The organism is Flavonifractor sp. An9 (assembly GCF_002161245.1).
In the GTDB taxonomy this organism is placed as follows: domain Bacteria; phylum Bacillota; class Clostridia; order Oscillospirales; family Oscillospiraceae; genus Flavonifractor; species Flavonifractor avicola.
Genome location: NZ_NFHC01000026.1, coordinates 1 through 49,990 on the forward strand (window position 1 = coordinate 1; position 49,990 = coordinate 49,990).

At 61.2% G+C, this 49,990-nt stretch carries 46 protein-coding genes, 3 tRNA genes and 1 riboswitch; of the genes, 26 read left to right on the forward strand and 23 right to left on the reverse strand.

The genetic code is table 11. From position 1 onward, the window contains the following. From B5G40_RS16975 to B5G40_RS14010, 6 genes are all read right to left on the reverse strand, one after another. Nucleotides 1-210: hypothetical protein (locus tag B5G40_RS16975; RefSeq protein ID WP_206407256.1), on the reverse strand; the 210-nt coding region annotated here is incomplete at its 3' end. A gap of 177 nt (nt 211-387) precedes the next feature. Further along, nucleotides 388-858: a DUF4358 domain-containing protein gene (locus B5G40_RS13990; protein WP_087188496.1), complete on the reverse strand. Its 471-nt coding sequence runs from the start codon at nt 856-858 to the stop codon at nt 388-390. Continuing rightward, a complete protein-coding gene (locus B5G40_RS13995) occupies nt 855-1,736 on the reverse strand; it encodes a GDSL-type esterase/lipase family protein (protein ID WP_087400149.1) in 882 nt (293 codons plus the stop codon). The genes B5G40_RS13990 and B5G40_RS13995 overlap by 4 nt, the downstream gene beginning before the upstream one ends. 21 nt (nt 1,737-1,757) lie before the next feature. Further along, nucleotides 1,758-2,459: a YjjG family noncanonical pyrimidine nucleotidase gene (locus B5G40_RS14000; RefSeq protein ID WP_087331373.1), complete on the reverse strand. Its 702-nt coding sequence runs from the start codon at nt 2,457-2,459 to the stop codon at nt 1,758-1,760. After that, nucleotides 2,456-2,932, reverse strand: coding sequence for a threonine/serine exporter family protein (locus B5G40_RS14005; protein ID WP_087188493.1), 477 nt, complete (start codon nt 2,930-2,932; stop codon nt 2,456-2,458). Before B5G40_RS14005 ends, B5G40_RS14000 begins: the two co-directional genes overlap by 4 nt. 1 nt (nt 2,933) lies before the next feature. Next, the gene (locus tag B5G40_RS14010; RefSeq protein WP_206406187.1) at nt 2,934-3,707 is read right to left on the reverse strand and encodes a threonine/serine exporter family protein; all 774 of its coding nucleotides are present in this window, start codon (nt 3,705-3,707) and stop codon (nt 2,934-2,936) included. Between the two features lie 195 nt (nt 3,708-3,902). Between B5G40_RS14010 and B5G40_RS14015 the strand changes: the two genes are divergently transcribed. From B5G40_RS14015 to B5G40_RS14030, 4 genes are all read left to right on the forward strand, one after another. Further along, a complete protein-coding gene (locus B5G40_RS14015; RefSeq protein WP_087400152.1) occupies nt 3,903-4,583 on the forward strand; it encodes a TetR/AcrR family transcriptional regulator in 681 nt (226 codons plus the stop codon). A gap of 3 nt (nt 4,584-4,586) precedes the next feature. Continuing rightward, a complete protein-coding gene (locus tag B5G40_RS14020; protein ID WP_087400154.1) occupies nt 4,587-5,231 on the forward strand; it encodes a sugar O-acetyltransferase in 645 nt (214 codons plus the stop codon). A gap of 99 nt (nt 5,232-5,330) precedes the next feature. After that, a complete protein-coding gene (locus B5G40_RS14025) occupies nt 5,331-6,257 on the forward strand; it encodes a restriction endonuclease (RefSeq protein WP_087400155.1) in 927 nt (308 codons plus the stop codon). Between the two features lie 98 nt (nt 6,258-6,355). Then, nucleotides 6,356-7,741, forward strand: coding sequence for a DNA cytosine methyltransferase (locus tag B5G40_RS14030; protein ID WP_087400157.1), 1,386 nt, complete (start codon nt 6,356-6,358; stop codon nt 7,739-7,741). A gap of 54 nt (nt 7,742-7,795) precedes the next feature. Here the strand turns inward: B5G40_RS14030 and B5G40_RS14035 are convergent, their stop codons facing one another. The 4 genes from B5G40_RS14035 to B5G40_RS14050 form a co-directional block, all read right to left on the reverse strand. Continuing rightward, nucleotides 7,796-9,610, reverse strand: coding sequence for an LTA synthase family protein (locus B5G40_RS14035; RefSeq protein WP_242959448.1), 1,815 nt, complete (start codon nt 9,608-9,610; stop codon nt 7,796-7,798). Between the two features lie 132 nt (nt 9,611-9,742). Further along, the gene (locus B5G40_RS14040) at nt 9,743-10,465 is read right to left on the reverse strand and encodes an amino acid ABC transporter ATP-binding protein (RefSeq protein WP_087270697.1); all 723 of its coding nucleotides are present in this window, start codon (nt 10,463-10,465) and stop codon (nt 9,743-9,745) included. After that, on the reverse strand, nt 10,452-11,174 hold the full coding sequence (locus B5G40_RS14045) for an amino acid ABC transporter permease (protein ID WP_343212821.1): 723 nt from the start codon (nt 11,172-11,174) through the stop codon (nt 10,452-10,454). Before B5G40_RS14045 ends, B5G40_RS14040 begins: the two co-directional genes overlap by 14 nt. A 145-nt stretch (nt 11,175-11,319) precedes the next feature. Next, entirely contained in the window at nt 11,320-12,174 is an 855-nt protein-coding gene (locus B5G40_RS14050; RefSeq protein WP_087400159.1) for an ABC transporter substrate-binding protein, read from the reverse strand. Nucleotides 12,175-12,486: 312 nt separating this feature from the next. Between B5G40_RS14050 and B5G40_RS14055 the strand changes: the two genes are divergently transcribed. The 10 genes from B5G40_RS14055 (at nt 12,487) to B5G40_RS14100 (ending at nt 24,423) form a co-directional block, all read left to right on the forward strand. Next, nucleotides 12,487-13,023: a DUF1836 domain-containing protein gene (locus tag B5G40_RS14055; RefSeq protein ID WP_087188486.1), complete on the forward strand. Its 537-nt coding sequence runs from the start codon at nt 12,487-12,489 to the stop codon at nt 13,021-13,023. Between the two features lie 41 nt (nt 13,024-13,064). Next, the gene (locus B5G40_RS14060; protein ID WP_087188485.1) at nt 13,065-13,937 is read left to right on the forward strand and encodes a DegV family protein; all 873 of its coding nucleotides are present in this window, start codon (nt 13,065-13,067) and stop codon (nt 13,935-13,937) included. Next, nucleotides 13,937-14,881 carry a 50S ribosomal protein L11 methyltransferase gene (gene prmA / locus B5G40_RS14065; protein ID WP_087400161.1) on the forward strand — a complete coding sequence of 315 codons (945 nt, stop codon included), beginning with the start codon at nt 13,937-13,939 and terminating at the stop codon, nt 14,879-14,881. Before B5G40_RS14060 ends, prmA begins: the two co-directional genes overlap by 1 nt. Nucleotides 14,882-15,184: 303 nt before the next feature. Beyond that, on the forward strand, nt 15,185-16,366 hold the full coding sequence (locus B5G40_RS14070; protein ID WP_087400163.1) for a DEAD/DEAH box helicase: 1,182 nt from the start codon (nt 15,185-15,187) through the stop codon (nt 16,364-16,366). A 173-nt stretch (nt 16,367-16,539) separates the two neighbouring features. Then, on the forward strand, nt 16,540-17,418 hold the full coding sequence (locus tag B5G40_RS14075) for a GNAT family N-acetyltransferase (protein WP_087400165.1): 879 nt from the start codon (nt 16,540-16,542) through the stop codon (nt 17,416-17,418). 430 nt (nt 17,419-17,848) lie between these two features. Further along, nucleotides 17,849-18,790 carry an ABC transporter permease gene (locus B5G40_RS14080; protein WP_087330203.1) on the forward strand — a complete coding sequence of 314 codons (942 nt, stop codon included), beginning with the start codon at nt 17,849-17,851 and terminating at the stop codon, nt 18,788-18,790. Nucleotide 18,791: 1 nt separating this feature from the next. Beyond that, nucleotides 18,792-20,054 (forward strand): ABC transporter permease, encoded by a 1,263-nt coding sequence (locus B5G40_RS14085; RefSeq protein WP_087330205.1) that lies wholly within the window; start codon nt 18,792-18,794, stop codon nt 20,052-20,054. A 16-nt stretch (nt 20,055-20,070) separates the two neighbouring features. Next, on the forward strand, nt 20,071-21,144 hold the full coding sequence (locus B5G40_RS14090; protein ID WP_087330207.1) for an ABC transporter ATP-binding protein: 1,074 nt from the start codon (nt 20,071-20,073) through the stop codon (nt 21,142-21,144). Continuing rightward, the gene (locus tag B5G40_RS14095; RefSeq protein ID WP_087400167.1) at nt 21,137-22,171 is read left to right on the forward strand and encodes an ABC transporter ATP-binding protein; all 1,035 of its coding nucleotides are present in this window, start codon (nt 21,137-21,139) and stop codon (nt 22,169-22,171) included. Before B5G40_RS14090 ends, B5G40_RS14095 begins: the two co-directional genes overlap by 8 nt. A gap of 506 nt (nt 22,172-22,677) precedes the next feature. Continuing rightward, nucleotides 22,678-24,423 (forward strand): peptide ABC transporter substrate-binding protein, encoded by a 1,746-nt coding sequence (locus B5G40_RS14100; protein WP_087400169.1) that lies wholly within the window; start codon nt 22,678-22,680, stop codon nt 24,421-24,423. A gap of 312 nt (nt 24,424-24,735) precedes the next feature. On the opposite strand, the gene B5G40_RS14105 is transcribed toward B5G40_RS14100, so the two are convergent. The 3 genes from B5G40_RS14105 to B5G40_RS14115 all read right to left on the reverse strand — a co-directional run bounded on the left by B5G40_RS14105 (nt 24,736) and on the right by B5G40_RS14115 (nt 27,617). Beyond that, a complete protein-coding gene (locus B5G40_RS14105; protein WP_087330214.1) occupies nt 24,736-26,061 on the reverse strand; it encodes a S1C family serine protease in 1,326 nt (441 codons plus the stop codon). Nucleotides 26,062-26,252: 191 nt separating this feature from the next. After that, nucleotides 26,253-27,125 (reverse strand): DegV family protein, encoded by an 873-nt coding sequence (locus tag B5G40_RS14110; RefSeq protein ID WP_087270724.1) that lies wholly within the window; start codon nt 27,123-27,125, stop codon nt 26,253-26,255. A 24-nt stretch (nt 27,126-27,149) separates the two neighbouring features. Beyond that, complete coding sequence (locus B5G40_RS14115; protein WP_087270727.1) at nt 27,150-27,617, reverse strand: MarR family winged helix-turn-helix transcriptional regulator; 468 nt, start codon at nt 27,615-27,617, stop codon at nt 27,150-27,152. A gap of 195 nt (nt 27,618-27,812) precedes the next feature. Between B5G40_RS14115 and B5G40_RS14120 the strand changes: the two genes are divergently transcribed. The 5 genes from B5G40_RS14120 to lepB all read left to right on the forward strand — a co-directional run bounded on the left by B5G40_RS14120 (nt 27,813) and on the right by lepB (nt 34,092). After that, complete coding sequence (locus B5G40_RS14120) at nt 27,813-28,970, forward strand: stage II sporulation protein P (RefSeq protein ID WP_087400171.1); 1,158 nt, start codon at nt 27,813-27,815, stop codon at nt 28,968-28,970. Between the two features lie 120 nt (nt 28,971-29,090). Beyond that, the gene (locus B5G40_RS14125) at nt 29,091-29,873 is read left to right on the forward strand and encodes a TIGR00282 family metallophosphoesterase (RefSeq protein WP_087400173.1); all 783 of its coding nucleotides are present in this window, start codon (nt 29,091-29,093) and stop codon (nt 29,871-29,873) included. Between the two features lie 111 nt (nt 29,874-29,984). Continuing rightward, nucleotides 29,985-31,067, forward strand: a complete 1,083-nt coding sequence (locus tag B5G40_RS14130) for a metallophosphoesterase family protein (protein ID WP_087400175.1) — start codon at nt 29,985-29,987, stop codon at nt 31,065-31,067. Next, nucleotides 31,064-33,268: an ATP-binding protein gene (locus tag B5G40_RS14135; protein ID WP_087400177.1), complete on the forward strand. Its 2,205-nt coding sequence runs from the start codon at nt 31,064-31,066 to the stop codon at nt 33,266-33,268. The genes B5G40_RS14130 and B5G40_RS14135 overlap by 4 nt, the downstream gene beginning before the upstream one ends. Before the next feature lie 197 nt (nt 33,269-33,465). Next, nucleotides 33,466-34,092, forward strand: a complete 627-nt coding sequence (lepB, locus tag B5G40_RS14140; protein ID WP_343212820.1) for a signal peptidase I — start codon at nt 33,466-33,468, stop codon at nt 34,090-34,092. A gap of 206 nt (nt 34,093-34,298) precedes the next feature. Here lepB and B5G40_RS14145 read toward each other — a convergent pair whose 3' ends face one another. Genes B5G40_RS14145 through B5G40_RS14160 form a run of 4 tightly spaced genes read right to left on the reverse strand, consistent with a single transcriptional unit; the run spans nt 34,299 to nt 37,692 of the window. Further along, on the reverse strand, nt 34,299-35,003 hold the full coding sequence (locus B5G40_RS14145; RefSeq protein WP_087330231.1) for a GNAT family N-acetyltransferase: 705 nt from the start codon (nt 35,001-35,003) through the stop codon (nt 34,299-34,301). After that, nucleotides 35,000-36,139 carry a sensor histidine kinase gene (locus B5G40_RS14150; RefSeq protein WP_242959449.1) on the reverse strand — a complete coding sequence of 380 codons (1,140 nt, stop codon included), beginning with the start codon at nt 36,137-36,139 and terminating at the stop codon, nt 35,000-35,002. The genes B5G40_RS14145 and B5G40_RS14150 overlap by 4 nt, the downstream gene beginning before the upstream one ends. After that, nucleotides 36,136-37,200, reverse strand: coding sequence for a lysylphosphatidylglycerol synthase transmembrane domain-containing protein (locus B5G40_RS14155; protein ID WP_087400179.1), 1,065 nt, complete (start codon nt 37,198-37,200; stop codon nt 36,136-36,138). Before B5G40_RS14155 ends, B5G40_RS14150 begins: the two co-directional genes overlap by 4 nt. A 6-nt stretch (nt 37,201-37,206) precedes the next feature. Continuing rightward, nucleotides 37,207-37,692, reverse strand: a complete 486-nt coding sequence (locus B5G40_RS14160) for a SprT-like domain-containing protein (protein ID WP_087270753.1) — start codon at nt 37,690-37,692, stop codon at nt 37,207-37,209. A 177-nt stretch (nt 37,693-37,869) separates the two neighbouring features. Here B5G40_RS14160 and vanR point away from each other — a divergent pair, with 177 nt between their 5' ends. From vanR to pflB, 6 genes are all read left to right on the forward strand, one after another. Then, nucleotides 37,870-38,562 (forward strand): VanR-ABDEGLN family response regulator transcription factor, encoded by a 693-nt coding sequence (vanR, locus tag B5G40_RS14165; protein ID WP_087188464.1) that lies wholly within the window; start codon nt 37,870-37,872, stop codon nt 38,560-38,562. 234 nt (nt 38,563-38,796) lie between these two features. Beyond that, nucleotides 38,797-38,873 (forward strand) — tRNA-Met (locus B5G40_RS14170). Nucleotides 38,874-38,942: 69 nt separating this feature from the next. After that, nucleotides 38,943-39,017 (forward strand) — tRNA-Glu (locus B5G40_RS14175). Between the two features lie 4 nt (nt 39,018-39,021). Continuing rightward, nucleotides 39,022-39,097: transfer RNA gene (locus B5G40_RS14180), tRNA-Val, on the forward strand. Nucleotides 39,098-39,185: 88 nt separating this feature from the next. Then, nucleotides 39,186-39,267, forward strand: a riboswitch (ZMP/ZTP riboswitch). A 48-nt stretch (nt 39,268-39,315) separates the two neighbouring features. Then, complete coding sequence (pflA, locus tag B5G40_RS14185; protein WP_087400181.1) at nt 39,316-40,038, forward strand: pyruvate formate-lyase-activating protein; 723 nt, start codon at nt 39,316-39,318, stop codon at nt 40,036-40,038. 16 nt (nt 40,039-40,054) lie between these two features. Beyond that, nucleotides 40,055-42,298 (forward strand): formate C-acetyltransferase, encoded by a 2,244-nt coding sequence (gene pflB, locus B5G40_RS14190; protein ID WP_087400183.1) that lies wholly within the window; start codon nt 40,055-40,057, stop codon nt 42,296-42,298. Between the two features lie 49 nt (nt 42,299-42,347). Here pflB and B5G40_RS14195 read toward each other — a convergent pair whose 3' ends face one another. The 6 genes from B5G40_RS14195 to yfbR form a co-directional block, all read right to left on the reverse strand. After that, complete coding sequence (locus tag B5G40_RS14195; RefSeq protein WP_087188461.1) at nt 42,348-42,761, reverse strand: hypothetical protein; 414 nt, start codon at nt 42,759-42,761, stop codon at nt 42,348-42,350. Nucleotides 42,762-43,101: 340 nt separating this feature from the next. Then, on the reverse strand, nt 43,102-44,433 hold the full coding sequence (locus B5G40_RS14205) for a glucose-6-phosphate isomerase (RefSeq protein WP_087400185.1): 1,332 nt from the start codon (nt 44,431-44,433) through the stop codon (nt 43,102-43,104). 110 nt (nt 44,434-44,543) lie between these two features. Then, the gene (locus B5G40_RS14210; protein WP_087400187.1) at nt 44,544-46,505 is read right to left on the reverse strand and encodes a molybdopterin-containing oxidoreductase family protein; all 1,962 of its coding nucleotides are present in this window, start codon (nt 46,503-46,505) and stop codon (nt 44,544-44,546) included. Between the two features lie 101 nt (nt 46,506-46,606). Beyond that, on the reverse strand, nt 46,607-47,965 hold the full coding sequence (locus B5G40_RS14215; RefSeq protein ID WP_087270773.1) for a PFL family protein: 1,359 nt from the start codon (nt 47,963-47,965) through the stop codon (nt 46,607-46,609). A gap of 12 nt (nt 47,966-47,977) precedes the next feature. Continuing rightward, nucleotides 47,978-48,247, reverse strand: coding sequence for an ACT domain-containing protein (locus tag B5G40_RS14220; protein WP_087188457.1), 270 nt, complete (start codon nt 48,245-48,247; stop codon nt 47,978-47,980). Between the two features lie 47 nt (nt 48,248-48,294). Further along, a complete protein-coding gene (gene yfbR / locus B5G40_RS14225; protein WP_087188456.1) occupies nt 48,295-48,882 on the reverse strand; it encodes a 5'-deoxynucleotidase in 588 nt (195 codons plus the stop codon). Between the two features lie 225 nt (nt 48,883-49,107). On the opposite strand from yfbR, the gene B5G40_RS14230 reads away from it, so the two are divergent. Then, on the forward strand, nt 49,108-49,990 hold an 883-nt coding region (locus B5G40_RS14230), incomplete at its 3' end, for a leucine-rich repeat domain-containing protein (RefSeq protein ID WP_158099550.1).

Sequence of the window (49,990 nt, forward strand, 5' to 3'; positions counted from 1 at the left end):
GGGCTCCACAGCCGGAGACTCCGACGGGGCGGCGGAGGGCTCGGTCACCGGTGCGGAGGGGGTGACCTCGGGCTGCACGGAGGGGGTAACCTCGGCGGCGGGGGGAGCGCTCTTGCCCGCGGAGGGGATGAGCAGCAGACAGACGCATACCGCTGCGGCGGCAATGAGCAGGGGCAGGGTGGCGCCGGGGCCGTTTCTCTTGTTTTTCATGCGTTTGGGATGATAGGACTGGGACAATGAAGACACCTCGATCTGTATAAACTGGACCCGGCCGGGGGTCTTGTGTTTGCATCTGTTAGACGGCAGGGGCCAGTGAAAAGTTGAGGGAAAGCCAGTTTATTTTTTCAGAAAAAACGCCGGGGTATCCCCGGCGTTTTTGGGTGGGACTCAGTTCAGGCTGTCCAGCACGCTGCGAGCGGCGTCAGCGTCGGCGGCCACCACCAGCAGGGCGGTGTTGCCGGTCTGCTCCACGATGGCGTGGTTGAGCTTGTCCACCTCTCCGGGCATATAGCTCTCCAGGGCGGTGATCTGATCGCTGACCCGCTTATCCAGGGCCTCCTTGGCGGTCTTGGCGGCGGCCTCGTCGGTGAGGGTGAGCACGGCGATTTCCTCCGCGCCCATGGACAGGGAGGTGTACACCACGCAGTCGGTGATGGTGGAGGCGTCAATGCCGTACATGGTGGCGGCGGTGTCCTTGTCCAGGGTGTCCAGGGTGTCGCTGAAGGCGTCGGACTCCAGCAGAGCCTTGGCGGTGGCGGCAGGGTCATAGCTCTTGGCGCTTCCACCGCCTCCGCAGGCGGAAAGGGTCAGGCACAGGGCAAGCACGCCGGGCAGCAGTCGGGTCAACAGGTTCTTCATGGTTCTTTATCTCCTTCCATATCATCCGCATGGGTCTGTCCGGCCTGGTAGATCGCCGGGTCCACGGTGTGTTCCATCAGACAGGTCAGCCATGTTTCATACCAGGGACGCTTGAAGTGGATGCCGTCCGACGTGGCGTCGTCCGGCAGGGGGCCGTCGGCGGTGAGGGCGCTGTACACGTCCACCAGCACCACCTGATGTTCCCGGGCCAGCTGGGCAAACAGCTGATTAAAGGCCTCTACCCGGGCGTTGGTGATGCAGGAGGCCTGACCGTAGGCTTTGCATTTGGCCTCGTCTACCGGGGCCAGATTTTGCAGATAGACCACGGCATTGGGCTGGAGGGCCTTTACCTCCTCTATAAAGACGCCGAAGGTGCGCAAATAGTTTTCCTCATTGTAATAACCCAGCTCATTCATACCGAAGGCTATGTAGATTTTGCCAAACCGGGGACCCTTCTCCAGGGCTTCCACAATGGAATAGTCCTGTCCGTCCACCGTCACCAGGCCGGGATTGTTCACCCCGAAAATACTCAGTCCGGTGTAGACGTAGAAGGTGGCGCCCTTGACGCCGCTGTACAGCTCCAGCCCATGGGTGCGGGAGTCGCCGATGAACAGGGCGTCGGAGAAGTAGTCCATGTCCACCGGATCGGTCTTGGGGGCGGGCTGGGTAAAATCAAAGGCAGGTGTAGGGGTAGGCGTGGGGGTAGGGGTGACGGTGGCCGTGGGGAGGGGATCAGCCCCCTCCGCCGGGGCGCGGCTGAGCACCGGAACGGTCACCAGAACCACACCCAACGCAATGGCCGCCAGCACCAGGGGCAGACGGCGGCGGGGCGGCGGAGAGGAGTTGCCGGTAAGCTGGGAATAGAGCGAGCGGGACAAACAAAACACCTCGTTTGAAGTTTAAAAATCAGGGCCGTCCAGCACCAGCGGCAGCAGTTCCTCCAGCCTGGCGATCTCCCAGGTAGGGGTAACGGGGCCGGGATTGGGCAGATGGCGGGGGTTGTACCAGGCGGTATCCAGCCCCATGGCGGCGGCGCCGCCGATGTCGGAGGTCAGGTTATCCCCCACCATCAGGGCCCGGCTCAGGTGGGTGATGCCCAGGGCGTCCAGCACCGGTCGGAAGAAGGCGGGGCTGGGCTTGGAAGCGCCGATCTCCTCGGAGATAAAGAGATGGGGAATGAGTTCTTTCAGGGGGGAGCGGTCAAACCGGCCCCGCTGGGCCCGGGCCACGCCGTTGGTGAGGATGGCAAGAGTGCAGTGCTCCCCCAGGGCCCGGCAGACCTCCAGGGCGCCGGGGAGGAGAAAGGACTGCTCGCCCAGCCGGTCCAGATAGGTCCGGTTGAGGGCGGCGGGGTCGGCGTCCACCCCCAGGGCGGCGGTGAGCCGGGCAAAGCGCTCCACCACCAGCCACTCCCGGGTGGCCACTCCCCGGTCCAGCATGGCCCACAGGAAACTGTTGATGGACACATAGAGGGCCTCGGTCTCCGGGGGACAGGGGATGGAGAAGGCCTCCAGAGCCAGGCGCAGGGCCTCGTGCTCCGAGCGATCAAAATCGAACAGGGTATTATCTGCGTCCAGCAGGACGAAATCGTAGCGTCTCATGGGTGTTTGCCTCCTGACAGGCCCCGCCGGTGATTCTGGTAGTTGGTGACCAGGCGGGCCAGAGAGGCCACCATCAGCACGCCCACCGCCAGGGCCCCGGCCAGGCCCAGGGTGTGGAGCAGAGACTCCAGGAACAGGGAGGTCTCCCCGCTCATGGCGTGCTCCATGGTGTAGTAGATGCCGCCGCCGGGCACCAGGGGAAAGAGGGCCACCAGCAGATAGCTGGTCACCGGGCACCGGCGCAGACGGGCCATGATCTCCGACCAGGCGGAGATGGCCAGGGCGGCGAAAAAGGACTGGATGATGTCGCTGTGAACCAGGGGGGCGGCCAGCAGATAGACCAGCCAGCCCAGGGCCCCGCCGCCGGCGCAGATGAGCATACCCGCGGCTCCGTGGATGTTGAACAGCAGGGAAAAGCCGATGCAGGCCAGGAAGGCGTAGATACAGGGCAGATAGTAGGTAAACTCTTCCATGTCAGCCTCCCATCAGCATTCGGATCAGGCCCAGAGCCAGGGCGGTGCCCAGGGCGATGGCCGCTCCGATGAGCAAGGCCTCGGCGGCCTTGCTGATGCCGGCCACCATGTCGCCGGCCATAATATCCCGCATGGCGTTGGTAAAGGCAATGCCGGGCACCAGGGCCATCAGGGCGCCGATGATGATGCTGTCGGAATTCTGGCCAATGCCGGCGGCAGTAAGGGCCAGGGCCACAAAGGCGGACACCGCCGCGCCGGCGATGGTTTTGAAAAAGAGGTTGGCCCCCAGCTTGGAGGTGAAGGCCATACACAGGCAGATCACCATGCCGCAGAGTCCGCCGCACAGACCGTCCCATACCGAACCGCCGTAGAACAGGGAGAACATCCCGCAGCCCAGGAAGTGGGCCAGCAGCTGGACGGGCAGGGAGTAGACCTTGTGGGTGCGCTCGATCTCCCGCATACTGTCCAGGGCCTCCTCAAAGGGGGGCGTCTCCCGGCACAGGCGGCGGCACAGATCGTTATACCGCTCCAGCAGGTAGATGTCGGTGCCGTGGTTGGGCATCCGGCGAATCTGGGTCATAGGCTCCCCCTGGGGAGAGGTGAGACTGACGATGATGCAGTTGGGGATGGCAAAGACCTCCCCCCGCTCAGCCCCATAGGCCTGGAGCAGGCGGCTGATGGACTCCTCCACCCGGTAGATCTCCGCTCCGCTGAGCATGAGCCGGAAGCCCATTTCGCTTACGATTTCCAGCAGTTCGTTGTAGTCCGGCTTCAACGGGGAGACCTCCTTTCTGCAATAAAAGCGCGGCATTCCGGTGGACACCGGTTTACAGCTTATCACATTTCTGCCGGGATATCCATACCTTTCTCAGAAATATTACGCCCCCCTGAAAAAAGGGAAGTATTGAATGTAAAAATAGGATTTGGTACAATAACGGTATCAAGAAAGAGAGGAAAGAGAGGTGGTCTTATGCCGCCCAGGGAAAAGACGCCTGCGGAAAAAGCAGCGGAAAAAGCCCGTATTCTGGACGCCGCCCTGGACATCCTTGCGGCCGACGGCTATGAGGGCCTGACCATGCGCCGCCTGGGGCAGAAAATCGGCGCCTCAGCCACCAAGATCTATCTCTATTTTGTCAATAAGGACGAGGTATATCTGTCGGTGGTCATCGAGGGCTACCGCCAGCTGTGCGACAGCCTGCGGCAGGCTATGGAGACGGTCTCCGGCGGGGAGGCTCAGTTTGACGCCTTCCTGCATACCTATCTGGAGTTTGCGTGGAGCCACCCCACCTTTTACGAGGTGATGGCGCTGAAAAAGGTCCCCATGCAGGCCGATTACGCCGGTACGGAGATGGAGGAGGTGGCCCGGCGGAAGTATGAGGCGGGGATGGAGGTCTTTACCCTCACCCGGCAGGTGATGGAGCACTATCTGAGCGACAAGGGATATACCCTCCAGGTGTCCCGGGACGCGGCGGCCTTCTCCATCATCGTATTTCTCAACGGGCTGCTCAATACCTACTACAACAAGCTGGCTCACACCGTATTTTCCGACCTGGATCAGCTGCTGGGCGACTGCATCCGGCTGCTGAAAAATTCCTTCCGCAACAGCGCGCTGTCGGAAGGGGACCAATTCCAAGGCAAATCAGGTGAATGAAGCATGACGGAGGAAGAAAAGATCTTTGCGGGGAAGATGTTTGATCCCCGGCGGCAGGAGCTGAAGGACCTGAAGCACAAGGCCCATGAGGCCTGCCGGAAGTACAATTCCATGGACGAGTACGACCCTGACCGGGGGGAAGTGATCCGGGCCATTCTGGGCCGGGCGGGCAAGGCCTGCTACTTCCAGGGCCCTGTCCAGTTTAACTACGGCTGCCATACCTTTATTGGAGAGAACTTTTTCGCCAACTTCAATTTGATGGTGATGGATGATGCCAGGGTATTCATCGGGGACAACGTGTGCTTTGGGCCCAACGTGTCCCTGATGGCCACCAACCACCCCCTGCCCGCCCAGGAGCGCACCGGCCTGGACGGGGAGGGCCGCACCACCATGGCGGAGTTTGCCCGGGAGATCCACATCGGCAGCGGGGTGTGGCTGGCCTGCAACGTGGTGGTGCTGGACGGCGTCACCATCGGAGACGGAGCGGTGATCGGCGCGGGCAGTGTGGTCACCAAGGACATCCCCGCCGGCTGGCTGGCTTACGGCAACCCCTGCCGCCCCATCCGCCCCATTACGGCCGCCGACAGCAAACGGGAGCTGATCCTGGAGGAGGATCTAAACCACTTCGCCTGGAACCTCACAACATAAAAAAGTGCGCCGCATCTGCGGCGCGCTTTTTTCAGAAATTGCAGATGGATTTTACCTCTCTTTGGCGGAATGATTTGAGGAGTTATAGGAGAGCTTGCTATGGCACTGAATGCAAATATTCTATTATACGACGAACCCAGAAAGCTGAACACAAAAGCATCGGAAGAATACGTTCATGTCCGGTTTTCCTATCCTGATGTCCATAAAAAATGGGACGGTTGGGTTCCTGTTGAATATCGCAGAACAGGGGTTTCGATTCCGGTTGAGGATCATCAAGCCCTTGAGGAGCATTTAAATCACATCTATGCGCAAATGCACCCGTCTTTGTACCCCAAATGGGTGGCGGAGCAGGACAGGCTGTGGAATGCCACGCGCTCGGTAGAAACCAAAGAGACTTTCAATATCCTGAAAGACGGCCGCTGGCATTGCCGAAACTGTGAAATTTCCAATCCGAATTTTGCCCGAAGAATTCAGGATATCAAAGAGATGGGCTATACAGTCGCCACTCATATCAACTATCACTGCCCTGTATGCGGAAATCGCCGCAGCACGCGCCTGATGCTTTTGCCTATCCATCGGGTGGAGCTTGCGGGAAATGGTTATGAAACCTGGTCTCCAGCCCTTCGGAATCGGATCATCCGCGTGCTTGGGAGCGTTGATGTCTATGAGAACACCGTTAGCAGGAACTGCCTACCTGACCATAAGTTCTCAGAAATCCGATGGGATGACAAGACCAAGTCTGAAAATCCTGAGACCATGTCTGATGATGAGATCAGAGATAAGTTTCAGCTGTTGACCAATCAGAGAAATCAGCAGAAGCGGGAAGTTTGCCGCGCCTGTTTCCAGACCGGGAAGCGAGGCGTGATTTATGGAATTCCCTACTACTACGAAGGAACAGAGAACTGGGACCCTGCAATCCCCAGAAAGGGAAAGGAAGCAGAACGGGGGTGTATCGGCTGTCCCTGGTATGACATTGCAGCGTGGCGCAGGCATCTTTTAAATGCGTTGAAAGAAGCGCACAAATAAGAGAAAAGCGGAACGATGACGCGCCTGATTGCCATTGAATTGAGACTCATAATCAGCTAAAATGTAGAGACACAAGAACCAAAGGAGGTCATACACCTTTGATCAAAACTGTTGGCAGCGTTTGCTCCGGTATTGAAGCTGCATCAGTGGCCTGGGAACCTTTTGGCGTTCATTTTGATTGGTTTTCGGAAATTGCACCCTTTCCGTCCAGAGTCCTTGCTGAGAAATATCCCACAATCCCCAATTTCGGCGACATGAATGACATCCCGGATCAGATTGCGCAAGGGAAGATGAGCGCGCCTGATTTGATTTGCGGGGGGACGCCGTGCCAGGCATTTTCCCTGGCTGGATGGCAAAATGGGTTAAACGATGATCGTGGGAACCTTACCTTGAAATTTGTGGATATTATTGAGGCCAATGATACCGTTCGTATGTCGAGAGGACAGGGACGCTGCAAGGTCTTTTGGGAAAATGTCGAAGGAGTATTGGCTGACAAGACCAATGCCTTTGGCTGCTTGGTATCATCCCTTGCAGGTCTGGACCAAGTCCTGTCTGTAAAGGGCGGGAAATGGCCCAATTCAGGCCTGATTCGAGGGAATACCCGTAATGTTGCCTGGCGCGTTCTGGATGCTAAATTTTTTGGACTTCCCCAACAAAGACGCCGCCTTTATGTGATAGCCGGCGGCAAGGACTTCCATCCCGAAGATGTTTTGTTTGAGATCCACGAAAACGAACTGCCGGAATATCCGCAGTTTCCCTTGACGTTTGAAAAAGAAGGGCACCATTTTGAAGTGTTTAGGGCATACACAGATTGCTTGTATTCCGCGTATGGGACAAAATGGAATGGCAATGCGGCCGCATATAACGGCTCGTTGTTTGTGGTTCAGGATCACCGCATCCGCCGGTTATCTCCCCTTGAAACAGAGCGCCTGATGGGCTTCCCTGATCATTACACCGATCTTCCGAAAGCAAAAAAGACCAACCGATACCAGAGCACAGGAAATTCTTGGGCTGTACCGGTTGTCCGCTGGATCGGCAATCGCTTGATTCACGAAAACAGGCTTGGAATCAATCTCGATTCCTTCCAGTTTGCGTTATGCGCCCGTTCTGTCCGCATTTCCGATACCCAGGTTTTTTATGATTTTGGAAAAGACATTGTTCCTTTGGAGAACGGCTTGTCCTTGAATTGTTCTGCAATACCTGAGAACTGTACCTTTGCAGGAATGGACAGCATCGTATCTCCCGATGCGCCTGAAGATATTTATATTTCTCCCGTTGGTTGTTTTGGAATCATCCGCAGAAAAAAGGAACGGAATCTGAAAATCAATGCCCGGCTTGAGGAAGTGCTGCTTTCTATCTCATCCCAGATGTCCCCTGAAGAGATTGAAAAAAGATCCCGTGTGCAGCGCCGGGGACGTTTCAGCACACCAAATGAAGCAAAAGGGGCAGAGGTACAAAAATGTGCTGTCTGTGCAGGGGAATAGGAAACTCATAAAAATAGGGCTGGCACCCAAGGTGCCAGCCCTATTTTTTGACGTTTATGGATCAAAGACGGCGCTTCGCCGTCCGCCCCCTCCAAATAGGTTGTTGTACTGCACCTGCTGGTAGTCTTCAATGAGGGCGGTATAGTCGTTGGTCTCCAGATGGCTGTGGGCCTGCCCGGCTGTGTCCATGTAGCCCACAAAGGTGAGGGCGGGCAGCTGCTGCTGGAGCTGCCACAGATAGCCGTCGTACACCGTACCCTCAATGCCGGCGTACCGCAGCAGATAGAGGCTCAAAAAGTTCAGGCTGGTGATCTCCGGCCCCTCCTCCGGCAGGGGATAGTTGGCCCAGATCACAAAGGGCGTCTCATACTTGCCCATGTACTGGTTCATGTTCATCTGGTCCTGGGTGACGCCGTAGGCCTTGTCCAGGAAGCCCTGCTCCACCGAGGGCTGGTGGTCGCCGAACATGAGGATAATGGTGGGTTCCTCCTGGCTCTGGAAATACTCCACCAGGGTGCGGAAGGCCTGGTCGGTTTTGTTGGCCAGGGTGAGGTACTGCTCGGCCTGGGGGTACTTGCCCGGCTGGTCGGTGAGGGTGACCTGGGCGAGATAGTCCTCGGCGGTGTAGCTGCCGTGGTTCTGGATGGTGACGTTGAACAGGAAGAGGGGCTGCCCCTCCTCCTTGTGCTCAAACTCCCAAATAATCTGCTCAAAGTCGGACTGATCGCTGACATAGCCGTGTTCCATGGTCTGGGCCACGTCCATGTCGTCCACGCACTTGAACTGGTCAAAGCCCAGCTGGGGATAGGCCAGATTGCGCTGCCAGGAGGTGCGCTCACCAGGGTGGAAGGCCAGGGTGTCATACCCCTGGGCCTTCAGCAGGGAGGCCAGAGAGGCGGTGGGCCCCAGCACATACTGCTGGTAGGGGATGCTGCCCGAGGGCAGGAAGGCCATGGTGTTGCCGGTGAGGAACTCAAACTCGCTGGCGCTGGTACCCGCCCCGAATACCGAGGTATAGGTGTGGCCGAAGATGGAATTGTCCAGGGAGCGGATGTAGTCGGTGACGCTCTCGCTGAGCTGCAGATTGCCGTAGGACTCAAAATCGGCCCAGGACTCGTTCATGATGGCGATGATGTTGGGCTTTTGGACCGACACCGCCGCCGGCTTCAGGGGCTCCACCCCCTCCAGCAGGGTGTCCACGTTCTCCGAAGAGTAGCCCTCCGGCTCTTCCACCTCCAGAAACTCGGTATTGCGGTAAAAGACGGCCAGGCAGCCGCCGGTGCGGTAGGCCCCCGCCTGATCCCACACGTCGGTCTTGACCCCCAGCTTCTCCAGCTTTTCCGAGGGTAGCAGGAACATGAGGCAGGCCAGCCCCGCCGCCAGACAGGCCAGCCGCAGGGGCAGGCGCTTCCGGGTGGTGAGCCGCAGCCGGGCCTTGCGCCGCTCCGGGTGGAGGAACACCACCAGGGCGGCCGCCAGAAAGATGGCGACTCCCATCTGCCAGGTGAGGAACAGGTGGTAGTTGCCCGCCACGCTGGCGGCGGTACCCAGGGCAGAGAAGTCCCAGGGCAGGATGGGGGTGCCCCGGAAGGTGTTGACGAAGCAGTTGGCGGCGCCCCAGGACCCGGCGGCGATGTGGATGCCGATGGTGCAGGGGGCAATGCGCCCCACCAGGGCGCACAGCAGCCAGAACAGCAGAGCCACGCACAGGGCGTTGGCCACCAGTACGGGGAAGGTCAGAGCAAAAGGATTGGCTCCGTATGTAAACTGCATGAGCCACACGGCGGTAAAGGGGGTCAAAAGCAGAAAGACCGCCTGCCACAGCCGGTCCTTGCGCAGCAGGGAAAGGATTTGTTTACGGTTCATCATAGTATGGTACTCCGGTCATTTGGGAAGATAGTGTGCCATTATAGCGCAAAAAGCCCAGCTTGTCAAAGCCGACCGGTGAAAAAGAAACGGAAAAGGTCCCCCGGTACAGTTTGTACCGGGGGACGTGGCAGATTACAGCACCTTGGACAAAAATTCGATGGTGCGCTGTTCCTTGGGGTTGGCGAAGAAGGCGTGGGGCTCGTTCTGCTCCAGCACATGGCCGCCGTCCATAAAGAGGACCCGGCTGCCCACTTCCCGGGCAAAGCCCATCTCGTGGGTGACCACCACCATGGTCATGCCCTCGTCAGCCAGCTGCTTCATGACTTCCAGCACCTCGCCCACCATTTCGGGATCCAGAGCGGAGGTGGGCTCGTCGAACAGCATCACCTTGGGCTTCATGGCCAGAGCCCGGACAATGGCGATACGCTGCTTCTGGCCGCCGGAGAGCTGGGCGGGATAGGCGTCCGCCTTCTCCTCCAGACCCACCCGCTTCAGCAGGGCGGTGGCGGTGTCATCGGCCTCGGCCTGGCTCATCAGCTTGGTGCGGACGGGAGCCAGGGTAATGTTCTTCCGGATGGTCATGTTGGGGAAGAGGTTGAAGTGCTGGAACACCATACCCATCTGCCGACGGATCAGGTCGATGTTGGTCTTGGGGTCGGTGATGGCGGTGCCCTCAAAGGTGATGGTGCCCTTGGTGGGGGCCTCCAGCAGGTTGAGGCAGCGCAGGAAGGTGGACTTACCCGAGCCGGAGGGCCCGATGATGACCACTTTCTCCCCGGGATAGATGTGCTCGGAGATGTCGTCCAGCACCAGATGGTCCCCGAAGGACTTGGACAGATGTTTAACGTCTATCACTTTGACGCAGCCTCCTTTCCAGAATACCCAGCAGCCAGGTGAAGAGCATGACCATCAGAAGATAGATGATGGCGATGCCCAGATAGGGATACATCACATCGTAGGTCTTGCTGCCGATGGACTTGGCGGCATAGACCAGCTCCTTGCCGCCGATGGCGGAGATCAGAGCAGTATCCTTAAACAGGGTGATAAACTCGTTGCCCAGAGCAGGCAGGATGTTCTTAAAGGCCTGGGGAATGACAATAAAGCGCATGGTGTCCAGATAGTTCAGGCCCAGGGACCGTCCGGCTTCGCTTTGGCCGATATCCACGCTCATCAGGCCGCCGCGGACGATCTCGGCCACATAGGCGCCCGAGTTGATGCCCAGGGTGAGGGTGCCCACCAGGGTGTACTCACGGCTGCTTTTAAAGATGATAAAGCCCATAATCAGCAGCTGGACCATCATGGGGGTGCCGCGGATAATGGTAACATAGATTTTGCAGATCACGTTCAGTACGCCCAGGACGGGGTTGTGCCGGCCCAGACGCTGCTGATCGTGGGTGGTGCGGATTACAGCCACCACAACGCCCAGCACAATACCCAGGATCAGTGCCAAGGCGGTGATCCAGAGGGTGGTCAGCACGCCGTCCAGGTAGAACTGCCAGCGGTCCTCCTCAAAGAAGGCCTTGTAAATGCCCACGAAGGCGTCTTGCCACCAGGGCAAGTCCACGCCGTCTTTCAGCTGCTGTCCCAGGGACTCATAGAGTTGCGCCCAGTTCACAGAGATTCTCCTTTCTTACCTTTTCCGAATACGACCCGAAAAAGGACGGCCCGAAGGCCGCCCTTTTCAGTTGAACACGGATTTGTTGGTTGTCTCAGCCCTCAGCGGGGATATACTTGTCGATGATGGACTGCACGGTGCCGTCCTCAACCAGTTCGATCAGAGCGGTGTTGACGGCGTCCTTCAGAGCGGTGTTGCCCTTGGCAAAGCCGATGGCGTAGTTCTCGTTGGCGAACTCAGTGTCCAGAATCTTCAGACCGGGGTTGGCCTTCACATACTCCTGGGCGGGAGCGTTGTCGATAACCACACAGTCAACCTGGCCGTTCATCAGAGCCTGGATGGCAGCGGCGCCGTCGTCATAGGGGATCACGGCGTCCTCACCGTAGCCGCCGTTCTCGGGGGTGTCGGAGCAGTAGATGTAGCCGGTGGTGCCCATCTGGCAGCCGATCAGCTTGCCCTCCAGATCATCGATGGTGGCGATGTCGGAGTTCTCGGGGACAATGACGACCTGAATGCCGTTGGCGTAGGTGTCGGAGAAGTCCATGACCTCCAGACGGTCATCGGTCACAGTGACGCCGGCCATGACGATGTCGCTCTTGCCGGTCTGCACAGCCTGCAGGGCGGCGTCAAAGCCCATGTTGTCCACGACCAGCTCCAGGCCCAGCTTCTGGGCGATGGCGTAGGCAATCTCCACGTCGATGCCCTCATAGCCGGTGCCCTCGTAGCCTTCGCCGTCGCCCACCATCTCATAGGGGGGGAACTGAGCGTTGGTGCTCATGATCAGCTTACCGGCCTCCACGGTGGTGAACTCGCCGGAGGCGGCGGGAGTCTCGGTGTTGCCGGAGGGGGTCTCGGCGCTGCCGCTGTTGCCGCCGCCGCAGGCGGCCAGCAGAGACAGAGACATGACTGCGGTCAGGCCCATGAGGGCCAGCTTCTTGAAGTTCTTCATGATGTATTCTCTCCTATTCATTGCGTTTCACGCGATCCTCATTGCGTTCCTTGAATTAGGTGTCTCTTATTATACACCGTATGCAAATAAATGCAATATTTATTCATTCGTCAAACCCCACAAAAAACCTGGAAGTTTTCAGCCGGTCTCTCTCCGTGCCCGCAGGTGGGTGAAAAGGGTCACATAATGCTGTTATGTGAGAAAACAGGCCTGTTTTCAGCACCTGAAAGGGTTTACTTCCGGGAAAGTGATGTGGTATAATGACAGCGATATGTTTAGATATGGTTTTGAAAACCAGAAAGGAGGCCCACCTTGGAAGAGATCCGCGCATTAAAGGAGCGGCTGGAGGGGGAACGGCCGGTAGATTGGGAGGGTTTCCCCGATATCGGGCTGTATATGGACCAGCTTATCAACTATATGCCCCGCCAACTGATCCACTATGGAGAGGGGGAGGCCCTGACCTCCGCCATGGTGAATAATTATATTAAAGATGGGGCCATGCCCCGGGCGGAGGGCAAGCGGTACTCCCGTACCCATCTGGCCTACCTCACTGCCCTGTGCGCCCTCAAGCAGGTGCTGTCGGTGAAGGATGCCGGTCTGCTGCTGGCCGCGGCAGCTCAGGGGCGTGAGCCCAAGGAGCTGTACGAGCAGTTCCGTATGGAACTGGACCGTGCTCTGGACGTGACCGCCGGGTCCCTGGACCCCACCGCCGGGGAGGAGGACCTGCCCGGCCTGGCCCTGGCGCTGGCCCTGCGCAGCTACGCCGACAAACTGGCCTGCCAGCGTATTCTGGAACTGCTGCGGGCCAAACAGCCCCCCAATGAAAAAGAAAAGAAGAAAAAAGACTGAATACCGCTCAGATTTTAACAACGATGGAGGTTCTCTGAACAATGGGAGAATATGTGATCTTGACCGACTCCTCCGCCGACCTGACCGCCGAGCTGGTGGCCGAGCTGGGGGTGGAAGTGATTCCCCTGTCCTTCACTATGGAGGATAAGACCTACTTCAACTATCCCGACAACCGGGACATCGACCCGGCGGATTTTTATGCCCGCCTGCGGGGGGGCGCCATGGCTACCACCGCCGCCGTCAATGTGGCCGACTATACCGAGGCCATGGAGCCCATTCTGAAGGAGGGCAAGGACGTGCTGGTGCTGGCCTTCTCCTCCGGCCTGTCCGCCACCTGCCATTCCGCCCAGATCGCCGCCGGGGAGCTGATGGAGCAGTATCCCGACCGGAAGGTGTATGTGGTGGATACCCTGTGCGCCTCCCTGGGTCAGGGCCTGCTGGTGTGGTATGCCGCCAACCTGAAAAAGCAGGGCAAGACCATGGAGGAGGTACGGGACTGGACCGAGGAGCACAAGCTCAACCTGTGCCACTGGTTCACCGTGGACGACCTCCACTTCCTCAAGCGGGGCGGCCGCATCTCCTCCGCCACTGCCGTGCTGGGCACCATGCTGTCCATCAAGCCGGTGATGCACGTGGATAATGAGGGCCACCTCATTAAGGTAGGCACCGCCCGTGGCCGCAATGCCTCCCTCAAGGCCCTGGTGGACCACATGGAGCAGACCGTGCTGGATCTGAAGGGTCAGTCCATCTTCATCAGCCACGGCGATTGCCTGGCCGACGCCCAGAAGGTGGCCGATGATATCCGGGCCCGCTTTGGGGTGGAGGATATCGTCATCAACTATGTGGGTCCCGTCATCGGCGCCCACTCCGGCCCGGGCACCGTGGCCCTCTTCTTTATGGGGAGTGAGCGCTGATGGAGGATATCAAGTGGCTGGAAGTGGTGCTGGACACCACCGAGGAGGAACTGGACGGCCTGTGTGCCCGGCTCACCGCCAACGGCGTCACCGGCTTCGCCATTGAGGATGAAGAGGACTTCAAGACCTTCCTGGAGCAGAACCGTCAGTACTGGGACTATGTGGACGAGGACCTGATGGAGCGGATGAAGGGTGTGTGCCGGGTCAAGTTCTATGTCACCGAAGATGCAGACGGCAAGGCCCAGCTGGCGCGCTGGCTGGAGGGCATCGACAAGCCCTACACCACCGCATCCCTGGGGGACAACGACTGGGCTCACTCCTGGCAGAAGTATTATAAGCCCATGACCGTGGGCGAGAAGCTGTGGATCGTCCCTGAGTGGGAGCGGGATCAGACCCCGCCGGAGGGACGCACCCCGGTGTACCTCAACCCCGGCCTTACTTTTGGTACCGGCAACCACGCCTCTACCCAGCTGTGCCTCATGGGGCTGGAGGAGTATGTGGTGCCCGGCCAGCCGGTGCTGGATCTGGGCTGCGGCAGCGGTATCCTGTCCATCGCCGCCATGGCCCTGGGGGCCTCCACCGCCGTGGCGGTGGACATTGACCCCAAGGCGGTGGACGTGGCCTATGAGAACGCCGGGCTCAACGGCATCGGCAAGGACCGGTACACCGTCCGGGCGGGCGACGTGCTCTCCGACCAGGCTCTGGTGAAGGAGCTGGGCCAGCAGCGCTATCCCCTGGTACTGGCCAACATCGTGGCCGACGTCATCATGCCCCTGTCCGCCAAGGCGGGGGAGTGGATGACCGGGGACGGGGTGTTCCTGTGCTCCGGCATCATCGACACCCGCTCCGCCGAGGTGGAGGCCGCCCTGGAGCGCAACGGCCTGCACATCATCCGCCGCCGGGAGCAGAACGGCTGGGTATCCCTGGCCGCCAAACGGGCGTAATAAGAGGAAAAGGACGCACCGCAGCGCGGTGCGTCCTTTTGTTTTAGGGGTTTTATTGTAGAGAGCCATGATAGTTATAGTAGGCGGGTAAGGGCGGCCTTTATGGCCGCCCGCCGGTTTTCTGCCGGCATGAGTTCCCTCCAGAGTGAAAGGATTGCATTTTTTCCCGGGATATGATACACTTTTTCGGTACGATTTGAGGTCGCGCCCCGGGGAAAGAGGGCGTTGGGTACGAAAGGGAGTTTCGATGCCTGTGGGGACCTTGAATCAGGCAGACTGAAACGGAAAGGAAGTTTTGTACCCATGGAAATCAACGGCGAGCAGGTCAACGAGATCGTCAACTACGCCGACCTGGGCCTGTCCCCTGAGGTCATGAAGGCCATCGACAAGAAGGGCTACGTCCAGGCCACGCCGGTCCAGGCGGGCGCCATTCCCTATTTTATGGAGTGGAAGGACGTGATCGCCAAGGCCCCTACCGGCACCGGCAAGACCTTTGCCTTCGGCATCCCCATGGTGGAGCACATTGATTCGGACAACCAGGATGTGCAGGCCCTGGTGCTGGCCCCCACCCGGGAGCTGGCAGTGCAGATCCAGGAGGAGCTGCGGGACCTGTGCGAATTTAAGGAAGGGGTACGCACCGTGTGCCTCTACGGCGGCGCCCCCATCGACAAGCAGATCAACACCCTGAAGAAGCGCCCCCAGATCGTGGTGGCCACCCCCGGCCGCCTCATGGACCACATGAAGCGGCGCACCGTCAAGCTGGACAAGGTGGAGACGGTGGTGCTGGACGAGGCCGACCGGATGCTGGATATGGGCTTTGTCCGGGACGTGACCCGTATCCTGGACCAGCTGAAGCACCGGAAGAACCTGGGAATGTTCTCGGCCACCATCAGCCGGGAGGTGATGGACATCTCCTGGGTGTACCAGCGGGACCCCATTGAGATCACCGTCCGCCCGGTGGAGGAGTCCAAGCCCGACATCACCCAGTACCGCATCGATCTGGACGGCCGGGAGAAGAAGCTGGACACCATCGTGGCCCTCATCACCCACGGGGAGTACGAGCGGGCCATTGCCTTCTGCAACACCAAGAACATGACCGACCGGCTGGCCGGGCTGCTCCAGATGCGGGGAATTTCCTGCCAGGCCATCCACGGCGATATCCAGCAGCGGGTGCGTGAAAAGACCCTGGACAAGTTTAAAAAGGGCGAGATCAAGGTGCTGGTGGCCACCGACGTGGCCGCCCGTGGCCTGGACATCGACGACGTGGACGCGGTGTTTAACTACGACGTGCCTGACGAGATGGAGAACTACACCCACCGCATCGGCCGTACCGGCCGTGCCAAGCGCCACGGCGTGGCCTACACCTTTGTGGCCACCGTCACCGAGAGCGTCCGCATGGACGAGATCATCCGCAATACCAAGGCGGAGGTTCAGCGGCTCAAGTACGATCAGGACGGCTGCCTCATGCTGGTGGAGCAGCAATAAATCGTTGAATGGGCGGCCTTTGGCCGCCCATTTTCCTGCTTCCGGACCGGTTCGCCGGATTTCCCTTGCCAATTTCCGGAGGCCATGATATCATGTCGGCATACTGGGGCAGAATGATTTGCGGCACAAATGCCGTGTTCTGTCTCTTGCCTGAAACAGAGAGGAGTGTTCCTATGGTAGAGATCCGTCCCTCCCGGCCCGACGAGGCCCAGGCCCAGAAAGACCTGTGGCGGGCCGCCTTTGGGGAGGACCCCCGCTATATTGACTGGTTCTATGAATGCTGCTGGCGGCCGGAGGACACCCTCCTGCTGCTGGAGGACGGGAAGCTGGCCTCCATGCTGGCCCTGCTGCCTCAGACCATCCACCTGCCCGACGGCGGCACCGCCTCCGCCTGGTATGTCTACGCCCTGGCTACCGACCCCAATGTGCGCAGCAAGGGCTATGGCCGGCAGCTTCTGCTCTATGTGGACGAGTTTTTGAAGGCCCGGGGGGCTGACTGCGTGACTGTGGTGCCCGCCGAGGCTGGGCTCTTTAAATTTTTCGGCATGGTGGGCTATCTGCCCGGCTTTTTCACCCGCAAGGTGGAGCTGCTGCGGAGCATGGCCGCGCCCGCCCTCCCGGAGGACAAGGTGGAACCCGTCAGCCCGGCGGAGTACAACGCCATCCGGGAGGCGGCGCTGGCAGGCCTGCCCTTTGTCTCCTACAGCCAGGAGCTGATCCGCTATCAGGAGGGAATGGGCAAGATCACCGGCGGCGGTCTGTACCGCGTCACCGTGGGAGAGTTCCAGGGCTGTGCCGCCGCCGAATATCTGAACCAAGAGAGCGTTCTTTTTAAGGAATTGCTGCTGCCGCCGGAGCATATGCCCCGTGGTCTGGCCGCCCTGGCCGCCCAGATGCCCGGTCAGCGGTGCTTCGTCCGCACCCCGGCCCAGTGGGACGGGATGCAGGGCAGCTATCTCCAGCCCTTCGGCATGGTCAAGTGGTATGACCGGGAGAAGGGCGCCCTGTGGGGGGAGGAGACCCATGGCTATATGGGCCTGGGCTTTGATTGACCGCTTCCGCGGCGAACGGATGCGCGGACGGATGGGGAACGCCCCCATCCGTCCGCGCATTTTTTGGTATGGATTTTGCAGCCGGACGGTGGGGCAAGATGCAAAGCCGGGGTTTTGCAGGAATTCCGTTAAAACGAATATGCGGGGCAAAATCGTGAATATTTATAAGGGAATTTCATTGCATTAGCGAGAAAAAGTGTCGAAAAGCAGGCGATACAAGGGAAGAAAGCATCCGATGTCGAAGAATGAAATGGACAATTATGCAGAAAAGTGTCTTTCCGACAAGGACAGCTGCAAGATTTGACGGCGATTCCATCAAATTCAGGCGGCAGAACTCTTGACGGAAGGTGTTAATTACGATAAAATAAACAGACGTTTATTGTGGGGCATTCGCGGAAAACGAACAGAGACTGGTATAGGAAGTGAAGAAATGGCAAAATATGTTTTGAAAAGAGTGCTGATGGCAGTGATCACCCTGTTCATCGTCATCTGCCTCACTTTTTTCCTCATGAACGCCATTCCGGGCAACCCCTGGCTGTCTGAGAAGACCCCATCTCAGGCCACCATCGATGCCTTGAATGAGAAGTACGGCCTGGACAAGCCGGTCATTGTCCAGCTGGGCTATTATCTGGGGGATATCGCCCACGGCGATTTCCGTAACTCCATCAAGATGCAGAAGGACCGGCCGGTGCTGGACATCATCACCACCATGTTCCCCCTGTCTGCTAAGATCGGTATCATTGCCATCAGCTGGGCCATATTGGTGGGCGTCCCATTGGGCTGTCTGGCCGCATATAAACGAGGTACCTGGGTGGACAGCCTATTACGAGTAATATGTACCATAGGTATCTCCATGCCGGGATTCGTGGTAGCAACCATATTGCTACACGTATTTACCGGCGGCATTGAGGGATTCAAGATATTCCCAACCGGCTTTGACGGCAGCTGGCAGAGCTATGTACTGCCCTGCGCCGCTCTGGGCTTCTATCCCATGTGTTACCTGTCCCGTCAGACCCGTACCGCCATGCTGGACTCCATCAACCAGGAGTACATCAAGACGGCCCGGGCCAAAGGTCTGAAGAACAAGAAGATCATCTTCAAGCACGCCCTGCGCAACGCCCTGATCCCCGTCATCACCTACCTGGGCCCCCAGATTGCCTTTACCCTGTGCGGCGGCTTTGTGGTGGAGAAGGTGTTCTCCATCCCCGGCCTGGGCCGCTACTTTGTAATGTCTATTCAGGCCCGTGACTACCCCATCATTATGGGCACCACCATCTTCCTGGCGGCTTTCGTTATTGTGATGAACCTGTTGGCCGACCTGCTGTACAAGCTGGTGGATCCTCGAATCAATCTGAGCAAGGGAGGGAACTGAGTTGGCTGCTCGTAAACATAAAAAAGTCCTTGGCTCCCTGCAGCCTGACATTGAGGATATCCTGGACTGGAACAAGCTGCCCGACAATGCTTTTGAGCCGGCCAGCGCACAGGAGAAGGAGAGTTTTATTCAGGACCGCAAGAGCGTGTCCTACTGGAAGGACGCCTGGCGCCGTCTGCGCCGCAACAAGGTGGCTATGGTGGCCATGGTCATCGTGATCCTGATTGCCCTGTTTGCCTTTGTGGGCCCCATGATTGTGCCCTACGGCTACGATGAGCAGATCCGCGGCGCCAACAACCTGCACCCCTGGCACTACTCTCTGGAGGACAGAATGGCCCAGGACCCGGATGCTGCCATTAAGGCGGCCCGGGCCGAGGCTGAGGCTGAGGGCCGCGAGCTGACCAGCATTGAGGAGGCCCAGATTCGGGCCAAGATCAAGGCTGGTGGCACACAGGAACTGAAGCCCCACCTCTTTGGTTATACCGACGAGGAACTGCAGCGCAAGGCCAATGGCGAGTTTGTCTTCCCCCATGTGTTCGGCTGCGATATGCACGGCCGCGACATTATGGTGCGTACCATGATTGGCGCCCGTGTGTCCATGATCGTGGGTATCTGCTGTGCCCTCATCGTGCTGGTCATCGGTGCGCTGTATGGTTCCATCTCCGGCTACTGCGGCGGCAAGGTGGACGCCGTTATGCAGCGTATCGTGGAGATCATCTACTCTGTCCCTGAGGTGCTCATCATCCTGCTGCTGGGCGCTACCCTCAAGCCCATTTTGGAGGATTTCCAGAACTCGGGCGACGGTTTCTTCCAGAACATGGTCACCATTCTGGGCCCCAACCTCATCGCTATTTTCATTGCCTTTGGCCTTTTGTACTGGGTGACCATGAGCCGTATCATCCGCGGCCAGATTCTCCAGCTCAAGCAGCAGGAGTACGTCACCGCTGCCCGTGCTCTGGGTGCCAAGGGCGGGCGCATTATCAAGCGCCACCTGCTGCCCAACTGTGTGGGCCAGATCGTGACCACCACCTTCCTGCAGATCCCCTCTGCCATCTTCACTGAGTCCTTCCTTTCCTTCCTGGGTATGGGTGTTTCCGCCCCCATGACCAGTCTGGGCTCCATGTGCTCCGATGGCCTGAGCGGCCTGCAGAGCTATCCCTACCGTTTGTTTATTCCTGCCGCCATCCTGAGCATCCTGATTCTCTGCCTGAACCTGTTCGGCGATGGCCTGCGTGACGCTCTGGACCCCCGCCTGAAGAAGTAAGAAAGGAGGAGACACCATGGAAGAAAAACAGAAAACCGGCAAGCTGCTGGAAGTGAAGGATCTCCACGTCTCCTTCTTTACCCCCGCCGGCGAAGTCAAGGCCGTGGGCGGCATCAGCTATGACCTGAACTATGACGAAGTCATGGGTATCGTGGGTGAGTCCGGCTCCGGCAAGAGCGTGGAGGCCTACTCAATCATCGGCCTGCTCCAGTCCCCTGGTAAGGTGGTGGGCGGCTCCATCACCCTGGAGGGCGAGGACGTGCTGGCCAAGAGCAAGGAAGAGATGATCGACCTGCGGGGCAACAAGGTGGCTATGATTTTCCAGAACCCCATGACCTGCCTGAACCCCGTGTACACCATCGGCAACCAGCTCATCGAGGCCCTGAAGGCCCACGACAAGAAGGTCTCCAAGCAGGAGGCCGCCAAGCGGGCCATGGAGATGCTGGAGCTGGTAGGCATCAACAACGTGGAGAAGCGGATGAAGCAGTATCCCCACGAGCTGTCCGGCGGTATGCGCCAGCGCGTCATGATCGCCATGGGCCTGATCTGTCATCCCCAGCTGCTCATCGCCGACGAGCCCACCACCGCTCTGGACGTGACCATTCAGGCCCAGATCCTGGAGCTGATGAAGGACCTGCAGAAGAAGACCCACATGGGCATCATCTTCATTACCCACAACCTGGGCGTGGTGGCTGAGATCTGCGACAAGGTCTCCGTCATGTACGCCGGCAAGATGGTGGAGCAGGGCCCGGTGGACGACATCTTCTACAAGCCCGGCCACCCCTATACCATGGGCCTGCTGCGGTCCATGCCCCGTGTGGACGCCGAGAGCTACGAGCGCCTTATCCCCATTGAGGGTACCCCCGTGGATATGCTCAATCCTCCCGAAGGCTGCCCCTTCGCTCCCCGGTGTGAATACGCCATGAAGATCTGCCTGCAGAAGATGCCCCCCTATGTGGAGCTGGGCGACAACCACCGCTCCGCCTGCTGGCTGCGGGTGCAGGAGCAGATGGCCAAGGAGAAGGCCGGCCAGGCGGACGCCAAGCCCGCGCAGGAGACCGAGAACAAGGAGGCGGGCGACCATGAGTGAGAAGAATGACATCCTCGTTCAGGTGGACCACCTGAAGAAATACTTTGGCGTCAAGGGCCTGAAGGGCCCCGGCGTCCAGGCCGTGGAGGATGTGTCCCTGTTCATCAAGCGGGGCGAGACCCTGGGCCTGGTGGGCGAGTCCGGCTGCGGCAAGACCACCCTGGGCCGTACCATCCTCCAGCTCCATCCCCCCACGTCCGGCAAGATCGTCTATGACGGCGAGACCATCTTTGAGGGTGAGGACCCCTGGCAGAAGGACGAGAACGGCCAGCTGATCCACGTCAAGACCCCCAAGCCCAAGGCGGTCAATATGCTGCCCTACCGGCGGAAGATGCAGATCATCTTCCAGGACCCCTCCGCCTCTCTGGACCCCCGTATGACGGTGGGCGAGATCATTGGCGAGGCTCTGGACATCCATAAGCTGTGCCCCAGCAAGAAGGATCGCACCGACCGCATCAAGGAGCTGCTCAGCCGGGTGGGTCTGAACACCGAGCACGCCAACCGCTATCCCCATGAGTTCTCCGGCGGCCAGCAGCAGCGCGTGGGTATCGCCCGCGCCCTGGCGGTGCGCCCCGAGTTCATCGTGTGTGACGAGCCCATCTCCGCCCTGGACGTGTCCATCCAGTCCCAGGTGGTGAATATGCTGGAGGATATGCAGCAGGACCTGGGCCTGACCTATCTGTTCATCGCCCATGACCTGTCCGTGGTGCGCCACATCTCCAACCGCATCGGCGTGATGTATCTGGGTACCATGGTGGAGCTGGCTGAGAGCTATGAGCTGAACAAGCACCCCATCCATCCCTACACCAAGACCCTGCTGTCCGCTGTGCCGGTGCCCGATCCCGAGGTGAGCCGGACCCGTCAGCGTATCGTGCTCCAGGGCGATATCCCCTCTCCCATGAATCCGCCTTCGGGCTGCCGGTTCCATACCCGCTGCCCCTACGCCACCGAGAAGTGCAAGGAGTGCGTGCCTCAGTTCAAGGAGCATTCGCCCGGCCACTACGCCGCCTGTCACCTGCTGGGCTAAGACGGGCGAATGGGCCTGCCGCCGCATTGCGGCGTCCAAGCGTTTTGGGCTGTGCCCAAAACCTTGATGCCGGGCGAATTCACTTCGCCCGAGCAGATGAAAGGAAATGGGGTACCCGCCCGGCCTGGGCCGGGTGGGCAACATTCTCCCGGCCACTACGCCGCCTGTCACCTGCTGGGCTGATTGGGCGAATGGGCCTGCCACCTGCTGGGGTAAGCGAAAGCCGGGCCCGCGCAGTAAGGGCGCTCAAGCGAAAATTGGAAAAAGGCGGCAGATTGCCGCCTTTTTTCGGAACCAGATAGAAATAAACTGGAGAGTTCGTAACAATTTCGAAACATTTTCTTTACACCTGTACCTGACCTGTGGTATAATGTCTTTGCGTTACTTTAACGTGCGAAAGGCCATGGCCTTTCGGCGCCCGCACTGCGGGCGCCGATGACCATCCCCATGTGTATCGCGCCCCAAGGCGTTATTGATACAAAAATGAGAAAGATGGAGGTCCAACCATGAAAAAGAGAAAGCTTGTCTCTCTGCTTCTGTCCGGGGCCCTCGTGTTCGGTCTGCTGGCCGGCTGCGGCGGCGGCACCAGCAACAGCAACGAGACTCCTGACGCTCAGAACAGCGGCACTCCCAGCAGCGAAGCTCCTTCCGGCGACGCTTTTGAGATGACTGTCAACATCGCTTCTGAGCCCCAGTCCATTGATCCCGCTCTGAACAGCGCGGTCGACGGCGCCATTATGCTCAGCCATATGTTTGAGGGCCTGATGCGCTGGAAGGATTCCGGCAGCGAGACCGCCGGCACCAACGGCACCTGCAACAACGCTGTGCTGGACTACGGCCAGGCTGAGTCCTATAAGAAGACTCCCAACGAGGACGGCACCGTTACCTATACCTTTAAGCTGCGTGACGACGCCAAGTGGTCCGACGGTAAGGACGTTACCGCTCAGGACTTCGTGTTCTCCTGGCAGCGCCTGGTCAGCCCCGAGACTGCCGCTGACTACAGCTACATGATCGACTGCGTGGTCAACGCTAACGAGATCATCAACGGCGAGAAGGAGCCCAGCGAGCTGGGTGTTAAGGCCGTGGACGAGAAGACCTTCGAGGTCACTCTGACCAGCGATCTGCCCTACTTCACCGAGATCTGCGCCTTCCCCGCCACCTTCCCCGTGCGTGAGGACATCGTGAGCAATGCTCAGTGGACCTATGATCCCGCCACTTATGTGTCCAACGGCGCTTACAAGATGACCAGCCGTGTCACCAACTCCGAGATCGTTATGGAGCCCAACGAGTACTACTACGGTGTGGATACCCTGGGTCCCAAGAAGATCACCTTTAAGCTGATGGATGACCAGAATGCCATGCTCAACGGCTTTAAGTCCGGTGAGCTGGACTTCATCGAGTCCATGCCCACTGATGAGATTGCCGGTCTGATGGCTTCCGGCGACCTGAAGATCGTGGACTACATCGGCACCTACTATGTCTGCTACCAGACCCAGAAGGCCCCCTTCGACGATCCTCGCGTCCGCAAGGCCTTCACTCTGGCCATTGACCGCACCTACATCGTGAACGAGATCACCCAGACCGGTCAGGTCGAGGCCGGCGGCTTCGTGCCCGCTGGTGTTTATGACGCTGACGGCGCCACCGGCGATGACTTCCGTACCCAGGGCGGCAACTACTATGAGCCCATGTCCGGCGATGACAAGGCGCAGTATGAGGCCAACTGTGAGGAGGCCCGTGCTCTGCTGGCCGAGGCCGGCTACCCCAACGGCGAGGGCTTCCCTGTTGTTGAGTACCTGTACAATACCGGCGATGATCATAAGTCTGTTGCCGAGGCCCTGCAGAATATGTGGCAGACCCAGCTGGGCGTGACCGTCACCCTGAACAACCAGGAGTGGGCCACCTTCCTGCAGACCCGTAAGGACGGCGATTACTCCATCGCCCGTAACGGCTGGATCGCCGACTACAACGATCCCATGTCCTTCCTGGATATGTGGCTCACCGGCGGCGGCAACAACGACGCTCAGTACTCCAACGCCGAGTATGACGCCAAGCTCCAGGCTGCCAAGGCTTCTACCGATCCTGCTGAGCGTATGCAGCTGATGCACGAGGCCGAGGACATCATCATGGGTCAGGATTACGCTCTGTGCCCCCTGTACTTCTACACTCAGAAGTATATGCTGGCCGACGGCATCCAGGGTATGTACTATACTCCTCTGGGCTACTTCTTCTTCGACCACTGCACCCAGGGCTAATTTCAGCCAAACAAAACGGGCGGAGCCATTTGGCTCCGCCCGTTTTTTGTTGTTGTATGGTGGTTTATTTCCTGTAACAGGAGTAGTCTTGGGACGTTGGAGCAATGAAGGCGGGGTGTACTCCTGGCTGTGATCCCCAGCCCTGACAAGCGGGCGGGTACAGCCCTCCTACCCCTGCAAAGCGGCATTTTAAGCCGTAGGAGCCGATGCCCTCATGGGCCCGACGGTCCTTGTTGCCGGTAACCTCTGACGCTAATAAAAAACCCCCGACACACCGGATATCCGGCGTGCCGGGGGTTTTTGCTTAAATGGTTACCAGTTGCCGAAGGGGAAGTTGTAGTAGTAATTGCCGCCCTGCTGGGGTTGGGATTGCTGCTGCTGGCTGTTGTACTCCTCGCTCAGCTGATTCATGGCCTCCTGCCGCTCCTGGTTGTCCTCATCCAGGGTTACATTGACGGTGGAGGTGTTGCCGTCCCGGTAGATGGTGAAGGTGACGGACGCTCCCGCCTTGTAATCCTTCACAGCGCTCTGGAGCTGGGTTTCGGTAGATACCTGGGTGTCGCCCACGGCAGTGATGATGTCGCCCACCTGGAGGCCGGCCTTCTGGGCGCAGGAGCCGTCCAGGATGGCCATGATCTCCACGCCGGCAGGCACGCCGTAGCGCTGAACGCTTTCATCCACGGCGTTGATGAGCACGCCCACGTTGGGCTTGCCGGTGACGTAGCCGTTCTCCATAATGGAGGTGACCATGTCCTTCACGTCGTTGATGGGAATGGCGAAGCCAAGACCCTCTACAGAGGCCTCGGAGCTGGAGCTGGAGGACAGCTTGGCGGACACAATGCCCACCACCTGGCCGTACTTGTCAAAGAGGGGGCCGCCGGAGTTGCCGGAGTTGATGGCGGTGTCGGTCTGGATCATGTTCATGACGGTGCCGTCGCTCATGGTGACCGAGCGGTCCTTGGCGGAGACGTAGCCGCCAGTGAAGGTGAAGGTCAATTCACCCAGAGGGTTGCCGATGGCGTACACATCCTCGCCCACATTGATGGCATCCGAGTCGCCCAGCACCACGGGCCGCAGGTTGCCCTGGTCGATCTTCAGCACGGCGATGTCGTTCTCCTCCTCGCCGCCCACCAGGGTGGCGTCATAGCTCTTTCCGTCGGAGAAGAATACGGTGATGTCGCTGACGCCGTTGATGACATGGTAGTTGGTAAGGATGTAGCTGGCGGTGTCATTGGAGCTGATGACGAAACCGGAACCGGACACGGCGTTCTTCACGGTCTGGCCCCACACGTTGGTGGTCACGTTGCCGTTGACGCCCACCACCGACTCCAGGTTGGAGGCGTACACCTCTTCGGCGGAGAGGACGGTCTTGCCGTCCACGTTGGCCAGGGACACGGCGGTGGGACGGGTGCCCTCGTAAATGGTGGTAGAGTTGCTGCCGAAGCGGTTGACAGCCCACACGCCGCCGCCGCCCACCGCGCCGCCGATGATGGCGCAGCACAGGCCGACGGCAATGAACTTACCAAAGCCGCCCTTCTTCTTTTCCTTGGGGGGTACGGCGTCATACACATGAAACTGATTGGTCTCTATGACGGGGTCGCGGTCCTCGGGGGGCCGGTTATAATCACTGTAATACATAAACGGGTCTCTCCTTTACCAGCGGATTTTGCGGTTTCCTTTGAACGAGTCTTAGAATACCCTGTAATTGTGGCGGAACTGTGAAGAAAATGTGCATGATTTTTAAATTGTTCCCATCGATGGCAGGTTTGTGTCAGAAAAGGGCAAATAACAGGAAAAAGGGACGCATTTGCGTCCCTTTTTAAGCGATATCATCCTTTTTCCAGCGCTTTTGTTACGGTAACAGCCCGGGCGCCGGGGCCGATATGGCAGGCCACCGACAGGGACAGCGGGTCCATATGGATGGGATAACCGGGGAAAATGGCCTCCAGCTCTTCCAGCCACTCCTGGGCGTCGGCCCGGTCGCCGGTGTAGGCGGCAGCGATGTGGAGCTGCTCTGGCCCGGAGAGACCGGCGAACTCGGTCTCCATGGTGTTGTGGATGGCATCGATCATGGCCTTTTTGGCGGCCTTCCAGCCCCGGACCTTGGCGAAGGAGTCCAGCTTCTCCCCCTTGATCCGCAGCACCGGCTTGATGCCCAGCACCGCGCCCAGGGCGGCGGCGGCGGGGGTGCAGCGGCCGCCCTTTTTCAGGTACTTCAGGGTGTCCACGGTGATGTAGATATCGGAGTCAAACTTAGTGCGCTCCAGATAGTCGTGGATCTCCTGGGCGGACTTGCCGGCCTGGGCCATTTCCAGGGCGTCCAGCACTGACTGGCGCTGGGTCACCGAGATGCGCTGGTTGTTGACCACAAATACCTTGCCCTCGTAGTCCTGGGCCAGCATCATGGCGGTCTCGCAGGAGCTGCTCAGGCCGCTGGACATGGGGATGTACACGATCTGGTCATAGTCCTGCAGGATCTTATCCCACAGATCGGTGACGTCGCCGGGGGAGGGCTGGGTGGTCTTGACATCGGCGTCCTGGGCCAGACGCTCATAGAACTGCTCCTGAGAAAGGGTGATATCCTCCAGGAAGAGCTCGTCGTTGATATAAAAAGGCATGGGCAGAACAAAAATACCCAGTTCCTTGCCCTGAGCCTGGGTGATGCCGCTGTTGCTGTCGGTGGCAATGGCGATCTTACTCATAACGTACCTCACTTCATCAGATCTTTATGGTTGTGGTTCCGCCGGAGCCTGAGCTCCGCCGCGGAAGAAAGCGGTCAGTTTTTCCATACCCCGCGCCAGGGCGGAGGCCTCCTGATCGGTCAGGGCGGACAGCATCCGGTCGGTCAGACGGCGGTGAAAGGCCCGGTGCCGCTCACTGGCGGCCCGGCCCAGCTGGGTGGGCAGCAGGCGCACCGCCCGCCGGTCCTTCTCGTCCCGGCGGCGGACCAGATAGCCCTTCTTCTCCAGCATACCAACGGCGCAGGTCAGGGTACCCGCCGGCATCTGCCGGGCGGAGGCAATGGCGGTGGAGCGGTTGTCGCCCCCCTCGTCCACGGTGCGGCAGATGGCGTCAATGAGCTGTACCTCCCGCAGGGACAGGTCCCCTGCCGCCAGGGTGGCTTCCTCCCGCTTCAGGATGTCGCCAAAGACGTCGGAAAGAAAATGGTTGATGATTTCGCTGGAATACTCCACTGAGGGCCTCCCTTCTGCGTGGCTTGTTTCGCAACTGAATTATACCGGATTGTAGAAAAATGTCAAGGGAATCCTTTGACAGTCAAAATAATTTCCACCGCCGGTGAGATTTGGGACAAGGCATACCCGGAGGAATGGGCGCATAGGGTAGAAGGGACCGAAAGGCTACCACATTACAGATGAGGATGGTGCGATATGAAAGGGCCGATCTTATGGAAACGACTGTTCCGCCGGAGTGCCGCTTTGTTCCTGGCCACCCTGGCGGTGTGGCTGCTGCTTCTGTGCGGCGGGGGCGCGGGGGCGCTGCAAAGCCTGGGGGAGAGCGGGGCCTTTGTGTCCACCGCTCTGGCCGCCGAGCTGGGCAAGACGGGGAGTGACACCCTGGACAAACTGGACGGCTGGGACCGGCTGGCGGTGGGCCAGTCCCTGCTGCTCTCAGGCAATCAGGAGGCGGTGGCCCAGCATCTGGACGGAGAGGAGCCGGAGCTCCAGCTGCCGGCGGGCCAGCCCGCCCAGGACCATGACGATCTGGTGGAGGAGCCTCAGACCACCACGGCTCCGTCGGATATCATCGCCCGCACCCTGATCCCCACCAGCCCGGAGGGCTATGACGTGGCGGGTGGCCTGTATCTCTATAACCGCACCGGGGAGAGCGTGGATCTGGCGGCGGCGGCCCAGGCGTCGGTAAACATTACCCTGCCCGCCGAGGGACCTCAGATCCTCATCATCCATACCCACACCACCGAGGCATACACCCCAGACGGCACCGACGTGTATACCCCCGACGGCGGGGTGGCCCGCACCCTGGAGGAGGAGGACAATATGCTGCGGGTGGGGGACGAGATGGAGCGGGTGTTCACCGAGATGGGTCTGTCGGTCATTCACGACCGCACCGTCCACGACTACCCCCAGTACAACGGGGCCTATACCCGCTCCGCCCAGACGGTGCAGAAGTATCTGGAGCAGTATCCCTCCATCAAGATCGTGCTGGACGTCCACCGGGACGCCCTGGCGGGGGAGGACGGCACGGTGTACAAGGCGGTGACGGTCATCGACGGGGTGGACACTGCCCAGGTGATGCTGGTCATCGGCCATGGTCAGGACGGCAGCAACCCCCACTGGATGGAGAATCTGGCCCTGGCCTGCAAGATCCAGAGCAGCATGAACACCCTCTATCCCACCCTGGCCCGGCCCATGACCTTCCGCTCCTCCAGCTATAACCAGGAGCTGTCCACCGGCTCCCTGCTGGTGGAGGTGGGCACCCACGGCAACACCCTCCAGGAGGCCCTGTCCGCCGCCCGGCTCTTCGCCCGCTCCGCCGGTCAGGTGCTGCTGGGCTTGAAGGAGCAATGACAAAAAAGCACGCTCTCGGGCGTGCTTTTTTGCGTCTCCAGCCGGCAAAGAAGAATTGCCCTTTTCCGAAAAATCACATATAATAGAACCACTGCGTAAAAACACAGAGGGAGGCAGACTATGATCTTAAACGTGCTGGCGGTAGGCGATGTGGTGGGGGAGAGCGGCGTGGAGTACCTGAACCGTCACCTCCGCAGCCTGAAGAAGCTCCATGAGGTCCACTTCACTGTGGTCAACGGGGAGAACGCCTCCGGCGTGGGCATCCTGCCCCGGCAGGCCCGGGACATCTTCGACGCCGGGGCCGACGTGATCACTTTGGGCAACCACACCTGGAACCGCATCCAGATCGCCGACTTTCTGGAGGACGACCGCTATACCCTGCGGCCCGCCAACTACACCAACCGGGTGCCCGGCCGGGGCTGGGGGGTGTACGACGGCCCCAAGGGCCTGCGCATCGGCGTGATAAACCTCATCGGCCGGTGCGAGATGGACAGCAACTTTGAAAACCCCTTCACCACTGCCGACAAGGTTTTGAAGCGGATGGAGGGAGTGGACGTGGTGCTGGTGGACTTCCACGCTGAGGCCACCAGCGAGAAGGGCGCCATGGGCTACTACCTGGACGGACGAGTCCAGGCCCTGTGGGGTACCCACACCCATGTGCCCACAGCCGACACCCAGGTGCTCCCCAAAGGTCTGGGCTTCGTCACCGACCTGGGCATGACCGGCCCCGCCCGCAGCGTGCTGGGCATCCGGCCCGACCAGGCCATCAACCGCTTCCTGGGGGGACTGCCCCGGCGGTTTGAGCAGGCGGACGGGCCCTGTAAGCTGGAGAGCGTCCTCTTCTCCATCGACACCGACGCCCGCAAGTGCGTGGGTGTGGAGCGGCTGGATGTTCGTGACTGATCGCCCCTGTGACCTTCCCCCCTCAGGGGGGAAGGTGGCCGGCCTCAGGCCGGACGGATGAGGGGGTGTCTGTACACCCTTTGGAATCCTGTTGGAAAGGAACACAAAACCATGTTAACCATCATTCACGGGGCGGACTTTCATCTGGACGCCCCCTTTGCCGCCCTGCCCCCGGACAAGGCAAGGCAGCGGCGGGAGGAGCAGCGGCAGCTGCTGGACCGGCTGGCCGATCTGGCCCAGGAGGTGAGGGCCGACCTGGTGCTCCTCTCCGGCGATCTGCTGGACTCCAGCCAGACCTACCAGGAGACGGTGGAGGCCCTCTCCCGCACCCTGGGCCAGATCCAGGCCCCGGTGTTCATCGCCCCGGGCAACCACGACTGCTACGGCCCCCGGTCGGTATACGCCAACACCGCCTGGCCTGACAACGTACACATTTTCTCCACCGTGTCGGTGGAGTCGGTGGCCCTGCCGGAGCTGGGCTGCACCGTCCACGGCGCGGCCTTCACCACCCCTCAGGCCGACCGCTCCCCCCTCATGGGCTTTACCGCTCCCCGGGACGGACAGGTCCACCTGATGGCCCTCCACGGCGACGTGGACGGCAAGGGCCGCTACGGCCCCATTGATCCCGCCGATATTGCCGCCAGCGGCCTGACCTACCTGGCCCTGGGCCATATCCACGCCTGCTCCGGTTTGCAGAAGGCGGGGGATACCTGGTGGGCCTACCCCGGCTGTCCCGAGGGCCGGGGCTTTGACGAGACGGGGGACAAGGGCGTACTGGTGGTCACCGTGGGGGACGACCCCAGCGATGTTACCGCCCGGTTCGTGCCCCTGGCCGGCCGGCGGTATGAGATCGTGGAGGCCGACGTCACCGGGGCGGATACCGCCGCTCAGGCCCTGGAGGAGGTACTGCCGGCGGAGCCCCGCGGCGACTGCTGCCGCATCCTGCTCACCGGCCAGCGGTCCTTTGGGCCGCCCGACCTGGCGGCTCTCACCGCCCAGGCCCAACCATACTACTACAGCGTCACCATCCGGGACCATACCAGACAGCTGCGGGACCTGTGGGAGCGGGCGGGGGAGGACTCCCTCACCGGCCTGGTCCTGCGCCAGCTGAAGGCCCAGGGCGGGCCGGAAGCCGAGCTGGCCGCCCGGTTTGCGTTGGCGGCGCTGGAAAACGGGGAGGACCCCTGCCCATGAAAATCATTCGTATGAAAGCCACCTTCGGCGGCCTGGACCACCGGGAGCTGGAGCTGAAGGAGGGGCTGAATATCATCGAGGCCCCCAACGAGGGGGGCAAGTCCACCTGGTCGGCCTTCCTGCGGGCCATGCTCTACGGCATCAACACCAAGGAGCGGGACAAGCAGGGCTATATCGCCGAAAAGAACCGCTACCAGCCCTGGAACGGCGGGGCCATGGAGGGCGTGGTGGAGCTGGAGTGGAAGGGAGAGCAGATCACCCTTCGCCGCGGCCCCAAGGGCAACACCCCCTTCGGCAAGTTTGAGGCGGTGTATACCGACACCGGGGAGCCGGTGGGATACCTCACCGCCGACAATGTGGGGGAGACCCTCATCGGCGCGCCCAGAGAGGTCTTTGAGCGCTCCGCCTTTGTGTGCCAGGGAGGGGCGGCCATCGACGGCGCTCCCGCCCTGGAGGCCCGCATTGCCGCCCTGGCCTCCAGTGGGGAGGAGGACGTGTCCTACTCCCAGGTGGAACGCCGCCTGCGGGACTGGCTCAACCGCCGCAAGCACAACAAGACCGGCCTCATTCCCAAGCTGGAGGAGGAGCTGACCCAGAACGACGAGATTGCGGGCCGTCAGGCCAAGGCCTTCCGGCTGGCCCAGGAGGCCCGCCGGGAGATGGACAAGCTCCAGACCGAGCACAAGCGCCTTCAGGCCGAGCGGGATGCCCACCTGGCCCGGGCCATGGCAGCCCGCCGTCAGCGGTGGGAGGAGGCTCAGAGCGCCCTGGAGACGGCCAGGGGACAGGTGGACACCATCGAAGCGGAACTTAACCGCTATGGCACGCCTCCCGACAAGGCCACTCTGCAAAAGGCCCAGGGGGAGCTGAACCAGCTCAACGCCCTCCACACCAGCCGCAAGCAGGCGGAGGAGCGGCTGGAACAGGCTCAGACCCAGGAGGCGGAAGCTGCCGCCGCGGCGGTGGACCCCCTGTTCCCCGATATGACCCCCGACCAGGCCTGGGAGCAGGCCAGCGAGGACGCCCAGACGGCGGGGGAGGTGCCCCGCTGCGGCGGACTGTATGCCGGGGGCGCCGTTGCCCTGGCGCTGGCCGCCGGGTCCCTGGTGCTGGCCTTTACCGGCGTGCTGCCTGCCCTGTGGATGGGCGGCGCGGCCTGCGGCGTGCTGGCCGTGGCGGGCGTGGGCCTGTTTGTGTCCGCCGCCCTTCGGAAGAAAAAGGCCGGGGCTCTGGCGGCGGAGCTGCTGGAGCGCTATGAGGCGGAGGACCCCCAGGGTATCCTGAACCGGGCCAGTGCCTACCGGGAGGCCTGCGTGGTGGCCGGACAGGCCGCCAAACAGCGGGAGGAGGCCCAGCAGGCTCTGGACGCCCTGCTGGCCCAGGACGAGAACACCCGCAAGGCCCTGCTGGAGCTGGTCCACCCCTTTGCCCCCACGGTGAAGGATACCTTTGGCGTGTCGGCGGCCATTTCCCGTGCCCTCCAGCTGGAGGAGCGGCTGGCCACCGCCCAGGTGAAGCTGGAGGGGGCGGAAAAGCTGGCGGCCAGCCTGCCCCGGCCCGAGCCGGTGGCGGCCGATCCCGGAGTGGAGCCCCGGTTTGACCCCACCGAGACGGCGGCCCGGCTCAACGCGGCGGAGGGGGAGCTGTCCCGGCTCCGCAGCGGCCTGGCCATGGCCCAGGGCGAGCTGAACACCCTGGGGGACCCGGCGGAGCTGGAGCTGCGGCAGGAGGAGGCCAGGGAGGAGCTGGAGCGGCGGCAGACCGAGCACGCCGCTCTGGAGACTGCCCTCAAGGCCCTGGACGCCGCCCACGCTGGGCTTCAGGCCCGGTTCTCCCCCGCCCTCAACCATCTGGCGGGGGACTATCTGGCCAGGCTCACCGGCGGCAAGTACGACAAGGTGTCTCTCACCCGGCAGTTTGAGGCCCTGGCCGAGGAGGCCGGCGGCCTCCAGCCCCGGCGGGCCCTGGCCCTGTCCCAGGGGACGGCGGACCAGCTCTATCTGGCGGTGCGGCTGGCGGCCTGCAAGCTGGTGCTGCCTCAGGAGGAGCCCTGTCCCCTGGTGCTGGACGACGCTCTGGCCAACTTCGACGACAGCCGTGCGGCCCTGGCTCTGGAGTGCCTGGAGGAGCTGGGCGGAGAGCGGCAGATCCTGCTCTTCACCTGCCACAGCCGGGAAAGAGCCTGGCAGGAGGGCCGCTGACGCGAATTTCCCTTGCAATCGGGGGAATTTGATACTATAATCAATCTATCAAAAAATCGCTCCGGTTAAAGGATTCGGAGGGAAAGATAGTGTGAAAGAAAACCGTCAGGGTTGTCTTTCGCGTCCAGTCAAACACTTTTTGAAATTTCAAAAAGTGCTGAGCTTGCTGAAAAAACTTTTTCGGCAAGCTCTATAATGTGGCATATTCCAAGCATATGGAGCTGATGGCATTGGCAAAAGAAAAGACCCAGGAGCAGGAGCTGGAGGGGAAGGACGCCCTGAAGGTGGACCTCTACTTCTGGTTACAGGCCCTGGTGATGGTGCTGGTGGCCTTAATCCTCATCTTCACCTTTGTGGGGCGCATCATCGGCGTGGTGGGCTCCTCCATGTACCCCACCCTCCACGACGGGGACCTGCTGCTGTTACAGAGCATCGGTTATACCCCCAAGCAGGGAGACGTAGTGGTGCTCACCAAGGAATTTGACGCCTCCGAGGGCCCCATCGTCAAGCGGGTCATCGCCACCGGCGGTCAGCACGTGGTCATCGACTACGACGCGGGCACCGTTACCGTGGACGGCGAGGTGCTGGACGAGCCCTATATCAATCCGGAGGAGGTCATGCGCCAGCCCGGCGGGGAGACCCTCACCGACGTGGTGGTGCCCGAGGGCTCCATCTTCGTCATGGGCGACAACCGCAACCACTCCTCCGACAGCCGGGACGTGACCCTGGGCACGGTGGATGAGCGGTATGTGCTGGGCCGGGCCCTGTGGGTGATTCTGCCCTTCCAGAATTTCGGGCCCATCGCCCACGGCTCCGAGGCATAAATGCAGAAAAAGGGCCTGTTGCAAAATAGCTGTTTTGCACAAGCCTGTCATTGCGAGCCAGTGCGCACACTGGCGTGGCAATCCGTTTCCTCGGCAAAAGGGGCGGATTCCCACGAAAAACGGCCGCCCACCGGGCGGCCGTTTTTCTCGGAATGACGGGTCTTTGTACGAGCTGCGCATTTTGCAACAGGCCCTTTTTGCATCTGTCAGAACAGCCAGAACAGCAGCTCCTCCGACAGAGTCATGCCCACCTTGCGCTGGAGGGCCAGGGAGGGGTCGTTGTCGGCCCACACCTGCCCGTAGGGGTATATCCCTCGCTCCAGACAGGAGGCGGTCATGGCCAGCAACAGGGCCTCCCCGATGCCCCGGCGGCGATACTGGGGCAGCACCTCCAGCATCCCCATGGACCCCTCGATGTGGGTGGCGATAAACCCGGCGGGCTGCCCGTCCACAAAGGCCCCCAGCATCCCCCGGTCGATGGCATCCTCCATGTAGGAAACTCCGCCGAAGGAGTGGCTGTAGTGCTCCTCCGTCCACACCGCCCAGCTGCGGTCCAGCCACCGGAGCTCTCCGTCAAAAGAGGGGACTACCGGCGGCTGGGGGGACAGCCAGGCCGACTGGCGGCAGATCTGTTCGGTCTGAAAGCCGAAGTGGGCGGCCAGCTTGTCTTTGTACCACATCTGATGGCCGGTGAGGATGACACACCCATCCAGCATGGGGAGCATCTCATCCAGGGCGGCGGGGGTTTCCGCGTCCAGGAACCACACCTCGCTGGGGGGATCGTAGAGCAGCACCCCGTCGGGTCCTGCCCGGCGGATCTGGGCGGTTCCCCGGCGGAGCACCTCCAGCATATCGATGTACAAAAGCCGGTTGCCCGTCAGCCGGGCCAGGGCGGTCTCTTTCTGTGTCATGCCTTTCCTCCTCGGTACAGGGGCAGGGAGATGATGAAGCTGGTCAGCTTGCCGTTGCTCTCGCAGCGGATGGAGCCGCCGTGGAGCTCCACGATCTCCTTGGCGATGGCCAGACCCAGCCCAGCCCCGCCGGTGCGGGTGGAGCGGGCGGCGTCCAGCCGGTAGAATTTCTCAAAGATGTTGGCCAGCTCCCCCTCGGGGATCTCCAGCCCTTCGTCCTGAATGGTGATTTCTGTGTAGGAGCCCATGGCCTTGGCCACCACATCCACCGTGCCCCCGGGGATGGAGTAGCTCACCGCGTTGCGCAGCACGTTGTCGAATACCCGGGCCAGCTTGTCCGGGTCCCCCCGCACCACCAGATGGGGTTGGATGTCGGCCACGCAGGTGAGGTTCTTTTCGGCAAAGAGGGGGTAGAACTCGTCGGCCAGCTGCTCCAGCAGCATGGACAGCTGGATGGGCACCTTCTCCCCCGCTCCGCTGTCCAGATCCATTTTGGTGATGTCGAAGAACTCCCCCAGCAGCTCTTCCAGCCGCAGGGCCTTGTCCAGGGCAATGCCGGTAAACTTGGCCCGCTGCTCCGGGGCCAGGCCGGGGTCGTCGTGGAGCAGGGTCAGATAGCCTACCACGGATGTAAGGGGGGTCTTGAGGTCGTGGGCCAGAAAGGCCACCAGATCCCCCCTGCGCTGCTCCGCCTCCTGGGCGGCCCGCTCCCGGGCGGCCAGCTGGCGGCGGATGGCGTTCAGGTCGTCCTGGATGGGGGAGAGCTCCCGGGGCAGAACCACCGGGTCCTCCCGCTCCTCCACCAGGCGGCGGGTGGCCGCCCGGATATCCTCCAGCCAGCGGGTAAACCGGCCCATGGCCAGATAGAAGGCGATGAGCATGAGCACCATGATGCAGACGGTGAGGATCTCCTGCTTGTTGTCCCGGATCAGGATCTGATAGAGGTGGGCGGCATCCTCCGGGCTTTGGCCGAAGAGGGTCTGGGCCGCCCACAGGAAGAACCGGGCGAAGGGGTCCTGAAGCACCCCGTCCACCACCACCTCCAGCAGGAAGATGCCGGCGGCTCCGGCAATGAGGGTGCCCACAATGACCACCAGCAGCATTTTCAGTTTGAGACGGGTGTATTTCCCCTTCACGCGGGCCCCTCCTTTTCCTGGGCGTGGCGGCGGGCGGCGGAGCGCTTGGCGAACCGGCCCACCGACCAGGCGCCGCCCAGCAGCAGCACCTCCAGGAAGGAGGCGAACCGCCACAGCACCATACCTACTGCCAGATGTTCCCCGAAGATGGGGCCCATGAACAGGTAGAAGCTGCCCTCCGCGCCGCCGGCATTGCCAGGCAGCATGATGATGCGGGAGAGCACCATCACCAGACACTGTACCATCACCAGCTCCCAAAAGGAGAAGCCGGTGAGTCCCAGCCCCCGATAGAGGAAGAAGGGGATGGAGAACAGGGCGGTAAGCTCCACGAACATCCCGGCGTACAGCCAGACCAGCAGCCGTTTGTTGCCCTGGAAGGCCCCCAGCTGCTGGCAGAATTCCTCCACCTTGTTCATGCCCTTGTCCACCATGCCCTCCTTGGCCATCACCTTCCAGTGCCGGGACAGGAAGGTGAGGATGCCTCGGATGAGCCGCTGGATGGGGGCGGGACGGAGGGCGGTAAAGACCGCCAGGCCGCACAGGAAGAGGTAGAGGGCGATGAGCACTCCGGCGCCGGCTACGGCGGCACCCAGGCTGGCCTTTCGCCAGATCAGCTCATAGGCCAGGGCGGCCACGGCATAGCCGGTGTACACCATGGTGTTGGCCACCGCCTTCCAGGTGTAGATGGAGGCGGTGTAGGTGGCGGACATCCCGGCGTCGTACATCAGCTTGAGCTGGACGGGGGCTCCGGCGGGGCCCAGCTTGTAGTAAAATTCCCCGATATAGGCCGCGTCAAAGCAGCCGGTCAGCTTCATGGGGCAGCCGGCGGCCTTGCCCATGCCGTAGAACAGGATGGCGTCCACGCTCTCGCTGAAGGGGATGCACAGGGCGGCCAGCAGCAGCCAGCCGGGCTGTACCTGGGCCACCAGGGTCCGCAGATCCATGGTGTGCTTTACATGGATGATGAGAGCAATGAGAATGATACCGCCGATGCTCAGGCCCGCAATGGAGAAGATACGGTTGAACAGGGCGGCTTTGCTGTGCTTTTTCGTAGTTTTCACTCCATTCTAATACGCCCGGCGCAGAGTGCCGCCGCAGGCGCAGCGGTAGCGCTCCGGGTGGGCCACCAGGGGGGAGCGGCGGGCGCGGGGGAACTGCCGGCCGCACTTGGTACACACCACCAGATGGCGGATGGGACGGATATCCTCCACCCCCAGCTGGTCACAGGTGCCGGTGCGGGAGATGGTATAGCCGTAGGCGGCGTTCATCTGCCCGGCGTAGGCCTTCCACCGGACGCCGTGGTCCCGGCAGCCGGGGCAGGTGTGGAGCACCTCGTGGGCCAGGGTCTGGAGGCAGGCCTCCTCCGGGGCTTCCAGCAGCCGCTGGGCCAGCTCAATGCGGTAAGTGCCGTCGGCCTGCCGGATGCAGCAGCCGAACCGGGTCACCGCCCGGCGGTTGAGGCGTACCTGGGGGAGGATATGGGGAGAGACCGGGATGCCCAGGGCTTTGGCCTGGGCGACCACCCGGGCCAGCAATGTATCTGCGTCGTGCATGGAACAGCCCTCTCTCTGGAAGAATCAGAATTGTGGCTTATATTGTACCACCAATGGAGGCAAAAGTCACCACCGGCGCTCCGGCCAGGCCCATCTTATGATTTTATTACATTTTTTCCGCCGGCTTGACGAAAATACGGCCGGACCGGTATAATCGTGACAAAAGGAGGGATGGCTATGGAGGCCAACATTCTGGTGGTGGACGACGAGCCCGAGATCGCCGATCTGGTGGAGGTCTATTTGCAGAGCGAGGGCTGCACCGTCTACAAGTGCAACACCGGCACACAGGCCCTGGCGGTGGTGAACAGCCGGTCGGTGGACCTGGCCATCCTGGACGTGATGCTCCCCGACATCAGCGGCTTTACCTTGTGCGGGGAGATCCGCAAGGACCACCATTTCCCGGTGCTCATGCTCACCGCCAAGGCGGAGGATATGGATAAGATCACCGGACTCACCATCGGGGCGGACGACTACATCACCAAGCCCTTCAACCCCCTGGAGCTGATGGCCCGGGTGAAGGCCCAGCTGCGCCGCTACACCCGCTACAACGAGGCCGACAAGGGGGACAGCAAGGACATTCTGGACTTCAACGGCCTGGTCATCAACCGGGCCACCCACGAGTGTACCCTGTACGACAAGGAACTCAACCTTACCCCCATCGAGTTCGACATCCTGTGGATGCTGGCGGAAAACCGGGGGCAGGTCATCTCGGCCGAGCGGCTCTTTGAGAGCGTGTGGGGGGAGAAGTACCTGGACCGGAACAACACCGTTATGGTCCACATCCGCCGCCTGCGGGAGAAGATGGGGGAGCCCTCCCGCAACCCCAGATTCATTAAAACGGTATGGGGCGTGGGATACAAGATTGACTGAATCCTCCGTCCCCTCGGAGAGCGGAGGGGGGCCCGCGGGGGGAACTGGTTCCCGCCCGCGAGCGCGGCTTGGCGCTCTGCGCCGGACTTCCCGCAGGAAGTCCCCGCGCTTGTGTAGGCTACAAGATCGACTAAAACCCCCGTCTGAAATTTTTTGAAAAAATGCGAAAAAGCTGTTGACAAAATGGGACACTTCGGATATACTATCTCTTGCCCTGTTCGTCCGGGTGCAAATGGCGGCATAGCTCAGGTGGCTAGAGCATACGGTTCATACCCGTAGTGTCCCCGGTTCAAATCCAGGTGCCGCTACCAGACCCAAAAGACGGCACGTGCCGTCTTTTGGGGTCCCTTTTCCGAGCGTTCGGCCCGCTTGGGCAACATGGCCCGTTGGTCAAGTGGTTAAGACACCGCCCTTTCACGGCGGTAACACGAGTTCGAGTCTCGTACGGGTCACCAATATGGAGGCGTAGCTCAGCCGGTAGAGCACTTGCTTCACACGCAAGGGGTCACAGATTCGAGTTCTGTCGTCTCCACCAACAAAAAAGACATCCGTTTGGATGTCTTTTTTGTTTTGTTTGCAGAAGTCCGTCCGCTTGACAAAGCGGGGATGCTCATGCTATAAAAATAATATCATATGACTGACGGATAATGTGGAGCCTACCACATGGAGTATGATAGTAAAAAGCCGACCGTCTGGGCGAGAGAAGCCCGGACTGCCGGCTTTTCTTCATGCAAAAAGGAGGTATGGTTCCCTATGACACAGGGGAGGGTCCACTCCCTGGAATCCATGGGGCTGGTGGACGGCCCCGGCATCCGCACGGTGGTCTTTCTGCAGGGCTGCGCCCTGCGCTGCCGCTACTGCCACAACCCGGACACCTGGGCTGTGGACGGCCCGGCGGACGCGGTCACGCCCCGGCAGCTGGTGGAGCGGCTGGTCCGCTTCAAGCCCTACTACGGCAGCACCGGCGGGGTCACCTTCTCCGGCGGGGAGCCCTTGCTCCAGCCGGAGTTCCTGGCCCAATGCCTGGCGCTGTGCCATGAGGCGGGCATCCACACCTGCCTGGACACGGCGGGGTGCGGCCTGGGGGAGTACGAGGCCATCCTGGCCCACACCGACCTGATCCTGCTGGACGTGAAGCACTACACCCCGGAAGGCTGGCGGCAGGTCACCGGCGGCTCCATGGCGGCCTTTGACCGCTTCCTGGAGCAGGCCCAGCAGGCTGCCGTCCCCCTCTGGGTCCGCCATGTGGTGGTGCCCGGCCTCACCGACGGGGAGCCCCACCTTGCCGGGCTGGAGGCCTATCTGAAGGGGCTGAAGCACATCCAGCGGGTGGAGCTGCTGCCCTACCACACCCTGGGAGTCCACAAGTACGCGTCCCTGGGTTTGCCCTATCCTTTGGAGGGGGTGCCTCCTATGGACGGGGCGGCCCTGGAGCACTGGAATGAACGCCTGAACCGCACCTGCGTTCAGGTCTGAGAAAAGGAGTCGTCATATGAGCATTGATGTAAATTGCACCGCCTGGCAGGGGTTTCGCACCGGCGAGTGGCGGCATTTGGTGAACGTCCGTAATTTTATCCAGAAGAATTACACTCCGTATTCGGGAAATGGGGATTTCCTGGCCCCTGTTTCCACAAAAACGGCGGCAGTGTGGAAAAAAGCCGAGGCCCTCATCATCGAAGAGGTGAAGAAGGGCATCATCGATGTGGAGACAAACGCCGTCTCCGGCATTGATAACTTCGCCCCCGGCTACATCGATCAGGAGAACGAGGTCATCGTGGGCCTCCAGACCGACGCCCCCCTTAAACGCATCGTCAACCCCTTCGGCGGCATCCGCAACGCCACCTCCGCCCTGGAGCAGTACGGCTACCAGCTCAACCCGGAGATCGAGCGCCACTTCCGCCTCTACCGCAAGACCCACAACGAGGGTGTGTTTGACGCCTACCCCAAGCGCACCCGCCTGGCCCGAACGGCGGGCCTGCTCACCGGCCTGCCCGACGCCTACGGCCGGGGCCGCATCGTGGGCGACTACCGCCGGGTGCCCCTGTACGGCACCGACTTCCTCATTGAGGAGAAGAAAAAGGACCTGGACATGATCGACGGCCCCATGACCGATGAGCGCATCCGCCTGCGGGAGGAGGTCCAGATGCAGATCCGTGCCCTGGAGCAAATGGCCTCCATGGCCGCCAGGTATGGCTGCGACATCACCCGCCCGGCGGAGAACGCCCATGAGGCGGTACAGAACCTGTATATGGCCTACCTGGCGGGCATCAAGGAGAACAACGGCGCCGCCACCTCTCTGGGCCGGGTGTCCACCTTCCTGGATATCTACATCCAGCGGGACCTGGATAACGGCGTGCTGGACGAGCAGGGGGCCCAGGAGCTTATCGACCAGTTCGTCATCAAGCTGCGGCTGGTGCGCCACCTGCGTACCCCGGAGTATAACGAGCTCTTCGGCGGCGACCCCACCTGGGTCACCGAGTCCATCGGCGGCATGGGAGTGGACGGCCGCACCCTGGTGACCCGCAACTCCTTCCGGATGCTCCACACCCTCACCAACCTGGGCACCGCCCCCGAGCCCAACCTGACGGTGCTGTGGAGCCCCCATCTGCCCCAGGGCTTCAAGGACTACTGCGCTAAAATGAGCATCGACACCGACTCCATCCAGTATGAGAGCGACGAGCTCATGCGGCCCATGTACGGCGATGACTACTGTATTGCCTGCTGCGTCTCCGCTATGGCGGTGGGTAAGCAGATGCAGTTCTTCGGGGCCCGGGCCAACCTGTCCAAGAGCCTGCTGTATGCCATCAACGGCGGCGTGGACGAGAAGAAGGGCATCAAAGTGGTGCCCGACATTCAGCTGGACACCGACGAGGTGTTGGACTACCCCAAGGTGCTGGGCAACTACAAAAAGGTGCTGTCCTACGTGGCGGAGCTCTATGTGGACACCATCAACATCATCCACTATATGCACGACAAATACGCCTACGAGAGCAGCCAGATGGCCCTCCACGATACCCTGGTGGAGCGGCTGGCCGCCTTCGGCGTGGCGGGCCTGTCCATTGCAGCCGACTCCCTGTCGGCCATCAAGTTCGCCAAGGTGCGCCCCATCCGCAATGAGAAGGGCATCGCCGTGGACTTCGCAGTGGAGGGAGACTTCCCCAAGTACGGCAACGACGACGACCGGGTGGACGACATCGCCGTGGAGCTGGTGTCCTACTTCTCCGCCGAGCTGAAAAAGCACCCCCTGTACCGGAATGCCATCCACACCCTGTCCGCCCTCACCATCACATCCAACGTGATGTACGGCAAAAAGACGGGTGCCACCCCCGACGGCCGGAAGGCGGGGGAGCCCTTTGCCCCCGGCGCCAACCCTATGCACGGCCGGGACAAGAGCGGCGCTCTGGCCTCCCTCAACTCGGTGGCCAAGATCCCCTACCGGGCGGTGTGCCAGGACGGCGTGTCCAACACCTTCTCCATCGTGCCCTCCGCCCTGGGCAAGAGCCAGGGGGAGCGGGTGGACAACCTGGTGCATATTCTGGACGGCTATTTCCTCCAGGGAGCCCACCACCTGAACGTCAACGTCATGAACCGGCAGCTGCTAGTGGACGCCATGGAGCATCCCGAACAGTACCCCACCCTCACCATCCGGGTGTCGGGCTACGCGGTGAACTTCTCCCGCCTGAGCCGGGAGCAGCAGCTGGAGGTTATCAAGCGCACCTTCCACGAACAGATGTAAAAAGACCGTAAAAAAACCGCCCTGCTTCGGCAGGGCGGTTTTTCGTTCATTAGAAGTACTTCTTGATGCCTTCGGTGGCCAGAGACTCGTCAGCGCTGATGGTGACGGTGAACTTGATGTTGTTCTTCTCGGAGAAGCTGTTCAGCCAATCCAGGAACTCCTCAACCGCGTGGTCGGTGACGTCGGCGGTCACAATTTTGGTCAGGCTGTCGATGAACACGTGGGTAATATCGTAGTTGCCGGCATAGAGGCCGCTGATGAAGCCCTTCATAAAGTCGAAGTTGCAGACATCAAAGTGGCTGGCCTCAACCAGGCGAATCTTATAGTGAATGTCATAGGTCAGCTTGGGGCCGCGCTCAATGCAAACGACGTTGCCATTCTCGCTGTGAACAGCGGAGTTAATGAGCTCGATCATCTGCTTGGTCTTACCGGTGCCCTTGACCCCCATGATCACTCTCACCATAATTATCACTCCTTCTTAGTCCGCCGGGACCACCCCGGCCTGGTGCATTTATGTTACCATTTTTACCGTGGGATTGCAACTGATTTGCTGAAGTTCACAAAAAATTCCCACAGGCCACCCCTGGGTGACCGTCAGGTTTACTGTTAGCCCAGCCGGGCCTCCAGCTCCGCCTTTTTATCTTCGTAACCAGGCTTACCCAGCAGGGCGTACATATTGTTCTTATAGGCCGCCCCACGGAACTACAGTTCCGTGGGGACCCCAAAGATTTGATCTGCTCGGGCGGAATAAATCCGCCCGGCATCAAGGTTTTGCCTGCGGCAAAACGCTTGTTGTGGAGGCCTTACAGTCTGGCTTCCAACTCAGCTTTTTTATCTTCGTAGCCGGGTTTACCCAGCAGGGCGTACATATTATTCTTGTAGGCCTCCACGCCGGGCTGGTCGAAGGGGTTGATCTCCAGCAGGTAGCCGGACAGGCCGCAGACGTACTCAAAGTAGTAGATCAGCGCGCCCACGCTCTTGGCGCAGCGGCCGGGAGCGGTGACCATCAGATTGGGCACGCCGCCGTCCACATGGGCCAGCAGGGTGCCCCGCATGGCTTGCTCAGCCACGAAGGACAGGTCCTTGCCCGCCAGGAAGTTGAGCCCGTCCACGTTATCGGGGTCGTGGGGGATGGTGATGGCGGGGCCGTTGCTGTGCTCAAAGCGCACCACGGTCTCCAGCATGAGGCGCTCGCCCTGCTGGATGTACTGACCCATGGAGTGCAGGTCGGCGGTGAACTCCACGCTGGCGGGGAACAGGCCCTTGCCGTCCTTGCCCTCGCTCTCGCCGTAGAGCTGCTTCCACCACTCGCCGAAGAAGCGGTAGGAGGGCTCATAGCCCACCAGGATATCCACCTTCTTGCCGGCGGTGTACAGGGCGTGGCGGGCGGCAGCGTGCTGCCAGGCGGGGTTGGCCTCGCCGGGCACAGCCAGGGTCTCCATCTCCTCCCGGGCGCCCTCCATCAGGGCAGCAATGTCCACACCGGCGCAGGCGATGGGCAGCAGGCCCACGGCGGTGAGCACGCTGTAGCGGCCGCCGATGGCGTCGGGCACCACGAACTCCTCATAGCCCTCGGCGTCGGCCAGACCCTTCAGGGCGCCCTTGTGGGCGTCGGTGGTGGCGTAGATGCGCTTGCGGGCCTCCTCCTTGCCGTACTTCTCCTCCAGCAGATTCTTGAAGATACGGAAGGCCACGGCGGGCTCGGTGGTGGTGCCAGACTTGGAGATCACGTTGATGGACCAGTCCTTATCCTTGATGAGGTCCATCACCTCCAGCATGGCGTCGGTGGACAGGCCGTTGCCGGCGAAGTAGATGGCGGGGCCGTCCTTGTGGGTCAGGTTGAAGTTGGGAGAGTTGACCAGCTCCACCACGGCCCGGGCGCCCAGATAGGAGCCGCCGATGCCGATGACCACCAGGGCCTGGGAGGTAGCGCGGATGCGCTCCGCCGCCGCCTGGATGCGGGCAAACTCTTCTTTATCATAGTCCCGGGGCAGGTGGACCCAGCCGGTAAAGCCGCCGCCGGCACCGCTGCCGGTCTCCAGCTTCTGACGGGCGCTCTCCAGCGCCTCCAGACGGCTGGTGAGCCAAGTGTCGGGCAGGAAAGAACGGGCGTTGGAGGTGTCGATTTGAATCATGGTGACGTCACTCCTTTTATGTTTCACAAAGCCAGAATCGGCTGATACCTCTATCATACACCCGGGGACCGGCTTTGACCAGAGGAAAAAGCCAATTCCCGGAAAAACCTTTAGGCCTTACGGACCCAGATGGTGTTGTCGTTCATGGTGGTGGCCTCGCCCCAGTCGGACAGGCGGTCGTGGGTCAGGCAGTTGACGGTGTTCTCGCCGGGATAGACGCCCTCGGCCACCACCGTCATGGGAGCCACCGCCCGGTCCAGAGCCAGGGTGCAGGTCATCTCGCCCAGCTTGTTATAGCACACCACCTGCTCCCCCTGGACCAGGCCCAGACGGGCGGCGTCCTCGCTGTTCATACGCACCGTCATTTCCCCCCGCAGGTCCCGCAGGGTGGAGGACTCATTGAAGGAGGAGTTGAGGGTGTGGACCGCCGGGGCGCAGATCAGGTGGAAGGGGTCGGAGCCGCCGTGGGGCGGGAACCAGCCGATGATAGGATCGTCCAGATGGACCTTGCCATCCTCGGTCTGAATGGGCAGGGGGAAGGGGGATTCCAGCACCACCGGCTCCCCGGCAAGTACCTTGTCCTTCTCCTCCCGGGAGAGGGCCCAGCTGTCCTCCACCATCTGGCGGCACAGCTCCTCCGCGGTGCGGCCCTGGAAGGGATCGTCCAGACCCATGGCGGCGGAGAGCAGGGTAAATACCTCAAAGTTGCTCTTGACCTCACCGGGGGCGGGAACCACCGCCGGGGCGTACTGGATCTGCCGGTACCCGTAGGGGGTGTACAGGTCGGTCTGTTCCACCATGTAGGGGGCGGGCAGGATGATGTCGGCGTATTTGGCGGTGTCGGTCATGTACCGCTCATGGACCACGGTAAACAGGTCCTCCCGGGCCAGGCCCCGGCGGACGGCGTTCTGGTCGGAGGTCACTGTGGCCGGGTTGGCGTGGTAGACGTACAGGCTGTGGATGGGGGTGGAGAGTCCCTTGCCCTCCAGGGCCCGGCCCAGCTGGTTGATGTTGATCATCTGGGTGTTCGGCCCGGCCAGGTCGGGACGCTTGACGGTGGACTTGTCCACCAGATCGGGGGAGGAGCACACGCCATAGGTGCCGCCGCCCTTCTTGGCCCAGGCGCCCACAGCAGCGGGCAGGGCGGTAATGGCCCGGGTGGCCTCGCCGCCGTTGCCCGAGCGGGAGAAGCCGCTGCCCAGCACGATGCAGGGGGCCTTGGCTCTGCCGTAGGCCCGGGCCAGGTCCCGGATCACATCGGGGGCCTGACCGATGAGACACTGGGTCTCCTCCGGGTCCCACACATCCAGAGTAGCCCGAAACTCCTCCCAACCAGCGGCGTGCTCAGCCAGCCATGCCTCGTCGGTGAGTCCCTCCTGGTCCAGCACCTGGAGCATGGACAGGGCCAGGGCGCCGTCGCTGCCCGGCTGGATCAGGATGGTCTGGTCGGCCAGCTCGGCGGAAGCGTTTTCGTATACATCAATAAGGATGATTTTGGCCCCGTTGGCCTTGGCCTTCCGCAGGATGGGGGCCAGGTGGGCCCGGGTAGCGGGGATATTGGTGGACCACAGCAGGATCAGATCACTGTGCTCCACATCCCAGGGGGCCAGGTCGCAGGAGCCCCCCATGACCTTCTGCCAGCCGGTGGACTTGGCGGTGCTGCACAGGGTGCGCTTGAGGCGGCTGGCGCCCAGGGCGTGGAAGAAGCCCTCTCCGCAGTTGCGGTGGACCACGCCCATGGTGCCGGCGTAGGAGTAGGGCAGAATGGTCTCCGCTCCGTACTGGGCGATCAGGTCCTTCCAGCGGGATGTGATCTCTCCGATGGCCTGGTCCCAGGAGATGGGCTCAAACTCCCCGGTCCCCTTGGCGCCGGTGCGGCGGAGGGGAGTGAGGATACGCTCAGGGCTGTTGATGGCCTCCGGCAGATTGCGCATCTTGGCGCACACCCAGCCGTCGGTGAAGGGGTTGGCCGGATCACCGGTGATGGAGGTGACGGTATTGCCCTCGGTCTCTACCAGCAGAGAGCAGCCCTCAGGGCAATCATAGGGACAGGCAGAACGACAAGTGGACATGATGATAACCTCCTTTTGAAAAAGGCCGCCCGTGGGCGGCCTTTTGCGAGCAAAACAGGAATCATTTGCGTAGGGGCCGACGCCCACATCGGCCCGGTACCTTAGTTTTTGAGGCTCTGCATGGGAGCGGGGATACGGCCGCCCCGGGCCACAAAGGCCTCAGCGCTCTCGGAGTGGACGGGCATAACGGGGGCGGAGCCCAGCAGGCCGCCGAACTCCACGGTGTCGCCCACCACCTTGCCGGGGGCGGGGATAATGCGGACGGCGGTGGTCTTGGAGTTGACCATGCCGATGGCGGCCTCGTCGGCGATGATGGCGGAGATGGTGGCGGCGGAGGTGTCGCCGGGGACCGCGATCATGTCCAGACCCACGGAGCACACGCAGGTCATGGCCTCCAGCTTGTCCAGGTGGAGGGTGCCGGCACGGGCGGCGGCGATCATACCCTCGTCCTCACTGACGGGGATGAAGGCGCCGGACAGGCCGCCCACATGGGAGGAGGCCATGACGCCGCCTTTCTTCACCGCGTCGTTCAGAAGGGCCAGGGCGGCGGTGGTGCCGTGGGTGCCGCAGGTCTCCAGACCCATCTCCTCCAGGATGCGGGCTACCGAGTCGCCGATGGCGGGGGTGGGGGCCAGGGACAGGTCCACAATGCCGAAGGGCACCCCCAGACGGCGGCTGGCCTCCTGGGCCACCAGCTGACCCATACGGGTCACCCGGAAGGCGGTCTTTTTGATGGTCTCGGCCACCACGTCAAAGGGCTGACCCTTCACGTCCTTCAGTGCGTGGTGCACCACGCCGGGGCCGGACACGCCCACGTTGATGATGCAGTCGGGCTCGCCCACACCGTGGAAGGCGCCGGCCATGAAGGGGTTGTCCTCCACGGCGTTGCAGAACACCACCAGCTTGGCGCAGCCGAAGCCCCCCTTGTCGGCGGTGAGCTCGGCGCACTCCTTGATGGTGCGGCCCATGACGCCCACGGCGTTCATGTTGATGCCCGCCTTGGTGGAGCCTACGTTGACGCTGGCGCACACCAGATCGGTGCGGGCCAGAGCCTCAGGGATGGCGGCGATGAGCTTCCGGTCGGCCTTGGTGGCACCCTTCTGCACCAGGGCGGAGAAGCCGCCGATGAAGTTGACGCCCACCGCCTTGGCGGCGCTGTCCAGGGCCACGGCAAAGGGCACGTAGCTGTTGGTCTCGGAGGCGCCGGCCACCAGGGCCATAGGAGTCACCGAAATGCGCTTGTTGACAATGGGAATACCGAACTCCCGCTCAATGGCCTCGCCGGTGGCCACCAGATGCTCGGCCTGGCGGGTGATCTTGTCGTAGATTTTGCGGCAGGCCGCGTTGGGATCGGAGTCGGCGCAGTCCAGCAGGGAGATGCCCATGGTGATGGTACGCACATCCAGATGCTGCTGGTCGATCATGTGGATGGTGTCAAAAATTTCGTTGGTATTGATCATAACGCTTTACCCTCAAATTCTGTGCATGGCGTTGAAGATGTCCTCCCGCTGGGCACGGATGGACAGGTCACGGTCCTTGCCCTCCTGCTCCATCAGGGCGGCCAGATCGGCAAAGGGCATATCGCAGTTGCCGGCGTCCACCAGCATGACCATGGTGAAGTAGTCCTGGAGGATGGTCTGGCTGATATCCAGAATATTGACGTTGTGCTGGGCCAGCAGGGCGCAAACGGCGGACATGATGCCCACACGGTCCTTGCCCAGAACGGTGACAATGGCTCTCATACTTGATAACTCCTTTATTTCTTCTGTCTCTATGAAAACGGCGCCGGTCATTCCCGGCCCATCTCATCCAAAGTCATGCCGAAGGCGGGGAGGAAATGCTCCAGAAAGTAGTCCACCTCGGGCAGGTTATAGCCTTTCAGCGCATCCAGCGTCTGACGAGCAGCCTGCTGGAACTCGCTGTTGCCCGCCTTCAGCTCCTCCAGGCACTTGATGTGGGCGGACAGCTTGTCCGCGGCCTTCACCAGAGCCTTGGTATCCGGGTCATAGTCCTCCCGCAGCAGGGGGGAGAAGGCGGGGCGCAGCTGCTCCGGCAGCATGGCCAGCAGCTTGCCGGCGGAAAACTCCTCCACCTTTTTGTAGGCATCCCGGATCTCCGGGTCGTAGTACTTGATGGGGGTGGGCAGATCGCCGGTGAGGATCTCAGGGGCGTCGTGGTACAGGGCGGCCATGGCGGCCAGCCCGGGATCGGCCTCTCTCCCGAACACATCCCGCCGGATCACCGCCAGGGCGTGGGCGAGCACCGCCACCATGTGGGAGTGCTCCTGAATATTCTCCTGGAAGGTATTGCGCATGAGCCCCCAGCGGTTGATATACCGCATCCGGGACAAATAGGCAAAAAAAGGATGTTGATCCACAAAAAATGCCTCCCATCCGTCGAAACAAGTTATTTTACCATAAAAGTGGGGCGGTGTAAACGGCAGGCGGTTAAACTTCCTGTCCCAAAACAGGAACAAGGGCCGGAAAAAATGAACAGGAAAAATGATGCAAAATTTCCCGTTACAGGGCGAGTTGTGCTATACTGGTATCACATAGAGCCGCACTGTCGATTTGGTGCGGATGCAGGAGAAGGAGGAACACACATGGCTAGCAGGAAACGACGGTTTGTGAGCATTTTGGCAGCCCTGGCGCTGTTGCTGGGCTTGCTGCCCGCTGCCTCTGCCTCGGCGGAGGACGGCGGCTCCTACAGTTCTTCGATTCAGTGGAGTTTCAGCGGGGATACGCTGAAGCTCACCGGTACCGGGCCCATGCTGTACGGTACCACCACACCGTGGGACAAGTATAAGTCGGACATCCGCCGGGTGGAGGTGGGCTATGGCATCACCACCCTGTGCAACAATGCCTTTGCCGGCTGTACCAGACTGACGGATGTGGAACTGCCCGGCTCTCTCCAGAACATCGGCGACAACGCCTTTGCCGACTGTACAGCCCTGACCTCCATCGAATTTCCCAAATCCCTGGAGTTGATCGGCAATGGGGCCTTCCGCAGCAGCGGCCTGACCTCGGTGGAGTTCCCCGGCTCGGTGGACTTCCTCTATAGCGAGGCCTTTGCCTACTGCGACGGACTGACGGAGGTGGTGCTGCCAGACACCATCCATACGGTCAACGCCCAGGTGTTTTACGGCTGCGCCAACCTGACCACCGTTGATCTGCCCGCCATCTCGGTGATGGGGGAGTATGTCTTTGGGGAATGCCCCAAGCTGAAAACCGTGTACTGGCCGGAGTATATGAGCGCCAGCTACAACTATTTTAACGGCTGCAACCCTCTGACGGTCTACTATGAGGGCAGCCGTGAGGAGTGGGAAGGCATCGCCCAATGGAAGGGACAGCTGGTGCCCGCGGGGTCCACCATCTACTACGGCAGCGGAGGCTCGGGCACCGAGACCCCCACTCCGGCGCCCACGGTGACGCCCAAGCCTACGGTGACACCGACGCCTACCCCCACGCCCACACCCACCCCTACCC

What these genes read in the sequence shown, in the direction of transcription:
- B5G40_RS13990 (WP_087188496.1), bottom strand. Translation starts at nt 858, where the DNA reads ATGAAGAACCTGTTGACCCGACTGCTGCCCGGCGTGCTTGCCCTGTGC.
- B5G40_RS14130 (WP_087400175.1), top strand. Translation starts at nt 29,985, where the DNA reads ATGTTAACCATCATTCACGGGGCGGACTTTCATCTGGACGCCCCCTTT.
- B5G40_RS14000 (WP_087331373.1), bottom strand. Translation starts at nt 2,459, where the DNA reads ATGAGACGCTACGATTTCGTCCTGCTGGACGCAGATAATACCCTGTTC.
- B5G40_RS14060 (WP_087188485.1), top strand. Translation starts at nt 13,065, where the DNA reads ATGGGAGAATATGTGATCTTGACCGACTCCTCCGCCGACCTGACCGCC.
- B5G40_RS14160 (WP_087270753.1), bottom strand. Translation starts at nt 37,692, where the DNA reads ATGCACGACGCAGATACATTGCTGGCCCGGGTGGTCGCCCAGGCCAAA.
- B5G40_RS14220 (WP_087188457.1), bottom strand. Translation starts at nt 48,247, where the DNA reads ATGAGAGCCATTGTCACCGTTCTGGGCAAGGACCGTGTGGGCATCATG.
- B5G40_RS14210 (WP_087400187.1), bottom strand. Translation starts at nt 46,505, where the DNA reads ATGTCCACTTGTCGTTCTGCCTGTCCCTATGATTGCCCTGAGGGCTGC.
- B5G40_RS14070 (WP_087400163.1), top strand. Translation starts at nt 15,185, where the DNA reads ATGGAAATCAACGGCGAGCAGGTCAACGAGATCGTCAACTACGCCGAC.
- B5G40_RS14145 (WP_087330231.1), bottom strand. Translation starts at nt 35,003, where the DNA reads ATGACACAGAAAGAGACCGCCCTGGCCCGGCTGACGGGCAACCGGCTT.
- B5G40_RS14110 (WP_087270724.1), bottom strand. Translation starts at nt 27,125, where the DNA reads ATGAGTAAGATCGCCATTGCCACCGACAGCAACAGCGGCATCACCCAG.
- B5G40_RS14125 (WP_087400173.1), top strand. Translation starts at nt 29,091, where the DNA reads ATGATCTTAAACGTGCTGGCGGTAGGCGATGTGGTGGGGGAGAGCGGC.
- B5G40_RS14050 (WP_087400159.1), bottom strand. Translation starts at nt 12,174, where the DNA reads ATGAAGAACTTCAAGAAGCTGGCCCTCATGGGCCTGACCGCAGTCATG.
- B5G40_RS14075 (WP_087400165.1), top strand. Translation starts at nt 16,540, where the DNA reads ATGGTAGAGATCCGTCCCTCCCGGCCCGACGAGGCCCAGGCCCAGAAA.
- B5G40_RS14205 (WP_087400185.1), bottom strand. Translation starts at nt 44,433, where the DNA reads ATGATTCAAATCGACACCTCCAACGCCCGTTCTTTCCTGCCCGACACT.
- B5G40_RS14090 (WP_087330207.1), top strand. Translation starts at nt 20,071, where the DNA reads ATGGAAGAAAAACAGAAAACCGGCAAGCTGCTGGAAGTGAAGGATCTC.
- B5G40_RS14120 (WP_087400171.1), top strand. Translation starts at nt 27,813, where the DNA reads ATGAAAGGGCCGATCTTATGGAAACGACTGTTCCGCCGGAGTGCCGCT.
- pflB (WP_087400183.1), top strand. Translation starts at nt 40,055, where the DNA reads ATGAGCATTGATGTAAATTGCACCGCCTGGCAGGGGTTTCGCACCGGC.
- B5G40_RS14105 (WP_087330214.1), bottom strand. Translation starts at nt 26,061, where the DNA reads ATGTATTACAGTGATTATAACCGGCCCCCCGAGGACCGCGACCCCGTC.
- B5G40_RS14035 (WP_242959448.1), bottom strand. Translation starts at nt 9,610, where the DNA reads ATGATGAACCGTAAACAAATCCTTTCCCTGCTGCGCAAGGACCGGCTG.
- B5G40_RS14005 (WP_087188493.1), bottom strand. Translation starts at nt 2,932, where the DNA reads ATGGAAGAGTTTACCTACTATCTGCCCTGTATCTACGCCTTCCTGGCC.
- B5G40_RS14215 (WP_087270773.1), bottom strand. Translation starts at nt 47,965, where the DNA reads ATGATCAATACCAACGAAATTTTTGACACCATCCACATGATCGACCAG.
- B5G40_RS14195 (WP_087188461.1), bottom strand. Translation starts at nt 42,761, where the DNA reads ATGGTGAGAGTGATCATGGGGGTCAAGGGCACCGGTAAGACCAAGCAG.
- prmA (WP_087400161.1), top strand. Translation starts at nt 13,937, where the DNA reads ATGGAGGATATCAAGTGGCTGGAAGTGGTGCTGGACACCACCGAGGAG.
- B5G40_RS14135 (WP_087400177.1), top strand. Translation starts at nt 31,064, where the DNA reads ATGAAAATCATTCGTATGAAAGCCACCTTCGGCGGCCTGGACCACCGG.
- B5G40_RS14020 (WP_087400154.1), top strand. Translation starts at nt 4,587, where the DNA reads ATGACGGAGGAAGAAAAGATCTTTGCGGGGAAGATGTTTGATCCCCGG.
- B5G40_RS14100 (WP_087400169.1), top strand. Translation starts at nt 22,678, where the DNA reads ATGAAAAAGAGAAAGCTTGTCTCTCTGCTTCTGTCCGGGGCCCTCGTG.
- B5G40_RS14080 (WP_087330203.1), top strand. Translation starts at nt 17,849, where the DNA reads ATGGCAAAATATGTTTTGAAAAGAGTGCTGATGGCAGTGATCACCCTG.
- B5G40_RS14095 (WP_087400167.1), top strand. Translation starts at nt 21,137, where the DNA reads ATGAGTGAGAAGAATGACATCCTCGTTCAGGTGGACCACCTGAAGAAA.
- vanR (WP_087188464.1), top strand. Translation starts at nt 37,870, where the DNA reads ATGGAGGCCAACATTCTGGTGGTGGACGACGAGCCCGAGATCGCCGAT.
- B5G40_RS14015 (WP_087400152.1), top strand. Translation starts at nt 3,903, where the DNA reads ATGCCGCCCAGGGAAAAGACGCCTGCGGAAAAAGCAGCGGAAAAAGCC.
- B5G40_RS14025 (WP_087400155.1), top strand. Translation starts at nt 5,331, where the DNA reads ATGGCACTGAATGCAAATATTCTATTATACGACGAACCCAGAAAGCTG.
- pflA (WP_087400181.1), top strand. Translation starts at nt 39,316, where the DNA reads ATGACACAGGGGAGGGTCCACTCCCTGGAATCCATGGGGCTGGTGGAC.